Annotated in this window: 39 protein-coding genes, 3 tRNA genes and 1 pseudogene; 26 read left to right on the top strand and 17 right to left on the bottom strand. The window is 72.5% G+C overall.

Going from position 1 to position 42,198, the window contains the following annotated elements; genetic code table 11:
• Positions 1-405 precede the first annotated feature (405 nt).
• Positions 406-729, bottom strand: coding sequence for a hypothetical protein (locus NR072_RS01540; RefSeq protein WP_256835922.1), 324 nt, complete (start codon positions 727-729; stop codon positions 406-408).
• 31 nt (positions 730-760) lie between these two features.
• Here NR072_RS01540 and NR072_RS01545 point away from each other — a divergent pair, with 31 nt between their 5' ends.
• Positions 761-892: a hypothetical protein gene (locus NR072_RS01545; RefSeq protein WP_256835923.1), complete on the top strand. Its 132-nt coding sequence runs from the start codon at positions 761-763 to the stop codon at positions 890-892.
• 45 nt (positions 893-937) lie between these two features.
• Here NR072_RS01545 and NR072_RS01550 read toward each other — a convergent pair whose 3' ends face one another.
• Entirely contained in the window at positions 938-1,255 is a 318-nt protein-coding gene (locus tag NR072_RS01550) for a hypothetical protein (protein WP_230278320.1), read from the bottom strand.
• Between the two features lie 237 nt (positions 1,256-1,492).
• Here NR072_RS01550 and NR072_RS01555 point away from each other — a divergent pair, with 237 nt between their 5' ends.
• On the top strand, positions 1,493-2,218 hold the full coding sequence (locus NR072_RS01555) for an alpha/beta hydrolase (protein ID WP_256835924.1): 726 nt from the start codon (positions 1,493-1,495) through the stop codon (positions 2,216-2,218).
• Between the two features lie 33 nt (positions 2,219-2,251).
• Positions 2,252-3,121, top strand: coding sequence for a hypothetical protein (locus NR072_RS01560; protein WP_010079630.1), 870 nt, complete (start codon positions 2,252-2,254; stop codon positions 3,119-3,121).
• A gap of 105 nt (positions 3,122-3,226) precedes the next feature.
• Here the strand turns inward: NR072_RS01560 and NR072_RS01565 are convergent, their stop codons facing one another.
• Positions 3,227-4,504, bottom strand: a complete 1,278-nt coding sequence (locus tag NR072_RS01565) for a DUF445 domain-containing protein (protein WP_256835926.1) — start codon at positions 4,502-4,504, stop codon at positions 3,227-3,229.
• Positions 4,505-4,604: 100 nt separating this feature from the next.
• On the opposite strand from NR072_RS01565, the gene NR072_RS01570 reads away from it, so the two are divergent.
• The 10 genes from NR072_RS01570 (at position 4,605) to NR072_RS01615 (ending at position 15,727) form a co-directional block, all read left to right on the top strand.
• On the top strand, positions 4,605-5,528 hold the full coding sequence (locus NR072_RS01570; RefSeq protein WP_002856111.1) for a glycerophosphodiester phosphodiesterase: 924 nt from the start codon (positions 4,605-4,607) through the stop codon (positions 5,526-5,528).
• 154 nt (positions 5,529-5,682) lie between these two features.
• Entirely contained in the window at positions 5,683-7,365 is a 1,683-nt protein-coding gene (locus NR072_RS01575; RefSeq protein WP_256835927.1) for an ABC transporter substrate-binding protein, read from the top strand.
• A gap of 136 nt (positions 7,366-7,501) precedes the next feature.
• Positions 7,502-8,506, top strand: a complete 1,005-nt coding sequence (locus NR072_RS01580) for an ABC transporter permease (protein WP_002856116.1) — start codon at positions 7,502-7,504, stop codon at positions 8,504-8,506.
• A complete protein-coding gene (locus NR072_RS01585; RefSeq protein ID WP_049158139.1) occupies positions 8,503-9,495 on the top strand; it encodes an ABC transporter permease in 993 nt (330 codons plus the stop codon). The genes NR072_RS01580 and NR072_RS01585 overlap by 4 nt, the downstream gene beginning before the upstream one ends.
• 2 nt (positions 9,496-9,497) lie before the next feature.
• The gene (locus tag NR072_RS01590; RefSeq protein ID WP_256835928.1) at positions 9,498-11,252 is read left to right on the top strand and encodes an ABC transporter ATP-binding protein; all 1,755 of its coding nucleotides are present in this window, start codon (positions 9,498-9,500) and stop codon (positions 11,250-11,252) included.
• Between the two features lie 93 nt (positions 11,253-11,345).
• Positions 11,346-12,686, top strand: a complete 1,341-nt coding sequence (locus NR072_RS01595; protein ID WP_060774560.1) for an Nramp family divalent metal transporter — start codon at positions 11,346-11,348, stop codon at positions 12,684-12,686.
• Positions 12,687-12,717: 31 nt separating this feature from the next.
• Positions 12,718-13,095 (top strand): thiamine-binding protein, encoded by a 378-nt coding sequence (locus tag NR072_RS01600; RefSeq protein ID WP_256835929.1) that lies wholly within the window; start codon positions 12,718-12,720, stop codon positions 13,093-13,095.
• Positions 13,096-13,202: 107 nt separating this feature from the next.
• Positions 13,203-13,766, top strand: coding sequence for a GNAT family N-acetyltransferase (locus NR072_RS01605; protein ID WP_144825051.1), 564 nt, complete (start codon positions 13,203-13,205; stop codon positions 13,764-13,766).
• Positions 13,763-14,692, top strand: a complete 930-nt coding sequence (locus NR072_RS01610; protein ID WP_256835931.1) for a fused MFS/spermidine synthase — start codon at positions 13,763-13,765, stop codon at positions 14,690-14,692. The genes NR072_RS01605 and NR072_RS01610 overlap by 4 nt, the downstream gene beginning before the upstream one ends.
• Before the next feature lie 60 nt (positions 14,693-14,752).
• Entirely contained in the window at positions 14,753-15,727 is a 975-nt protein-coding gene (locus NR072_RS01615) for a universal stress protein (protein ID WP_135019635.1), read from the top strand.
• Positions 15,728-15,734: 7 nt separating this feature from the next.
• Here NR072_RS01615 and NR072_RS01620 read toward each other — a convergent pair whose 3' ends face one another.
• Positions 15,735-16,130: a metallopeptidase family protein gene (locus NR072_RS01620; protein ID WP_095353590.1), complete on the bottom strand. Its 396-nt coding sequence runs from the start codon at positions 16,128-16,130 to the stop codon at positions 15,735-15,737.
• A 125-nt stretch (positions 16,131-16,255) separates the two neighbouring features.
• On the opposite strand from NR072_RS01620, the gene NR072_RS01625 reads away from it, so the two are divergent.
• The 4 genes from NR072_RS01625 to NR072_RS01640 all read left to right on the top strand — a co-directional run bounded on the left by NR072_RS01625 (position 16,256) and on the right by NR072_RS01640 (position 17,373).
• Positions 16,256-16,328: transfer RNA gene (locus tag NR072_RS01625), tRNA-Glu, on the top strand.
• Between the two features lie 116 nt (positions 16,329-16,444).
• Positions 16,445-16,518: transfer RNA gene (locus NR072_RS01630), tRNA-Asp, on the top strand.
• Between the two features lie 72 nt (positions 16,519-16,590).
• Positions 16,591-16,666, top strand: a tRNA-Phe gene (locus tag NR072_RS01635).
• A gap of 92 nt (positions 16,667-16,758) precedes the next feature.
• Positions 16,759-17,373, top strand: coding sequence for a cysteine hydrolase family protein (locus NR072_RS01640; protein ID WP_069941069.1), 615 nt, complete (start codon positions 16,759-16,761; stop codon positions 17,371-17,373).
• 7 nt (positions 17,374-17,380) lie between these two features.
• Here NR072_RS01640 and NR072_RS01645 read toward each other — a convergent pair whose 3' ends face one another.
• The gene (locus NR072_RS01645) at positions 17,381-17,647 is read right to left on the bottom strand and encodes a hypothetical protein (RefSeq protein ID WP_041103606.1); all 267 of its coding nucleotides are present in this window, start codon (positions 17,645-17,647) and stop codon (positions 17,381-17,383) included.
• Positions 17,648-17,849: 202 nt separating this feature from the next.
• Here NR072_RS01645 and NR072_RS01650 point away from each other — a divergent pair, with 202 nt between their 5' ends.
• Positions 17,850-19,709: a BCCT family transporter gene (locus NR072_RS01650; RefSeq protein WP_256835932.1), complete on the top strand. Its 1,860-nt coding sequence runs from the start codon at positions 17,850-17,852 to the stop codon at positions 19,707-19,709.
• A gap of 82 nt (positions 19,710-19,791) precedes the next feature.
• On the opposite strand, the gene NR072_RS01655 is transcribed toward NR072_RS01650, so the two are convergent.
• From NR072_RS01655 to NR072_RS01680, 6 genes are all read right to left on the bottom strand, one after another.
• A complete protein-coding gene (locus NR072_RS01655) occupies positions 19,792-21,258 on the bottom strand; it encodes an amino acid permease (RefSeq protein WP_134416819.1) in 1,467 nt (488 codons plus the stop codon).
• A 206-nt stretch (positions 21,259-21,464) separates the two neighbouring features.
• Positions 21,465-23,288, bottom strand: a complete 1,824-nt coding sequence (locus NR072_RS01660) for an alpha-amylase family glycosyl hydrolase (RefSeq protein ID WP_134416818.1) — start codon at positions 23,286-23,288, stop codon at positions 21,465-21,467.
• A 113-nt stretch (positions 23,289-23,401) separates the two neighbouring features.
• On the bottom strand, positions 23,402-24,304 hold the full coding sequence (locus NR072_RS01665; RefSeq protein ID WP_041103609.1) for a hypothetical protein: 903 nt from the start codon (positions 24,302-24,304) through the stop codon (positions 23,402-23,404).
• A gap of 18 nt (positions 24,305-24,322) precedes the next feature.
• Positions 24,323-25,150 carry an exodeoxyribonuclease III gene (locus tag NR072_RS01670; protein ID WP_041103610.1) on the bottom strand — a complete coding sequence of 276 codons (828 nt, stop codon included), beginning with the start codon at positions 25,148-25,150 and terminating at the stop codon, positions 24,323-24,325.
• 44 nt (positions 25,151-25,194) lie between these two features.
• On the bottom strand, positions 25,195-26,103 hold the full coding sequence (nadE, locus tag NR072_RS01675) for an ammonia-dependent NAD(+) synthetase (protein WP_134416817.1): 909 nt from the start codon (positions 26,101-26,103) through the stop codon (positions 25,195-25,197).
• A gap of 58 nt (positions 26,104-26,161) precedes the next feature.
• Positions 26,162-26,608 carry a MarR family winged helix-turn-helix transcriptional regulator gene (locus NR072_RS01680; RefSeq protein WP_134416816.1) on the bottom strand — a complete coding sequence of 149 codons (447 nt, stop codon included), beginning with the start codon at positions 26,606-26,608 and terminating at the stop codon, positions 26,162-26,164.
• A 58-nt stretch (positions 26,609-26,666) separates the two neighbouring features.
• Here NR072_RS01680 and pyrE point away from each other — a divergent pair, with 58 nt between their 5' ends.
• Entirely contained in the window at positions 26,667-27,263 is a 597-nt protein-coding gene (pyrE, locus tag NR072_RS01685; RefSeq protein WP_073116238.1) for an orotate phosphoribosyltransferase, read from the top strand.
• Between the two features lie 28 nt (positions 27,264-27,291).
• Here the strand turns inward: pyrE and NR072_RS01690 are convergent, their stop codons facing one another.
• The gene (locus NR072_RS01690; RefSeq protein WP_134416824.1) at positions 27,292-28,377 is read right to left on the bottom strand and encodes a magnesium and cobalt transport protein CorA; all 1,086 of its coding nucleotides are present in this window, start codon (positions 28,375-28,377) and stop codon (positions 27,292-27,294) included.
• Positions 28,378-28,446: 69 nt separating this feature from the next.
• Between NR072_RS01690 and NR072_RS01695 the strand changes: the two genes are divergently transcribed.
• Positions 28,447-28,815 carry a hypothetical protein gene (locus tag NR072_RS01695; protein WP_141843960.1) on the top strand — a complete coding sequence of 123 codons (369 nt, stop codon included), beginning with the start codon at positions 28,447-28,449 and terminating at the stop codon, positions 28,813-28,815.
• On the top strand, positions 28,812-29,453 hold the full coding sequence (locus tag NR072_RS01700) for an RNA methyltransferase (RefSeq protein WP_225348933.1): 642 nt from the start codon (positions 28,812-28,814) through the stop codon (positions 29,451-29,453). Before NR072_RS01695 ends, NR072_RS01700 begins: the two co-directional genes overlap by 4 nt.
• Before the next feature lie 124 nt (positions 29,454-29,577).
• Here the strand turns inward: NR072_RS01700 and NR072_RS01705 are convergent, their stop codons facing one another.
• Together NR072_RS01705 and NR072_RS01710 are read right to left on the bottom strand one after the other, a co-directional pair.
• Positions 29,578-30,474, bottom strand: a complete 897-nt coding sequence (locus NR072_RS01705) for an SMP-30/gluconolactonase/LRE family protein (protein WP_020626752.1) — start codon at positions 30,472-30,474, stop codon at positions 29,578-29,580.
• A gap of 51 nt (positions 30,475-30,525) precedes the next feature.
• Complete coding sequence (locus tag NR072_RS01710) at positions 30,526-31,881, bottom strand: lipase family protein (protein WP_134416815.1); 1,356 nt, start codon at positions 31,879-31,881, stop codon at positions 30,526-30,528.
• Positions 31,882-32,077: 196 nt separating this feature from the next.
• On the opposite strand from NR072_RS01710, the gene fbaA reads away from it, so the two are divergent.
• Complete coding sequence (fbaA, locus tag NR072_RS01715) at positions 32,078-33,100, top strand: class II fructose-bisphosphate aldolase (protein ID WP_020626750.1); 1,023 nt, start codon at positions 32,078-32,080, stop codon at positions 33,098-33,100.
• A gap of 59 nt (positions 33,101-33,159) precedes the next feature.
• On the opposite strand, the gene NR072_RS01720 is transcribed toward fbaA, so the two are convergent.
• Entirely contained in the window at positions 33,160-34,626 is a 1,467-nt protein-coding gene (locus NR072_RS01720; protein ID WP_134416814.1) for a helix-turn-helix domain-containing protein, read from the bottom strand.
• Positions 34,627-34,894: 268 nt separating this feature from the next.
• On the opposite strand from NR072_RS01720, the gene aceA reads away from it, so the two are divergent.
• Positions 34,895-36,202: an isocitrate lyase gene (gene aceA / locus NR072_RS01725; RefSeq protein WP_129043255.1), complete on the top strand. Its 1,308-nt coding sequence runs from the start codon at positions 34,895-34,897 to the stop codon at positions 36,200-36,202.
• 33 nt (positions 36,203-36,235) lie between these two features.
• Positions 36,236-37,999 (top strand): malate synthase A, encoded by a 1,764-nt coding sequence (gene aceB / locus NR072_RS01730; RefSeq protein WP_134416813.1) that lies wholly within the window; start codon positions 36,236-36,238, stop codon positions 37,997-37,999.
• A 66-nt stretch (positions 38,000-38,065) separates the two neighbouring features.
• On the opposite strand, the gene NR072_RS01735 is transcribed toward aceB, so the two are convergent.
• Entirely contained in the window at positions 38,066-39,286 is a 1,221-nt protein-coding gene (locus NR072_RS01735; RefSeq protein ID WP_134416812.1) for a hypothetical protein, read from the bottom strand.
• Positions 39,287-39,460: 174 nt separating this feature from the next.
• Between NR072_RS01735 and NR072_RS01740 the strand changes: the two genes are divergently transcribed.
• The gene (locus tag NR072_RS01740) at positions 39,461-39,904 is read left to right on the top strand and encodes a DUF3151 domain-containing protein (RefSeq protein ID WP_095695231.1); all 444 of its coding nucleotides are present in this window, start codon (positions 39,461-39,463) and stop codon (positions 39,902-39,904) included.
• Positions 39,905-39,912: 8 nt separating this feature from the next.
• Positions 39,913-40,554 (top strand): thymidine kinase, encoded by a 642-nt coding sequence (locus NR072_RS01745; protein ID WP_256835933.1) that lies wholly within the window; start codon positions 39,913-39,915, stop codon positions 40,552-40,554.
• Between the two features lie 178 nt (positions 40,555-40,732).
• On the opposite strand, the pseudogene NR072_RS01750 reads toward NR072_RS01745, so the two are convergent.
• Positions 40,733-41,959 (bottom strand): annotated as a pseudogene (locus NR072_RS01750) (short-chain fatty acid transporter); the annotation flags it as partial.
• Positions 41,960-42,198: the final 239 nt, after the last annotated feature.

Here is a 42,198-nt window from a genome sequence, read left to right on the forward strand (position 1 = left end):
CCGGATCAACCCCTACCTGTGACCACCCCGCTTACACAGACAAGTTGACACGCCCAGCCAAGAACCACAACGACGGCTCCAGGAACCGCCTGGTCGACACGATGATCGAGCTGTCCGACTTCGACGCCATCACCACACCCAAGCAACTTCTTCAGTACGAGATCGACATCGCCCTACGCGCCCATTTCAGACGGCCAAACGGTGTGACCGCGCCTCGCGTCTTCGGGACGAGGCATCGCTCACCTGACTGCCGGCGGCGTCCACAACTCCATGAGGCGGACCGACCAACGGACGGCCTCCGAAGACAAGAGCAGCGACCTCCGAACCCCGATCGACCGCCCGCTCGAAGAGCTACTGCTGCGCGCAGGTCCAAGCACCCACGCACGCGCGGGCCTACCACTCGACCTATTCCGCTGGGGTGACTTGTTCGTGCGGCACGAAATCAGCATCGCTGAAGAGATCGCGCGGCGGAAGGTGTCGCGCGTTGAGTTGCTCCCTGCGGTCATCCACTCGGACTTCAACGATATTGCCCCGGCCATCCGTGAGCGGGTCACGGCCGCGGGCATCAGCGCCACGGAGGTGACCGAGACTTTGGGTGGCGTAGGTCTCCTCCAACTCGTTCAGTCCCTCCCCACCCGCCGGGTGGCGAACGCTCTGCGGGTGAGCAACCACCTGCATCCGCCCCAGCATCAAAATTGGAAGGCGAACGACTTCATCGACGTCGTCCAACTTCCCGTCCCCCCCGGTCTACTGCGACCTGGTGTTCACCGAGCAACAGTGGGTCCGAGCCCTGACGCGCGATAAGGACGACAAGCTCGATGAGCGGTTCGATACCAAGCTGATCTTCAAACCCGAGCAGCTGGTCGAGGCGCTGGTCGCCGCGAGCCTATGACGGCGGTAGCGATGAACCCAGTCCATCCACGGACGCGACAGGTGACTACGGCGCCAAGCACGCAGACTTGTTCACGGCGGACTGACGGCGCCTGCTGGGGCGAATCTCGGCACCCTCTGCGGCCAGCGCTCTTCTCACCGCCTGCTGGCTCACGCCGAAGCCTAGCCCGACCTCCATCAGCGTCAATCCACCCGCATACAACTCAACCGCTTCGGCGAGGTGGCACTCATCGAGACCGCGCCGGCGGATCGGGACCGAGCGGCGGACAAGGTGCGCCGCCGCGGTGCGGCGATGAATGCTGTACCGCTCGCCCAGCTCCACGAGTGTCGCGCCCGACTCATACGAAGCCACCAGCTCGTCCACCTGTGCCGGGCTCAGAAAGGTTTGAGTCATCCCAACTGCACGCACCATCCGGCCCCGCTCGTCCACTACAGACGGCTCCAGCGGCCTCCGGTCCCGCCGGTAAGTGCCCCGCGACCGGCGAGAAGCCACGGTATTAAAGGCCGGGCAGGGGTTCTCGAACTCTCTACGGAGGTCCACCCGAGAGCGGCCCCTGACTAGGCATGACGCCCGGTCGGGGGTCCTCCCTAGGATGGAGCCATGAGCCCCACGCCCGCACCAGTCACCGAGACGATCAGTTCCGGCCACAGCGTGGTGTGGTCGCGCCCGCCGGCGGAGCGCGCGGGCACGGACCTGGTGCTCGTACTCCACGGCTACGGCTCCAACGAGGTCCGCGCGGCGCGCCGCCACTTCCCGATGCTCCCGGAGCGGTGCACCGGCCTGGCGGTGCGCGGCGGCTTCGAGATCGACGAGACGGCGTCCGAAGGCCCGGGCGACCCCGGCGCGCACGGCTGGTTCCTGCTCGACCTGCTGCTGCAGTCCGACTTCGCCCAGGTGCTCGCCGCCGCCCACCGCGTGTTCGACGTGCTCTCCGCCGAGGAGGTCGTGGCGGCCGGCTTCCGCACGGTCTCGGTGCTCGGCTTCTCCCAGGGCATGGCCATGGCGACGACGGTCCTGCGTCTGCGCCCCGAGGCGTTCACCTGCGGTGTGGGCCTGAGCGGCTTCGCCGTCGACAACGAGCTGCTGGCCATGCTCGACTCCCCGGCCGAGGGACCGGGCCCGCGCCCGTTCTTCTGGGGCCGGGACGCCGAGGATCCCGTGATCCATCCGGACGCCGTCGCCCACACCCGCGCGTGGGCCGAGGAGCACACCCGCCTGACCGTGCGCACCTACCCCGGGATCTTGCACGGGACCGGCCCCGACGAGGTCCGTGACGTGCGCATCTTCCTCGAGCACTCCCTGCGCGCGGCGACGCCCGGGTCCTGACCGCGGGGGTCGCGCGCCGATACTGTGGCGCGCATGGCAAAGAACTCGACGATCGGCCGGTACGCGTCCGGGAAGGTGAAGGACTTCGGGCTGAAGTCGGCACTCGATGAGAACGGCGAGCCCACGGAGGGCTTCGAGAAGGCCCTCTCCACGGTGTTGGCGGTCCAGCGCCCCCTGGTCCTGAAGAACATCCAGCGCATGGCGGCGAAGCACCCGGGGGAGAGCCCGGAGCGTCTCGCCGAGCGGCTCGGGCAGCAGTACCTGACCACCGTCACGGGGGCCGGTGCCGCCGTGGGCGGCACCGCGATCGTCCCGGGCATCGGCACCGTGGCCGCGCTCGGCCTGTCCGGTGTCGCGGTCGCCGGCTTCATGGAGGCCACCGCCCTCTACGCGCAGTCCCTCGCCGAGCTGCACGGCATCACCACGCAGGACCCGCAGCGCGCCCAGGCCCTCGTCATGGGCCTCATGCTCGGCGACGACGCCAAGGAGCTGCTCCGCGAGGCCGCCGCCAAGGCCGGCCGTCCCTACGACCCGCAGTCCAGCCTCAACGCGCTCGCGGGCACCGCATCGGGCACCGGCATCAGCGCGTTCGTGGTGGATCGCCTCAAGAGGACGTTCATGCGCAAGATGCGCCTGCGGCAGGGTGCCGGCTTCGTGGGCCGCGCCGTGCCGTTCGGCGTGGGCGCCGTGATCGGCGGCGTGGGCAACCGCGCCATGGGCAAGGCCGTGATGGAGAACGCCGCGGAGCTCTTCAGCCCCCTGCCGATGGTGATCCCCGGCGAGATCCGCGAGGGCGCCGCACAGGGGCGCGCCGATGGCACCAAGGACGACGGCGGCGTCTTCGGTGCGATCCGTCGCGCCCTGCCCGGCGGCAAGGACGAGAAGGACAAGCCCGCCGCCTGACGGCCTCGTCCCCGCGCTTTCGAACGTGAGAGAGGCCCAATCTCACGTTCGAAAGCGCCCATTCGCCCCATTCCACGTTCGAAAGTGCGGGGCGGGAGCCGCGGCTCAGAGGAACAGCGTGGCCACCCCGTGGATCGCCAGGCCCGCGAGCGCGCCGACGACCGAGCCGTTGATGCGGATGAACTGCAGGTCCTTGCCCACGAACAGCTCGAGGGTGCGCGCGGTCTGCTCGCCGTCCCAGCGGGCGACCGTCTCCTCGATCACCCCGGTGAGCGCCGGGCCGTAGGAGCTCAGCGCATACGCCGCGGCGCGGCGGGCGTGGCCGTCCACGCGGTCGCGCAGCTCGGGGTCCTCCTGCAGGCGGGCGCCGAGGTCGCGCAGGGCGGCCACGAGCGCGCGATGCAGGTCGGAGGACGGGTCCTCGAGCGCGTCCAGGAGCGAGTCCCGCAGGGAGACCCAGGCCCGCCCGGCCCACGCACGCAGCCGTTCGTCCGCGAACAGGTTCCGCTTGAACCGCTCCACCGAGGCGCGGGTGGCCGGCTCGTTCCGCATCTCGTCGGCGAGGCGGTCGAGCCAGTCGTCGACGGCGCGGCGGGCCTCGTGCTCCCGGTCGCGGCGGATGCCGGCGAGATACTTGAGGGTCTCGGCGTGCAGTCGCTCGGCGAGGAGGCGGTCCACGAGGTCCGGGCTCCACTCGGGGGAGCGACGGCGCACCGTCTCGACGAACAGCTCGGGGTGGGCGGCCACCCAGTCCCCGGTGTGGGCGACCACGAGGTCCACCACGCGCTCGTGGTGCCGTCCGGCCACCACGTCCTCCAGCACGCCCGCGAGCGTGGGGGACCAGTCCGGGGCCACCATGTGGCGTTCCATCAGCTGGCGCAGCAGCTCCTGGACGGCGTCGTCGTCGGCCGCGGCCATGGCGCCCCGGGCCGCCGTCGCGATCTCCCGGGCGGTGCGGGCCGCGTTCTCATCCCGGCGCAGCCAGCCGCCGGCGGCCTCGGCCACCTTCAGCCCGTCGACCTTCTCGTGGGCGACCTCCGAGTCCAGGAAGTTCTCCTGCACGAACTCGGTCAGCGCGGCGCCGAGCTGGTCCTTCTTCCGCGGGATCAGGGCGGTGTGCGGCACGGGCACCCCCATCGGGTGGCGGAACAGCGCCGTGACCGCGAACCAGTCCGCCAGCGCGCCGACCATGCCGCCCTCCGCGGCGGCGCGCACGTAGCCCCACACCGGGTGGGTGTCCTGCAACGGGAACGCGACCACGAACACCACGGCCAGCAGGATGAGCAGCCCCAGGGCGACGGCCTTCATGCGCCGCAGGCCCGCCGCGCGTTCGAGGGCGCCGGCGCTGAGCAGCTGCTGGGCGGGGTCGGGGGAGAGGGACACGGGAGGCTCCTGATCGCGCGCACCGAATGGTCCCCACCAGTTAACCAGCCGGGCACCCTGCGGTGACGTGGCCGGCACACGCGCTCCCTAGCCTGGCGGCGTGCCCGCCCTCGTGATCGCCCACCGCGGTGCCTCCGCCGCCTTCCCCGAGCACACCCGCGCCGCCATGCTCCACGCCCTCGCCGTGGGCGCGGACGGTCTCGAATGCGATGTCCAGCTCACGCGGGACCGCGAGGTCGTCTGCTGGCACGACCCCACCGTGGACCGCACCTCGGACGGGCACGGCGCCGTCGCGGACCACACGCTGGATCGTCTGCGCGGCCTCGACGTCGTCTCGTGGCACGCCCGGCGTCCGGGGGCCGAGCCCGCCACGACGACGGCGCCGCCCGCCGCGTACGGCGGCGCGGGGGAGCAGGTGCTCACCCTGGCCGACCTCCTGGCGATCGCGACGGCCGCGGACCGGCCGCTGCGCCTGGCCGTGGAGCTCAAGCACCCCTCCCCGTTCGGGCATGAGCTCGAGGAGCGGGTGCTGCGGGAGCTGCTGCGGGCCGGCTGGGACCCGGAGACCGGCCGGGTGGGTCAGGTGCAGGTGTCCCTCATGAGCTTCCATCCGGACGCGCTGCGCCACGTGGCGCCGCTGGCCGGCACGGACCCCCTCTGCCCCCTGATGGACCTCATGCCGACGGAGCTGCCGACCCGGTTCGCCCGGGGGCCGCTGAGCCGGGCGGCGGTGCGCGCGGCGGCGCGCCAGTCGCTGGCCGGGTCCGAGGCGCTCGTCTGGCGCGGCCGGGCCGGGCTGGCGGGGCCCTCCGTGGCCTACGTGCGGGAGCACCTGGCGGACGTGAAGGCGTGGCTGGCGGCGGGGCGACGCCTGCGGGTGTGGACCGTCGACGAGCGCGAGGACGCCGAGTTCCTCCTCGCCCAGGGGGTGCAGGAGCTCACCACCAACCGTCCGGAGGACGTGCTGCGCTGGGTCCGCGACCGGGCCGCCGCGCGTCGGGAGCGGATGCCCACCGGGGCCTGAGGGCGCCGCGCCGCACGCGCAGACGGGGCCGGCGTTGCGTCCCCGCCCGCGCTTGTGGCTATAGTCACGTCCAGGACCGTGCTCCAGGTCACACCCGACGGCGCGGTCCCCTCGCACCCGCGTCTCGGCTGAGACCTCTCCCGGAGGAGCCCCCATGGCCACCCGTCTGCGTCACCGACTCCTGTCCGCCGCCGCGCTCACCGCGGCCGGCGCCCTGCTCGTCACCGGCTGCGCCCAGAGCCAGCGCGACGGCGGCGGCTCCGGCGGCTCGGGCGGGGGCGACGCCGCCCAGGTGGACGGCTCGTTCATCTTCGCCGCGTCCTCGGACCCCAAGAGCCTCGATCCGGCGTTCGCGAGCGATGGCGAGACCTTCCGGGTCTCCCGCCAGATCTTCGAGGGCCTCGTGGGCACGAAGCCGGGCACCGCGGACCCCGCGCCGCTGCTGGCCGAGTCCTGGGAGTCCTCTGAGGACGGCCTCACGCACACCTTCACCCTGAAGGAGGGCGTGCGCTTCCACGACGGCGAGCCGTTCAACGGGGAGGCCGTGTGCGCCAACTTCGACCGCTGGTACAACTTCACGGGCATCCAGCAGTCGGAGACCCTCTCGTACTACTACGGCAAGCTGTTCCGCGGCTTCGCGGACAAGCCCGAGGACGCCGTCTACAAGGAGTGCGAGGCCACCGGCGAGCACGAGGCGAGGATCACGCTGGCGCAGCCGTTCGCGGGATTCATCCCCTCCCTGTCCCTGCCGGCCTTCGCCATGCAGTCGCCGAAGGCGCTCGAGGAGTACAAGGCGGACGAGGTGGGCGGCACCGCCGAGTCGCCGCAGCTGTCCGAGTACGCCCGGGCCCACCCCACCGGCACCGGCCCCTACAAGTTCGAGTCCTGGAGCGTGGGCGAGGACATCAAGCTCACCGCCAACGAGGACTACTGGGGCGAGGGCGGCGAGGTCACGGACATCACCTTCCGCGTGATCGACGACCCGGTGGCCCGCCGTCAGGCGCTCGAGGCCGGGGACATCGACGGCTATGACCTCGTGGCCCCCGCGGACACCGCGGCCCTGTCCGAGGCCGGCTTCAACGTGGTGGCCCGCGACCCGTTCACCATCCTCTACCTGGGCCTGAACCAGGAGAAGGAGGAGCTCCAGGACGTCCGGGTGCGCCAGGCGATCGCCCACGCGATCGACAAGGACGCCCTCATCGCGCAGACCCTCCCCGAGGGCACGGAGCCCGCCACCCAGTTCATCCCGAAGTCCGTGAACGGGTACAGCGAGGACGTCACCACGTACGAGCACGACCCCGCCAAGGCCAAGGCGCTGCTCGCCGAGGCCGGCTACCCGGACGGCTTCACGATCGACTTCAACTACCCCACGGGCGTCTCGCGCCCGTACATGCCGACCCCCGAGCAGGCGTTCTCCAACCTCTCGAGCCAGCTGGCCGAGGTGGGCATCACGGTGAACGCGAAGCCGGCCAAGTGGAGCCCGGACTACCTCGACCAGGTGCAGGGCTCCGCGGACCACGGCATCCACCTGCTCGGCTGGACCGGCGACTACAACGACACGGACAACTTCGTGGGCGTGTTCTTCGGCCAGGAGAAGCCCGAGTTCGGCTTCACCGACGAGGAGCTGTTCTCCGCCCTCGAGGAGGCCCGCCAGATCCCGACGCTCGAGGAGCAGACGCCGAAGTACCAGGAGATCAACGAGCAGATCTCCGAGATCGTCCCGGCGGTCCCGCTCGCCCACCCGGCCCCGTCGCTGGCCTTCGACAAGCGCGTGGCCTCCTACCCGGCGAGCCCGGTCAACGACGAGGTCTTCAACGAGATCGACCTGACCGAGTGAGCCCGGAGGGCCGGGGACGACCCGCCCCACCGGCGACGACGGCGCCGCGCCCCGGCGCCGTCGTCGCGGGCCCGCCCGCCACCGCCCGTCCCTCGCACCGACCGGCCCGGCCCCCGCGCCGGCATGGAGGCCCCTCGTGCTCAGACTCATCGGCAAGCGCCTGCTGCTGCTGATCCCCACCCTGTTCGGACTGTCCGTCCTGCTGTTCGTGTGGGTCCGCAGCCTGCCCGGCGGCCCCGCCACCGCCCTGCTCGGCGACCGCGCCACCCCCGAGGCCGTGGCCCGGGTGAACGCGGCGTACGGCTTCGACAAGCCCCTGCTCGAGCAGTACGTCACCTACATGGGGCGGCTGCTGCGCGGCGACTTCGGCACCTCGATCATGACGAATCGGTCCGTGGTCGAGGAGTTCGCGGACCGCTTCCCGGCCACGCTGGAGCTCTCGATCTTCGCGATCGTGTTCGCGGTGGTCATCGGCATCCCGCTCGGCTACTGGGCCGCCCGCCATGTGGGCCGGTGGCAGGACGACGTCGCCGTCGTGCTGTCCCTGATCGGCGTGGTGGTGCCCGTGTTCTTCCTGGCGTTCATCCTCAAGTGGGTGTTCGCGGTGAAGCTGGGCTGGCTGCCCACGGACGGCCGGCAGGACCCGCGGATCGACGCCACCCACTACACGAACTTCTACGTGTGGGACGGCATCATCACCGCCGAGTGGGACGCGGCCCTGAACGCGTTGACCCACCTGGTGCTGCCCGGCATCGCGCTGGGCACCATCCCGCTGGCGATCATCGCGCGCATCACCCGCGCCTCCGTGCTGGACGTGCAGGACGCGGACTTCGTGCGCACGGCCCGTGCCAAGGGCCTGGCCCCGCGCCTGATCCGGGACCGGTTCATCATGCGCAACGCCCTGCTGCCGGTGAGCACCACGCTCGGCCTGCAGCTGGGCCTGCTGATCTCCGGGGCGGTGCTCACCGAGACGGTGTTCGCGTTCAACGGGATCGGCCGGTTCCTCGCCCAGGCGATCTTCCAGCTCGACTTCCCGGTGCTGCAGGGCTTCATCATCTTCATCGCCCTGCTCTACTCGCTGATCAACCTGGTCGTGGACGTCTCCTACGGCCTCATCGACCCGAGGGTGCGTGTCTCATGAGCGTGAACCTGCCCCCCAGCCCCGGCGGCGGACCCACCGAGCACGCCGTCGACCACGCGCTGGCGCCCGTCGAGGCCGGGGCCACCCAGGCGACCACCGAGGCCGCCGCGGACGCACGCGGCACCTCCGTGTGGGGCGCCGCGTTCCAGCGGCTGCGCCGCAACCCGGCGGCGATCGCCGGCGCCGTGATCGTGCTGCTCTTCGTGCTCGTGGCCGTCCTCGCCCCGGTGCTGGCCCCGTACGCGGGCACGGCCACGCCCGGCATGCGCGAGATCCGCCCCACCCACGTGCCCGGCCCCGGCGAGGTGGCCGGCTACCCGCTGGGCCTGGACCGCTTCGGCGGGGACGTGCTCTCCAAGCTGATCTGGGGCGCGCAGGCCTCGCTGCTCATCGGCGTCATCTCGACGGCGTTCGGCCTGGTCGGTGGCATGCTGCTCGGCCTGCTGGCCGGCACGTTCGGCGGTTGGGTGGACTCCGTGGTGATGCGCGTGGTGGACATCCTGCTCTCGGTGCCGAATCTGCTGCTGGCGGTGTCCATCGCGGCGATCCTCGGGCAGACCCCGTTCGCGGTGATGATCGCGATCGGGGTGGCGCAGGTGCCCGTGTTCGCGCGGCTGCTTCGGTCCTCGATGCTCACGCAGAAGGGGTCGGACTACGTGCTCGCGGCGCAGACCCTCGGCCTCTCGCGCGGGCGGATCACGATGTCCCATGTGCTGCCGAACTCGCTGGGCCCCGTGATCGTGCAGGCCACGCTCACCCTGGCCACGGCCGTGATCGACGCGGCCGCCCTGTCCTTCCTCGGCCTCGGCGGCGGCCGCCCCGAGACCGCCGAGTGGGGCCGCATGCTCACTTACGCGCAGGCCGAGCTGGGCATCAACCCGTGGCTCGCGTTCCTGCCCGGCCTGTGCATCGCCATCACCGCGCTCGGCTTCACCCTGCTGGGCGAGTCCCTGCGCGAGGCCCTCGACCCGACCTCCCGGAGGCGCTGACCATGGACCCCAAGCACGACGACGGCGCGCCCGGCCCCGGCGCGGCGCCCGCGGTCCCCGCGGCCGGCGCCCCGCTGCTGGAGATCCGTGACCTGGACGTGGAGTTCACCACCCAGCAGGGCACCGTGCAGGCCGTGGAGGGCGCGTCCCTCACGCTCCCGGCCGGGGGCACGCTGGCGATCGTGGGCGAGTCCGGCTCGGGCAAGTCCACCACCGCGATGGCCGCGATCGGCCTGCTGCCCGGCAACGGCCGGGTCACGGCAGGCTCCGTCCGCTTCGCGGGCGAGGAGCTCGTGGGCCTGCCGGAGTCGCGGATGCGCGGCATCCGCGGCCGCCGGATCGGGCTGGTGCCGCAGGACCCGATGTCCAACCTCAACCCCGTGACCCGGGTGGGGCAGCAGATCGGGGAGACCCTGCTGACCCACGGCATGGCGACGAAGAAGGACGTGGGGGCCGCCGTCGTCGAGGTGATGGAGCGCGCCGGCATCCCCGAGCCCGCGCGGCGGGCCAAGCAGTATCCGCACGAGCTCTCGGGCGGCCTGCGTCAGCGCGTGCTGATCGCCATCGGCCTGGCGTGCCGGCCGCAGCTGCTGATCGCGGACGAGCCGACCTCCGCCCTGGACGTGACGGTGCAGCAGGTGATCCTGGACCAGATCGACGAGATGACCCGCGAGCTCGGCAGTTCCGTGCTGCTGATCACCCATGACCTCGGCCTCGCCGCCGAGCGGGCGCAGCAGCTCGTGGTGATGCACCGCGGACGCGTGGTGGAGTCCGGCGACGCGCGGGCCATCCTCGAGGACCCGCAGCACGCCTACACCCGCTCGCTCGTGGCGGCCGCGCCGTCGGTGGCGGCGGCCCGCCTGCTGCCCGAGGCCTTCGATCCCGCCCCGGCCGACCTGGCCGAGGACGACACCGCGGCTCTGACCACGGTGGCCCTGGCGAAGCAGGACCTCACCCCGCTGGTGGAGATCCGCGACCTCACGAAGGTCTACCCCGTGCGCGGGCACGAGGACTTCACCGCCGCGAAGGACGTCTCCCTGAAGATCCCGCGCGGCAAGACCGTCTCGATCGTCGGCGAGTCCGGCTCCGGCAAGACGACGACGGCGCGCATGCTGCTCAAGCTGATCGAGCCGACCTCGGGCGAGATCAGCTTCGAGGGCAAGGACGTGCTGGCGCTGAAGGGGGAGGGGCTCAAGGACTTCCGGCAGCGTGTGCAGGCCGTGTTCCAGGACCCCTTCTCCTCGCTCAACCCCTCGTTCACGGTGGGCCGGATCATCGAGGAGCCGCTGCAGACGTACCGGCGGGGCAACGCCAGGCAGCGGCGGGCGCGCGTGCTCGAGCTCATGGACCAGGTCGCCCTGCCCTCCCACTTCCATCGCCGGTACCCGGCCGAGCTCTCGGGCGGACAGCGCCAGCGCGTGGCGATCGCCCGCGCGCTCGCGCTGAACCCCGAGCTGATCGTGTGCGACGAGCCGGTCTCCGCACTGGACGTGCTCGTGCAGGACCAGATCCTCACGCTGCTGCGCCGCCTGCAGGACGAGCTGGGGCTGAGCTACCTGTTCATCTCGCACGACCTGGCGGTGGTGCGGCTCATCTCCGACTACGTGTGCGTCATGAAGGACGGCCAGGTGGTGGAGGCGGCCAGCTCCGAGGAGGTCTTCACCAACCCCCGGCACCCGTACACGCGGCGACTGCTCGCCTCGATCCCGGGCAACGAGCTGGGCATCGCCGTGGAGGCGGACGGGACGCACGTGTGAAGCACCGCGGAAGGATGTGAGCGGCGTCGCTTCCATGCGTGATACTTGTTGCGCCACTCGCATCACTCGCATCCCCGATCGCAGGAGCATCCCATGGCCCACGCCGTCGACCCCGGGCGCCCCGTGCACAACCCGGACATCGTCGGGTTCACCGACGCCGAACTGAACGAGACGCCGATCCGCCCGCGCTGGAACTCCCTCGGCCCGGGCATCGTCGCCGCGGCCACGGGCGTGGGCGCGGCGGACCTGGTGGCCACCCTGACCGCCGGCTCCCGCTACGGCTACATGCTGCTGTGGGCCGTGGTGCTGGGCGTGATCTTCAAGATCGTGCTCGTGGAGGGCGTGGGCCGCTACTACCTCTCCACCGGCAAGACGATCTTCCAGGGCTGGCGCACCCTCGGGGCCTGGACGTCCTGGTACTTCGGCCCGTACATCCTCATCTGGGGCATCGTGTACGGGGCGACGGCGATGTCCTCCACCGCCCTGCCGCTCGCGGCGCTGTTCCCCGGGGTGGACAGCAAGGTGTTCGCGATCGCCGCGGGCCTGATCGGCCTGGGGCTGGTCTGGCTGGACAGGTACCGCCTCATCGAGTGGCTCATGACGGTGCTGATCGGCGTCATGTTCGTGACCGTGCTGCTCTCCGCGGCGCTGACGGCCCCGAACCTGGGCGCGATCCTGGCCGGTCTCGTGCCGCAGCTGCCCTCCGGCGACCCGGACGTCATGTTCTACGTGCTCGGCCTCGCAGGCGGCGTCGGCGGCACCATCACGCTCGCCGCCTACGGCTACTGGCTGCGCGAGAAGGGCTGGAACGTCCCGAAGTACCTGAAGGTCATGCGGTTCGACAACGCGACCTCGTACATCCTCACGGGCATCTTCGTGATCGCCACCATGATCATGGGCGTCGAGCTGCTGCACTCGGCGGGGCTGGCGATCTCCTCGGGCGACAAGGGCCTGCTCGACGTCGGCGACGTGCTGGCCGAGCGCTACGGCTCGGCGTGGTCCACGGTGTTCCTCGTCGGATTCTTCGCCGCGTCCTTCTCCTCCCTGCTGGGCGTGTGGCACGGCGTCTCGCTGATGTTCGCGGACTTCTGGACGAACTTCCGCCGGCCCGCCGAGGAGCTGGACCAGGACGACGCGCCGTCGCTGTCCTCGAAGCCCGGCCGCTTCTTCCTGCTGTGGCTGACCCTGCCGCCCATGGCGCTGCTGTTCCTGGACCGGCCGATCTTCCTGATCCTGCTCTACGGCACGCTCGGCGCCCTGTTCATGCCGTTCCTGGCCGTGACCCTGCTGTTCCTCAACAACACGAAGGACGTGCCGCGGCAGTTCCGCAACGGCTGGGTCCGCAACACCCTGCTGGGCCTGACCGCGGCCGTGTTCGTGGCGATCGGCGTGAACGAGCTGATCAAGGCCCTGCAGCCGGTGCTCGGGGGGTGAGCCGGCGGCGGGAGCGAGGCACACTGGTGCCATGATCGTCGCCTTCTCCGTCGCCCCCTCCGGCCAACCTGCCGACGCCGAGCACCTGCCCGGTGACGCGGACACCGCGTCCGTGCACCGGGCGGTCGCGGCCGCCGTCGCCGTGGTGCGCGCCTCCGGCCTGCCGCACCGCACCTCCTCGATGTTCACCGAGATCGAGGGGGACTGGGACGAGGTGATGGAGGTCGTGCGTGCCGCCGTGGACGCCGTGTCCCCGTACGGCTCCCGCGTCTCGCTCGTGCTGAAGGCGGACATCCGCCCCGGCCACACCGACGAGCTGGACGGCAAGCTCGAGCGCCTCGAGTCGGCCCTCGCCGAGGATGAGGAACGGCGCGCCGCCCCGGCCCCGCGCGACGGCGACGCCGGGTGACCCCCCTCCCCGCTGCCCCCGGACGCTTTCGTTCGGGAAACGGCGGCGTGTCGAGGCGCTTTCGTTCGAGGAATGGCCGCCGCGCCGGCGGCCCGGAGGAGCAGCCCGTGCCTGAGCCCGTGACCGTGCGCCCCGCCGCCCCCGGGGACGTCGAGGCGCTGCTGCGCGTCAAGGCGCGGTCGTGGCGGGAGGCCTACGGCGCGCTCCTGCCGTCCGCCTACCTGGACGCGATCGAGGCCCGGATCCCGGAGGACGTGCCCGCGTGGACCGCGCTGATCGGATCGGACCGGGACCTCTGGGTCGCCGACGACGGCGGCCGGCTGCTCGGCGTGGCGCTCGCGGGCCCGCGTCGCTCGGCGGCGGAGACGGGCCGGACGGGTGCGGACGACGCGCCCGCGTCGCCCGCCGACCTGCCCGATGTGGAGCTCATGGTGCTCTACGTCCTGGCCGAGGCGTACGGCACCGGTGTGGGAGCGCGCCTGCTGGACGCCGTCGTGGGGGACCGCCCCGCGCTGCTGCGCGTCCTCGCCGAGAATCCGCGGGCCGTCGCGTTCTACGTCAAGCACGGCTTCGCGGCCGTGGGGGCGCCGGAGCCGATGACCGGCCCGTGGGCCGGCCTGCACGAGCAGCTGATGGTGCGCCGCCTCCCGCACGACGGCGGTGCGGCGTGAGTCGCCGGTCGTCGGCGCGCCGGGGCCGGGCCGCGGGCGGATCCGCCGGCCCCTCCGGGATCGAGCCGGGCGTCCACGCGATCACCCACGGCACCGCCGAGATCCGCGAGGACGCCTTCGAGCCGGGCGCGTTCATCCTCTACGTCAACGGCGTCGAGTCCTCGCCGCTGGACCCCGAGCGCCCCGAGCGCATGGCCTTCGAGTACATGCGCTGGGCCGCCGCAGCCGTCCGGGCGCACTGGCCGGAGCCCACACCGCTGCGTGCCCTGCACCTGGGCGGCGCGGGCTGCGCGCTCGCCCGCTGGGTGGACCACGCGTACCCGGGCTCCCACCAGACCGCGGTGGAGATCGACGTCGGCCTGGCCGCCCTCGCCCGCGAGCGCTTCGGCCTGCCCCGCGCCCCGGCCCTGCGCATCCGCGTGGCCGACGCCGCCGAGGTCCTGGCCACGGCCCACCCGGCCAGCCGCGACCTGATCATCCGCGACGTCTTCGCCCCGGACCCCACGGACCTGACCGGCGCCCGCCACATCACCCCGCCGGGCCTCACCGGCCTGGACGCGGCCCACGCCGCCGCGCGGGTCCTCGCCCCGGGCGGGCTGTACGTGCTCAACGTGGGCGGCGGGCCGGACCTGACGTCGGTGCGGGCGGACGTGGCCGCCGTCGTCGCCGCGTTCGAGCACGTCGAGGTGATCGCGGATCCGCCCATGCTCAAGGGGCGGCGCCGCGGCAACGTCATCGTGGCGGCCTCGGACACCCCCGTGGCCCGCCCCGCCGTGGACGCCCCGCCCGGCGCCGACCCCCGCGACCGCCTGGCCCGCGCCCTGCGCATGGACGCCTTCCCGGCCCGGCTCGCGGAGGATCCACGCGGCTTCCCCGCGGGTGCCGCGCCCGGGATCACGGGACTCGTCCCGGGCCCCGAGGTGTAGACTGGAGGCACTCGGCCGGGTCCGCCCGGGGCCCGTCGAGTCTGACTCGAGGAGGTCGCCATGTCCGCCCAGACCCAGCCCGCCGCCCCCCGCCGCGAGGATGCACCGCTCGGCGTCCTGGTGGGTGTGGACGGCTCCGACCAGTCCGTCTCCGCCGCCCGCTGGGCCCAGCGCGAGGCCGGCCTGCGCGGCGAGCCGCTGACCCTCGTCACCGCCTACTCGATCCCCGCGTACTGGGGCTACGGCGCGGACGCCGGCGGCGCCGTCCTGGACGACTCCCGCCTCCGCGAGGGCGTGCAGGCGCTCCTGGAGGAGGTCGCCGGCAAGCTCGACGCCGACGGGGTGCGTCCGGAGCTGCGCGTGGAGATCGGTGACGCGGCCGGCGTCCTCGTGGAGCTCTCCGCCGAGGCCTCCCTGCTCGTCTCGGGCGCGCGCGGCCGCGGCGGCTTCATGGGCCGTCTGCTCGGCTCGGTGGCCGCCGCGCTGCCCGGCCATGCGCACTGCCCCGTCGCCCTCATCCCCGCCGGGGTCGAGGCCAGCCGCGCGGGGGACAGGACCGCCGTCGTGGTGGGCGTCGACGGTTCCGAGCAGGGCCGTGCCGCCGCTCTCGAGGCCGCCGAGGAGGCCCGCCTCCGCCAGGCGCCGCTGAAGCTCGTGTGCGCCGTCCCGCCCCTGGGCGCGAACGCCGCGTGGCTGGCCGTCAGCCTGGACGAGGAGGCCCGCGAGCGGGAGCTGCGCGAGCGCCTCGACGCCGGCGCCGCGTGGATCGGCTCCGAGTTCCCCGGCCTCGAGGTCCTCACCGAGCTCGTGGACGGCACCCCCGTGGACGTGATGGTGGACCAGACCGCCACCGCCCGCCTCACCGTGGTGGGCACGCGCGGTCTGGGCGGCTTCGCCGGTGCGATCGTCGGCTCCACGAGCCGCGGAGTCGCGGACCACGCGAAGGGCCCGGTGCTCGTCGTCCCGTTCCGCGAGGACGTCCGCCTCGGCCGCCGCGCCTCGTTCGGCCCGGTCCAGGACCAGCCGGAGTCCTGACCGGCGCTCAGCCCCAGCCGAGCTCGTGGAGGCGCTCCTCGGAGATGCCGAAGAAATGCCCCACCTCGTGCATGACGGTGACGGTGATCTCGTCCTCGAGCTCGGCGCGGGAGGTGCAGTGGCGGGTGAGCGGGCCGCGGAACACCACGATCCGGTCCGGCATCTGCCACGCGAGCTCGGCGCGCTCGGTCAGCGGCACGCCCTCGTAGAGGCCGAACAGCTCGGTGGCCGGGTCCTCCCAGCGCTGCGGCTCGTACTCGTCCTCCACCACCACGACGACGTTCGTCAGCAGCCGGGCCAGCTCGTCCGGGATGCGGGTGAGGGCCGCGGAGACGGCGTCGTCGAACTCCTGCTCGCTCATCCACGTGGCGGCGGGCTGCTCGGGCGACGGGCGGTGGTCCACGGCGGCTCCTGGGGGTGCGGGGCTCCGCGGTGCGGAGGGCGGCCGGCCGGCGGCCGGACTTGCCGGAGGGTGTGCGGCCACCATAGACTCCCAGGGTCCACCTCGGGAATCTCGACATCGGACCTGCCCCTATCGTCTAGAGGCCTAGGACACCGCCCTTTCACGGCGGCGACACGGGTTCGAATCCCGTTGGGGGTACGCAGAACGGCCGCCCTCGGCGGCCGGAACGGCACGTGGAGCGTGGATTTGCACGACGCTCGGAGGCTCTGCTAGAGTTTCCACTCGTTGCGAAAGCGGCGAGAACAACAGAACATGGCCCTGTAGCGCAGTTGGTTAGCGCGCCGCCCTGTCACGGCGGAGGTCGCGGGTTCAAGTCCCGTCAGGGTCGCTCGGATCGTCCGATCACCGGCATTCGGAAACGGAGTCCGGTGACGCATGGTCCTGGTGACGAAGGTCGCCGGGCTCTGTAGCTCAGTTGGTAGAGCGTACGACTGAAAATCGTAAGGTCACCGGATCGACGCCGGTCGGAGCCACCACTTCGAGAAGGCCCCCCGCAGACGCGGGGGGCCTTCGTCGTCCGGGGCGACGGGCCGCTGACAGGCGGCGACGCGGTGGGCACACTGGGTCGATGCCCGATTCCCCCTCCGCCCGCGCGACCGGCGGCGAGACCGCGCTCGTGGTGATCGACGTCCAGCACAGCTACTTCGAGCATCCCGCGCTGGCCGCCCATCAGTCCGAGCTGACGGCGGCGGTCGTGGAACTGCTCCGGGCCGCGCACGAGGCCGGCCGTCCCGTCTTCCTGGTGCGGACCGAGCACGCGCGGGACCGCTCCACGTGGACGTTGAACATGCTGGCCGACGACGAGGGCTTCGCCTTCCCGGGCACCCGGCAGGCCGCTCTGCTCGACGGGGTCGCGGCGGCCGCCCCGGACGCCGTCGAGGTCGTGAAGACCCGGGACTCCGCCTTCCACGGCACAGGACTGGCGGCCGAGCTGCGGGGCCGCGGGGTGGATCGGCTCCTGCTGTGCGGCGTCTCCACCCACAGCTGCATCGCCGAGACCGCCACGGCCGCGTTCGCCCTCGACTTCCACGCCGCGATCGCGACGGACGCGATCGCCTCCGAGGAGCCGGCGCTGGCCGCGGCGATGCTCGACTTCCTCCGCGACGAGATGCGTCAGCCGCTCCTCGGGCAGGACGAGGCACTCACCCTCCTGCGCACCGGCCTCGTCCCCGACCGGGGCTGAGGGGCGTTCACAGGATCTCGACGTCGCCCTCGTCCGCACGCGTGCGGTCCTGGGCGTCCTCCTCGATGTGCATGGCGGCGGACTCCGCATTGCGCAGGGAGTCCGGGGCACGTCCCTCCCCGGCCCGGTGCTGCGGGTCGTCCGAGCCGCCGCGCACGGGCTGGCCGTCGCGGCCGTCCTCCGGCTCGGGGTCGCCGGCGGCGTTGGGATCGGCGAGCAGGTCCGTCTCGAGCTCTCGTTCGTCCTCGCGGTCCTCGAAGGGGACGTCGGTCATGGTGCGGGTCCTTCCTCTCACGGGCGGGCCCGTCCGGCGCCGCCGTCGTCGTGGTGCCCCACACCCTAGTGAGGCCGCCCACGCCTCACCAGGGGGCGCCCGCGCCGGGGCCGTGGGCGCGGTCACCCGGCCGGGTGAGACCGTCCACTCGGCCGCGTCTCAGGCGGGGGGCCGGCGCGCGGGACCACGTAGGGTCGGGAGGATGAGCGATCCGACACCGCCCTTGAAGAATCCACTGGATCCTGAGCGGGCCGACACCCGCCCTTCCTCCGCCCCCACGGCCGACGGCGCCGTCGCCCCTGCCACCTCCGCCGCGGCCGCCCGCGACCGCGTCCTGCTGCCGTGGGTGTTCTGGCCCTCCGCGGTCATCGTGCTCTCCTTCGTGGGGGCCACGCTGCTCGCCCCCGACCAGATGACCGTGGGCATCGGCCTGGTCCAGCAGGCCATCATCACGAACTTCTCGTGGTGGTACGCGCTCGTCGCTCTGTTCTTCGTGCTGTTCTGCGGCTACCTCGCGTTCTCCCGCAAGGGCGGGATCACGCTGGGCAAGCCCGATGAGAAGCCCGAGTTCTCCACGCTGTCCTGGTTCTCCCTGCTCTTCGCGGCGGGCATGGGCATCGGCCTCGTGTTCTTCGGCATGACCGAGCCGCTCATGCACTTCACCGATCCGCGGCCCGACGTGGCGGCCGCCAACCCCACCCAGGCGGAGGCCGCCCAGTCGGCGCTGGCCACCACGTTCCTGCACTGGGGCCTGCAGCCCTGGGCGATCTACGCGGTGGTGGGCGTGGCGGTCGCGCTGGCCATCCACCGGCGCGGCCGTCCCCTCGCGCTGCGCTGGGCCTTCGAGCCGCTGATCGGCGAGCGCCGCGTGCGCGGCGGCTGGGGCCACCTGATCGACAACATCGCCCTCATCGGCACCGTCTTCGGCGTGGCCACCTCGCTGGGCCTCGGGGTCACCCAGATGTCCGCGGGCCTGCGCGCGCTGGGCATCGTGCCCGAGGACAGCCCCTGGCTCGAGTACGCCATGATCGGCGCGGTCACCTGCGTGGTGCTCTACACCGTGGTCTCCGGCGTGGAGCGCGGCATGAAGTGGCTGTCCAACACCAACCTGATCCTGGCCGCCGGCCTGCTGCTGTTCATCGCGATCGTGGGACCCACCGCGTTCCTGTTCAAGGAGATGGTGCAGTCCCTCGGCTCCTACATGCAGTACTTCTTCGCGAACTCGCTCAACGTCTCCGCGTTCTACGGCGCCGAGGGCGACGCGTGGCAGGCCGGCTGGAGCGCGTACTACTGGGGCTGGTGGATGTCCTGGACGCCGTTCGTCGGCATCTTCATCGCCCGCATCTCGCGCGGTCGCACCGTGCGCGAGTTCATCGCCGGCGTGCTGCTGGTGCCCACCATGGTGGGCGTGGTCTGGTTCGGCATCCTGGGCGGCACCGCGATCTTCCTCGAGACCACCCGCCCGGCCGGGTACACCTCCGTGGTGGGCGCGGACGGCGCCATCGACTCGAACACCGCGCTCTTCCAGGTGCTCGAGCAGCTGCCCGCGGGCACGATGCTCGTGGTCGGCGCCATTATCCTCTCGGGCATCTTCTTCATCACCTCCGCCGACTCGGGCTCGCTCGTGATGGGCATGCTCGCCACGGGCGGCGACGTGAACCCGAAGGCCACGGTGAAGATCTTCTTCGCCATCGCCACCTCGCTCATGGCCGCGGCCCTGCTGGCCGCCGGCGGCCTGTCCGCGATCCAGGTCCTGGCCATCACCATCGGCCTGCCGTTCTCCGTGATGATGCTGCTGATCTGCCTGGCCACGTTCCGCTCGCTCGGCTACTCCGTGGCGCGGGTGGAGGCGGTGCGCCGCCAGGCCATGCTGGCCTCCATCAAGGACCGCCTGGGCCTCGAGTCCGACGACGACGAGGTGATCGACGCCGGCCCCGTGGCGGCGTCGCAGTGGTGGGCCTCGCTCAGCCGCGACCACCAGCAGCGGATCGCCGATGCGGCCGCCGGCGTCCCGGCCTCGGAGGGGCCCCGCCGCACCCGGCTGCGCCGCCACGAGCACTGACGTCCGCCCCCGGGCGCCCTCCCGGCCCCGACGAGAACGGCCCCTGTCCCGCGCGGGACAGGGGCCGTCGTCGTCGTGGGGGTCAGTCCTCGTGGGACTGGCGGGTGCGGACCACCGGCAGGGTGCCGGTGCGGCTGTGGGCCGCGGCCGACGTGCGGGTGCCCGTGACGAACCAGGCGAGGGTCAGGACCGCGACCCACACGAGACCGATGATGAGCGCGCGGCGCGAATCCGGGATGGTAGCCATGGTGATCACCACGGTGGCCACAAACGCCAGGCCCAGGTAGGTGCCGACGTTGCCCAGCGGCATGGGGAAGGGGGACGGCTCCGCGCCCTGCTCCGCGACGCGCCTGCGCATGGCGCGGTGGGACAGGAAGATCATGGCCCAGGTCAGCACCACGGCGAACGAGGCGACGCCGGCCACCAGGCTGAAGGCGTTCGGGTCCACGGTGATCAGCACCGCGCCGAGCACCATCACGCCCAGCGTCACGGCCACGGACAGCCACGGCACGCCGCCGCGGTTGGTGTGGGTGAAGGCCCGGGGCGCCTGGCCGTCATGGGCCATCGCGTAGAGCAGGCGACCGGACGCGTAGATGCAGGCGTTGATCGCGGAGACGGCGGCCGTGAGCACCACGAAGTTCAGCAGGTGCGGGGCGAAGGGGACGCCGAGGCCCTCGAAGATCTGCACGAACGGGCTGGCCTTGCCGTCCACCTGGTTCCAGGGGACGAGGGCCATGATGACCGCCATCGTCAGCACGTAGAACAACAGGATGCGGATCGGCACCGTGTTGATGGCCTTGGGCAGCACCTTCTCCGGGTTCTTGGCCTCGCCCGCGGCCACGCCGAGGGTCTCGATGCCGCCGAAGGAGAACGTCACGATGGTGAGCGCGGTCAGCACGCCCAGGATGCCGTGCGGCAGGAATCCGCCGTGGTCCACGAGGTTCGCCAGGCTGGCTTGGGTGCCGTCCGCGGTGGAGGCGCCGGTGAAGAGCAGGATCACACCGCCGAAGATCATCGCCACGATGGCCCCGACCTTCACGAGCGTCAGCCAGAACTCGGCCTCGCCGAAGTTCCCGACGTGCGTGAAGTTGATCAGGCCGACCACGAGGATCGTGGCGGCGACCCAGGCCCAGGCCGGGACCCCCGGGAACCAGAACGCCATGTACGTGGTGATGGCGGCGGTGTCCGCGATGATCACGACGGCCAGCTCGAAGACGAAGGTCCAGCCGGTCACGTAGCCGGCGAAGGGGCCGAGATAACGGGAGGCATAGGCGGCGAAGGAGCCGGAGACGGGCTCACGGAGCGTCATCTCGCCGAGGGCGCGCATCACGAGGAACACGGCGGCGCCGGCGACGAGGAAGGACAGGATCACGCCCGGCCCGGCGGCCTGGATGCCGCCGGCCGAGCCGTAGAAGAGGCCGGTGCCCACCGCCGTGCCCAGGGCGATGAACATGATGTGCCGCTGGCTCAGGCCGCGGTGCAGCTGCCCGCGGTCCGTGGTGGCCGCGTCGGGCTCGGCGACGCGGGAGCCGGAGGGGGAGGTGCTCACGTGAAGTCTCCGCTCGAAGGGGGTGGATCAGGACACGCCATGGTGACTCGTGACACAGCGTTCATGCCACTTTGTCCGGTGTGATGCGAGTCATCGTGGACGTTACGTCGAGTTCATCCGACCGTGCCGGATGATGTGGCCTCGGCCACCGCTGATTCCTCGCGGAAGATCTGTGGCGCCCCGGCGGGTCCCGGGGCGTGCCCGGCTCAGTCCATGAGCAGCCACGCGGCGGCGTCGTGCGCGAGCTGCCCGTCCTGCACGGCCTCTGCCTCCTCGAGGGAGAACAGGGCCCGGGAATGGCCCGCGGGCAGGTCGACGGGATCGGTCGACAGGTTCGCCATCACGAGCACGGTGCGCGCCGGGATCGGCTCGCCCGAGCCCAGGTGCCGGCCACCGCCCGAGGTGACCGTGAACGCCAGCACCCCGCGTGCGGGGTCGTGGTGCTCGGACCACGCGAACGTGCCCGTGCCCAGGTCGAGCTCGCCGCGGATCTGCAGCAGACGCCGGTACAGCTCGAACACGGAGCCCTCGACGCCGACCTGCCGGTCCGCCGCCAGCGCCCGGAAGGACGCGGGCTGGGGCAGCCACGGCGCGGCGACGCCCTCGGCGGCGGACGCGGGGCCGTCGTCGTCCGCGGGGGTCGAGAAGCCGTAGGACGTCTCGTCCGCGGCCCACGGCAGAGGGATGCGGCAGCCGTCGCGGCCGGGCTCCTTGCCGTCCGTGCGGAAGAAGTACGGGTCCTGGCGATGCTCGGCGGCGAGGGTGGTGTGCTCGGGCAGGCCCAGCTCGTCGCCCTGGTAGATGTACGCGGAGCCGGGCAGGCCCAGCTCCACCATCGCGGCGGCGCGGGCCCGACGGCGACCGACCGCCTCGTCTGGCTGCTCGTCCTCGGCCGTGATGCCGGCGGGGTAGGAGCTCGGGTCGGCGAGGCCGTAGCGGGAGGCGTGGCGCACCGTGTCGTGGTTCGAGAGCACCCAGGTGTTCGGGGCGCCGACCCGGCCGGCCTGCTCGAAGGACCGGTCGATCGCGTGGGTCAGCGAGGCGGCGTCCCAGCCGGCCATGAGGTAGGTGAAGTTGAAGGTCTGGTGCATCTCGCCGGGGCGGACGTACCGGAACATCCGCGAGAGCGGGGCCACCCACGCCTCGGCCACCATCATCGGCTCGTGGTCGTAGGAGTCCAGGACCCGCCGCCAGTCCCGGTAGACTTCGTGGACGCGGTCCTGGTCCATGAACGGGGTGAGCGGCTCGAAGGTGTCCGGGTCGAACGTGGGGTCGGCGTCCTCGCCCGCGTCCGTGACCATGCCCATGCGGGAGTGCTCGGCGTCCGGGTAGCCGGGCTGCTTGATGAGCCCGTGGGCCACGTCCACCCGGAAGCCGTCCACGCCGCGGTCCAGCCAGAACCGCAGGATGGAGCGGAACTCCTCGCGCACCTCCTCGTTCTCCCAGTTCAGGTCCGGCTGCGTGGTGTCGAACAGGTGCAGGTACCACTGGCCCGGGGTGCCGTCCGCCTCGGTCACACGGGTCCAGGCCCCGCCGCCGAACGTGGACTCCCAGTTGTTGGGGGGCAGCTCGCCGTGCTCGCCGCGGCCCTCGGCGAAGTGGTAGCGGGCGCGCTCGGGGGAGCCGGGGGCGGCGGCCAGGGCGGCCTGGAACCACGCGTGCTCGGACGAGGTGTGGTTCGGCACGAGGTCCACGACCACGCGGATGCCGGCCTCGTGCGCGGCGGCGATCATCTCGTCCGCGTCCGCGAGCGTGCCGAACCGCGGGTCCACGGCGCGGTAGTCCGCGACGTCGTAGCCGGCGTCGTGCTGCGGGGAGAGGTAGAAGGGCGAGAGCCAGATCGCGTCCACGCCGAGCTGGGCCAGGTAGTCGAGGCGCGAGGTGACGCCGCGCAGGTCGCCCATGCCGTCCCCGTCCGCGTCCGCGAAGGAGCGCGGGTACACCTGGTAGATCACGGCGTCCACCCACCACGGTGTGACGGGCCGGTTCCGGGCTTCCGAGGGCGGGGTGCTCAGGCGCTGCGTGGTCATGGGATCCACCCTAGGCCCGACGCGGGAGCGCGCGCCCCGCGTGAGCGGCGTCGGCGGCGTGGTGTGCGTCTCGGCCGCCTCGGGGCGGCCCCACCCCGGTGCGCCGGGCCGGCTCAGGTCAGCCGGGCCAGCATCCCGACGGTGGCCCAGCGACGGTTCAGCCGTTCCTGCGCGACGCCGGCGGTCGCCTCGTCACCCTCCTCGAGGGCGTCGATGAGCGTCCACAGGTCGAAGACGGAGTCGTCCGGCCACACGTGCCGCGTGAGGCCGCCGTAGTCCAGCTCGATCCACGAGTCGGGGTGGAACGCGCCGAGCCACTCCACCATCACCGTGAGCTCGCCGATCAGCTCCGCATCCGGGGCGTGCCGCGCGAGCACCGCCGCCGCGTGCCCGGCCCGCTCCCGGGCGGCCACGATCGGGGCGCGCCGGTACGCCGTGCGCTCGCCGTCCACGAGGCGCTTCACCGGCTCCTCGGGGTCGAACACCGTGAGCCAGCCGTGCGGCACACCCCACGTGGCCGTGCGCGTCTGCACGCGGTGGTGCTCCGGCGCGCCGCCCTCGTCCTGCGGGTCCTGGCCCGCCGCGTCCGGGTCGGGGGAGAGGCCCCACTCGTCCTCGAGCGCCACGAGCGCGCGGCCGCGGTTCATGGCGCGCGCCGCCGGCGGGATGGCGGCCTCGTGCAGCCGCGGCAGCATCGTCTCCTCGAGCATGGCCGCGGCCATCTCGGCGCGCAGGCCCCGCTCGTCCGGGCAGTAGAAGGCGGAGCGGTGCTCGTCCTGGAGGACCCGCACCAGGTCGTCCTCACCGGGTTCCGGGAACGGGTCGGCCACGGGCCGGGCCAGGCGACGCCGGGCCCGTTCGGCCGCCTCGGCCTCGACCTCGGCACGGGTGCGGTGGCCGCCGGCGATCAGCCGCGCCTGGACCGCGTCCGGGAACGCGGCCAGCGGCTGGAAGACGCGCAGGTGCGCGGTGCCGCGCGCGACACCCGGGGGCGGGCCGCCGTCGTCGTGGGTCATCGCGGGCTCGTCCGTGGTTCAGCCCAGCTCGACGACCACGGGCGCGTGGTCCGAGGCGCCCTTGCCCTTGCGCTCCTCGCGGTCGATCCAGGCGTCCGTGACCGTCCGTGCGAGGGCGGGGGAGCACAGCTGGAAGTCGATGCGCATGCCCTTCTTCTTGGGGAAGGCCAGGCCCGTGTAGTCCCAGTACGTGTACACGCCGGGGCCGGGGTGGCGCGGGCGCACCACGTCCACCAGCCCGGCGTCCTCGAACGCGTGGAACGCCGCGCGCTCGGCCGGGGAGACGTGCGTGTAGCCCTCGCGCTGGAACAGCTCGATGTCCCACACGTCCTCGTCCTGCGGAGCGATGTTCCAGTCGCCGGCCAGGGCGAGCCGGGTGTCCGGGTCCTCGGCGAGGCGCTCGGCCGCGTGCTCCTGGAGCACGCGCAGCCACTCGAGCTTGTAGCCCATGTGCTCGTTCTCCAGGCCGCGCCCGTTGGGCACGTAGAGGCTCCACAGGCGGACCGGGGCGACGCCGTCGGCCGCCTCGGCGCCCACGGTCGCCCCGATGGCGCGGGACTCCTCCTGCGGGTCCACGCCGCCCTTGCCGAAGTGCGGCTGGCCGGGGAAGCCGCGCTGCACGTCGCTCAGGCCGACGCGGGAGGCGATGGCCACGCCGTTCCACTGCGAGGTGCCGTTGTGGACCACCTCGTAGCCGGCGCGCTCGAAGAGCTCCCACGGGAAGTTCTCGTCCCGGCACTTGGTCTCCTGGATGGCCAGGACGTCGATGTCATGGCGCTCGAGGAAGGCCTCGACGCGGTCGGCGCGGGCACGGAGGGAGTTGACGTTCCAGGTGGCGATCTTCACCCGGCCAGGCTATCGAAGGGCGCGGACACCGTGGGATCGGCGCCTCAGCGCCACCAGTCGTCGTGGATCGTCACCGGCGTGGTGCGCTTGTGGCGGCTGCGGAGCCAGATGCCCTCGAGCTTCTCCGCGACCTCGGTCGGGACGTCCTTGCCCTCGAGGTAGTCGTCGATGTCCTCGTACGTCATCCCGAGTTCGGCCTCGTCCGTCTGGCCCGGCGTGCCGTCCAGCAGGTCCGCGGTGGGCACCTTGTTCCACAGGGGCTCGGGGGCTCCGAGTTCGCGGCCCAGCGCCCGCACCTGCCGCTTGTTCAGGCCGGCCAGCGGCAGGACGTCCGCGCCGCCGTCGCCGAACTTCGTGTAGAACCCGGTGACGGCCTCGGCCGCGTGGTCCGTGCCGATCACCAGCTGCCCGTGGGCGCCGGCCACCGCGTACTGGGCCGTCATGCGGATGCGGGCCTTCACGTTGCCCTGGTTGTAGTCCGAGATCGGCTCCCCCACGGCCTCAGCGAAGGCGGCGGCCAGACCCTGCACGGCCTCCGCGATGTTCAGGGTGACGTCCTGATCCGCACCCACGAAGTCCATGGCCGCCCGGGCATCCGCCTCGTCGTGCTGCACCTTGTAGGGCAGGCGCACGGCGGTGAACCGGGGGTTCTCGCGGGAGGGCACGACGTCGGCGCCCACCCCCGCCTCACCCGGCGGGGCGGTGCCGGGGCCGCCCAGGGCGACGGCGTCCGTGACGCCGAGCTGGGCGCGGCGACGCTCGACGGCGAGCTGGGCCAGCCGGCCACCCACCGTGGAGTCCACGCCGCCGGAGATGCCCAGGACGAAGCCGGACGCGCCCGTGGCCGCGAGGTAGTCGGCGAGGAAGGCCACGCGCCGTTCGACTTCGGCCGCCGGGTCGATCTCGGGGAGGACGCCCTGCTGGGCGATGATCCGCTGCTGGAGTTCACGCATGCCGGTCAGCGTAGGACCGGCCCCGCGCACGGGGACAGGGTCGGTCGGCGACGACGGCTCACGCGTCCGGGTGCCCCAGGTTGCGGGCGATGCGGCGCAGGACGCGGACGGCGTCGTCGATCTGGTCCCGCGGGACGTCCGCCGTCGCTTCGGCACGCAGGGCCTCGACCGCCTCGCCCACGCGGGCGCCCGCAGTGCGGCCCGTGGCGGTGAGGGTGTAGAGGTCGCCCTCGACCGTCACCCAGTGGGACTCGACCAGCTCCTCGATCTGACCGGGCACCGCGCCGCGCTGCTCCTCCTCGAAGCCGGCCTCGAGCTCGGCGCGGGACTGCGGGGCCACCGTGAGGGTGTTCAGCAGCTGCCACTGGGCGCGGGTGAGGCCGTGCTCCTCGAGGCTCTCGGCCACGCGCGCCGCGATCAGGCCCTCGGTGAGGGTGAGCCAGTGCGCCAGGGGCAGGCCGGAGGGGTGCTGGACGGCGGCGTCGTCGTGCGGGATCTCGCTCATGACCCGAGCCTAGCCAGGCCGGGACGGAAGCGGCAGGGGCGGTCGGGCCCGCACTAGCATGGGCGGCATGACCGACGCGCAGACCCCCACCGTCCCCACGCCCGAGCAGGACCGCGAGCGGCTCAAGCAGCTCATCCAGGAGCTGGCCGTGGTGCACGGCCGCGTGACCCTGTCCTCCGGCAAGGAGGCGGACTACTACGTGGACCTGCGTCGCGTCACCCTGCACCACGAGGCCGCCCCGCTGATCGGCCGCGTGATGCTGCGCCTGCTCGAGGAGAACGGGATCGGGTTCGACGCCGTGGGCGGTCTCACCATGGGCGCCGACCCCGTGGCCACCGCGATGATGCACCAGGCCGGCGCCGCGGGCCGCGCGCTCGACGCGTTCGTGGTGCGCAAGGCGCAGAAGTCGTACGGCATGGGCCGGCAGGTGGAGGGCCCGGGCGTGGACGGCCGCCGCGTCGTCGTGCTGGAGGACACCTCGACGACGGGCGGCTCCGCGCTCACCGCCGTCGAGGGCGTGCGCAACGCCGGCGGCGACGTCCAGGCCGTGGCCGTGATCGTGGACCGTGCGACCGGCGCCGCCGAACGCGTGGCCGAGGAAGCGGGGGTGCCGTACCTGTACGCGTTCGGCAAGGACGAGCTCGGCCTCGACTGAGCCTCGGACGGCCCCGCGCGCCGCCCGCCTAGAGCCAGTCCGCGCGCTTGAACAGCACGAACAGCGTGAGGGCCACCGCCAGCATGAGTCCCAGGGCGAACGGATAGCCGAACGCCCAGTGCAGCTCGGGCATGCCGTCGAAGTTCATGCCGTACACCGAGCCCACCAGCTGCGGCGCGAAGATGATCGCCGCCCAGGACGAGATCTGCTTGACCTGCTCGTTCTGGGCGATCGACTGCTCGGCCAGCCGCTTCGAGGCCAGCGTCGAGTCCAGCTCGAGGGCGCTGTTGAGCATCTGGCGCATGGTCATCACGCGCTCGTTGATCTGGACGGCGTGGTCGTGGACGTCGCGCAGGCGGCGCAGGTTCTCCACCTCGAGGCGCGCCTGATCGCTGAGCTCCTCGTCCTCCCAGGCGTGGGCGTCGTCGCGCCGGGGCAGGCCGTCGGCGTCGAGGCGGCGGGTGTCCTCGTGCAGGCGGGTGCGCACCTCCTCCTGGAGCTGCTCCACGATGAACGGCAGCGCGCGGATGGCGTGCTGGAAGTTCAGCACCTCGCGGGAGAGCTCGTAGATGCGCCGGGAGACGTGCCCGTCGCCGGCGAAGACCTGGTCCTCGATCTCCGCGATGTCCTGTTCGAGGCCGTCGGCCACCGGGAAGTAGTCGTCCACGACCCGGTCCAGGATCTCCAGGGTGACCTGCCACGGCCCCATCGCGAGGCGCTCGCGGCCCTCCGTCTCCAGGGACCGACGCACGGCGGCCAGGTCCGGCTCCTCCGCGTGACGCACCGTCACCACGTAGTGCTCACCGGTGAAGACGCTCAGCTCGCCGAACTCCACGGTCTCGGTGCGGTCGATGTAGCGGGCCGGGTGCAGGACCATGAACGAGTCCTCGCCGTAGCGGTCCAGCTTGGCGCGCTCGCCTCCGGCGAGGGCGTCCTCGACGGCGAGCGGGTGCAGGCGCAGCTCCTCCGCGACCGCTTGGAGCTCGGCCACGTCCGGGCGGTACAGGCCCAGCCAGGCCATGCCGCCGGTGCGCTCGCACTCCTCCCAGGTGTCCTCGAGGGTGGAGGGGGCGTGGACGCGCCGCCCGTCCACGTACACGGCGTTGTCGATCATGCTCACCCGGACATTCTCCCCGACGGTGGCCCCCGGCGGATTCCAGGATGCGCGCGCTACGGTGGCGCCATGAAGACTCCGCGCCATGCCCCGCCCGTCGTCCGTGACGGCAAGACCCTGCTCCCCGCCCACGCCGTCTCCACGGCCCCGGTCGCCGCGTTCGGTCTGATCGGCGGCTACCTGACGGCCCGTGAGACCGGCATCCGCCCGCTCGGCGGCGTCGTGCTGGCCGCCGCCGGCCTGTACGCCGGCCGGACGTGGCTGGCCACGCGGGGGCCGGCCGTCACCGGGGGCCTGGCCGCCCTGTACCTCGGCGGCTTCGGCGCCTCCCACCCGCTGGCCAAGAAGATCGGCGCGTGGCCGGCGGTGCTCTCCGTGGCCGCGGTGTCCGCCGGGGCCGCCTGGGCCGCCGTCGACCGGTCCGAGGCCGGCCGCTGAGCGAGCCCGCGCCGGCCGAGGACGGCGCCGCGCCCCGCGAGGTCGGCGTCGGCCCGTGGACCGGCCCGTGGCCGGAGGACCCCCGCTACGACCCGGAGCTGCTCGCGCTTGGCGACCGCCGCAACGTGCTCGACCGCTACCGCTACTGGAGCCTCGAGGCGATCGTCGCGGACCTCGACGCGCGGCGGCACCCGTTCCACGTGGCCATCGAGAACTGGCAGCACGACCTGAACATCGGCACCGTCGTGCGCACCGCCAACGCGTTCAACGCCGCCGGGGTGCACATCATCGGGCGGCGCCGCTGGAACCGGCGCGGCGCCATGGTCACCGACCGGTACCTGCACGTGCGCCACCACGAGACGGTGGCGGCGTTCACCGGGTGGGCGGCGGGGGAGGGGCTGCCCGTGCTCGGCGTGGACCTGTTCCCCGAGTCGGTGCCGGTGGAGACCTTCGACTTCCCGCGTGCCTGCGTGCTCGTCTTCGGGCAGGAGGGGCCGGGACTCTCGGCGGAGGTGCGCGCGGCGTCGAGCGCGGTGCTGTCCATCGCGCAGTACGGCTCCACCCGCTCGATCAACGCGGGCGTGGCCGCCGGCATCGCGATGCACGCGTGGATCCGGCAGCACGCGGCCGTCCCCTGAGTCCGGCGCGAGCCAGACGATTCCGCGCTGAAAGGAGCCTCTGGACCGCAGATTCGTCTGGCTCGCCGCGCAGAACGGCGCAGGACCGCGCAGGACCGCGCCGACGACGTGCGGCGTGACGGCCTCAGCCCGCGAAGGGCCGGGCCGGCAGACCCGTCACCCCCGGGCGGACGGCGAACAGGGCCCCGGCCAGCGGGTCCTCGCCGCGCTCCAGGTTCTCCCAGGAGGTGGTGATGTAGAGGGTGCCGAGGTCGTCGCCGCCGAAGGTGCACGCCGTCGTCTTCTGCACGGGCACCTCGACCACCTCGTCGAGCGTCCCCTCGGGCGTGTACCGGTGGATCTGCCCGTGGCTGATCACGGCCACCCAGATCCCGCCCTCGGCGTCCACGGTGAGTCCGTCCGGCTTGCCCTCCCCGTCGAGCACGTCCACGAGCACGCGGCGGTTCGTCAGGCCCTCCTCGCGGGAGTAGTCGAACACGGCCACCTGCCGTGTGGGGGTGTCGTTGTAGTAGGCCCGCGTGCCGTCGGGGCTCCACTCCAGGCCGTTGGACGTCGTCGCGCCGGTCAGCACGACGTCCACCTCGCCGGCGCCGCCGTCGGGCCCGGGGGCGAGCCGGTAGAGGTTCGCCGCGCCGGGGGTCTTGGCGTACGCCATGGTGCCGCAGTGGAACCGGCCGTCCGGGTCGCAGCCGCCCTCGTTCATCCGGATCCCGGCGTCCGCGCCCCACAGCTCGGGCAGCGTCGTCAGCTCGCCCTCGGGCGAGATCAGGGCGAAGCCCCGCTCCACCGCGACGACGGCGCCACCCCCCGCACGCGGGCGCAGCGCGGCGGCCACGTCGCCGACGTGCGTGCGGTCCACCGTCCCGTCGGTGCGCAGGGACAGGACGTCCCCGGCGAGCATGTCCACCCAGCGCAGGCCGCCGCCGGCGGTCACGCCCTCGGCGGCGCTGCCCCACGAGGCGGCCCAGACGGGGCCCTCGCCGTGGTAGGCGATGGGATCGGTGACCTGCTCGGCGCGCATGACTGCTCCTTCGGTGGGCGGGACGGTCCTGGCCCCGACGCTAGCCGAGGCTCAGAACCACCCGCACGAGTCGGCGGTCCAGCGGTCGGCGAGGGTCGCGTCCAGGAACGCCCCCATCCGCGGCAGCGAGGCCACGTGGCCGCCCACGTGGGTCGGGGTGAGGAGCGGGTCGAAACGCACCCGCGCGCCCTCCGCGCACCAGCGGCGGCCCAGGTCGCGGCCGGTGCGGTACGGGATGACGTCGTCCGTGACGGAGTGCGCGATCATCACCGGCACGTCCGGACGGCGGCCCGGTGCGCCGATCCGCTGCTCGGCGAGGATCCCGGCCAGCTCGGCATCGGAGCGGACGAGCTCAGGGAAGTCCTGCCCCGTGTGGGTCAGTGTGGCGGAGTCGAGGTGCGCGTAGGCGAGGCTGCCCACCATGCAGGTCTCGGCCGCGCCGGCGAGGGCCGTCAGGCCGGTCTCGTTGAGGTGCGTGGCCGGGTCCACGTCGTACGCGGCGAGCTGCCCGGCCATCGCGTAGAGCAGGAAGGCCGCGTACAGGCCGCCGTCGATCCGGTCCGCGACCTGCACGAGGTCGGCCGGCGGGGCGCCCACGTAGGCGCCCTTGAGGTCCAGCTCCGGGGCGTAGTCGGACGCGAGCTCGGCGGCGGCCGCGGCCGCCCCGCCGCCCTGCGAGTAGCCCGCGAGCGCGACCGGCGCGGTCGCGGTGACGCCCGACCCCGACACCTGGGCGGCCGCGCGCACCGCGTCGAGGACGGCGTGCGCCTGGGCCTCCCGGACCATGTAGGTGTGCGTGCCCGGGGTGCCCAGGCCCTCGTAGTCGGTGACCACCACGGCGTGGCCGCGACTCAGCAGGGAGGTGATCCCCACGCCTTCGTACTGTTCGCCGGTCGAGAGGGTCCGCGAGGGGGCGCAGCGGTCCGCCGCCCCCTGGGTCCCCACCGCGTAGCTGATCACGGGACGCTCGCCGCTGCCCGTCCAGGGCGCGGTGGGGGTCAGCACGGTGCCGGTCACGGCGATGGGTCGGCCCTGGGCATCCTGCGAGGCGTACATGATGCGCGTGGCGTGCGCCGGCACCTGCACCAGCCGCACCGGGTCCAGGTAGAAGGCGGTGGGCTCGGTGCGGATCAGGGCGCCGGGGGTCGCGGGCACGGTGGCGGGCGGCAGGTAGAAGGGGTCGTCGGCCGAGGCCGCCGCCAGGGTGTCCCGGGCCGCGTTCCAGCGGGCGTCCTCGGCCGTCGTGGCCGGCTGCGAGAGGTCCGCGACGGCGGAGCTCACCTCCGGTGCGTCCGGGGCCGGGGCGGACTCCTGGGCCAGGGCCGCGTGTGGCGCGCCGAACCCGGCGACGACAGCCAGGGCGGCGGCCAGGGCGAGGGGGCGGGAGGGGCGGTGGGCGGGGGCCATGGCGGTCTCCGGTCTCTCGGATGCGAATGTGACGCCGCTCACCCTAGGCAAACGGCGGGGTCGTGCCCAGGCCGGCGTCGCCGTCGGGTCCGGGACCCTGGGGCGGGTCCGGCCGCGCGGATAGGATGTGCCCGAGGGTGTCGCGCTCGCCGCGCTCCCCCGCCTGCCCGAGTCGACGACGCCTAGGAGCTGCAGCATGCCCATCGCATCCCCGGAGAAGTACGCCGAGATGATCGACGCCGCCAAGAACGGCGCCTTCGCCTTCCCGGCGATCAACGTCACCAGCTCCCAGACCCTGAACGCCGCCATCCGCGGCTTCGCCGAGGCCGGCTCGGACGGCATCGTCCAGGTCTCCACCGGCGGCGCCGCCTACTTCTCCGGCTCCTCCGTGAAGGACATGGTCGCCGGCTCGCTGGCCTTCGCCGCGTTCGCGCGCGAGGTCGCCAAGAAGTACTCCGTGAACATCGCCCTGCACACGGACCACTGCCCCCAGGACAAGCTCGAGGGCTTCGTCCTGCCCCTGCTGGACGCCTCGGAGGCCGAGGTGAAGGCCGGGCGCGACCCGATCTTCAACTCCCACATGTGGGACGGCTCCGCCGAGACCCTCGAGGAGAACCTGCGGATCGGCCGCGAGCTGCTCGCGCGCACCCACGCCAACAAGCAGATCCTCGAGGTGGAGATCGGCGTCGTGGGCGGCGAGGAGGACGGCGTGGCCCACGAGATCAACGAGAAGCTCTACACCACCGTCCAGGACGGCATCGCCACGGTGGAGGCCCTCGGCCTCGGCGAGCACGGTCGCTACCTCACCGCGCTGACCTTCGGCAACGTGCACGGCGTCTACAAGCCGGGCAACGTGAAGCTGCGCCCGGAGATCCTGCAGGAGATCCAGCAGGCCGTGGGCGAGAAGTTCGGCAAGGAGCGCCCGTTCGACCTCGTGTTCCACGGCGGCTCCGGCTCCGCCGCCCAGGAGATCGCCGACTCGGTGGAGTACGGCGTCGTGAAGATGAACGTGGACACGGACACCCAGTACGCGTTCACCCGCCCGGTGGCCGGGCACATGTTCGAGAACTACGACGGCGTCCTGAAGGTCGACGGCGAGGTCGGCGACAAGAAGCAGTACGACCCCCGCGTGTGGGGCGCCAAGGCCGAGGAGGCCATGGCCGCCCGCGTGGTCCAGGCCTGCACCGAGCTGAACTCGGCCGGCAAGAGCATCGGCTGACCCCGCCGTCCGCCGCGCCGGCCCGCACCCTCGCGTGAGGGTGCGGGCCGGCGTCGTCCTCAGCCCTCCCGCTCCTCCTGGGCCTGGAGGAACTCGAAGACCTCGCGCTCGTCCACACCGGGGAAGGTCTGCGTGGGCATGGCCGCCAGCAGATGCGCGTGCATGCGGGCCGCGGGCCACACGTGCCCGCCCCACGCGGCCTCGAGCTCGGGGTCGGGGCGGCGGCAGCAGCGCGGATCCGGGCACGTGGAGGTGACCCGGTGGCGGGTGTCCGCGCCGCGGAAGTACCGGGCATGCTCGAACGGGGTGCCCACGGAGAGGGCGAACAGTCCGTCGGGGCCGTTCTCGATCATCGAGGTGCACCAGAACGTCCCGTTGGGCGAGTCCGTGTACTGGGCGTGGGCGCGGAACCGGTCGTTGCGGGAGAACGCCTGCCGTGCGCCCCACTTCCGGCACGCCTGCTGGCCCTCGATCGCACCGGTGTGGTCGGCGGGGAACACGATCCCGTCATTCTCGTAGGCCTTGTGGATCACCCCGGTCTCGTGGACCTTCTGGAAGTGGCAGCGGATGCCCAGGTCCACGGTGGCCAGGTTGGTGAACCGGTGCGCGGCGGCCTCGTAGGAGACGCCGAACGCGTCCTTCAGGTCGTCCACGGACAGGTCCCGGCGCTTCTGGGCGGCCCGCAGCAGCGACGACGCCGCCCGCTGCGGCATGAGCAGCGCGCCCGCCAGGTAGTTCACCGCCACACGCTGGGCGAGGAAGTCCTCGTAGTCCCGCGGCTCGCCGTGGCCCAGGACGGCGGCGGCGAGGGCCTGGAGCACCACGGTGCGGCGGTCATGGTCTGAGGAGCGGGAGCCGCTGATGTGGATGCGCCCGTGCTTGAGGTCCGTGACGGAGCGCGTGGAGTGCGGCAGGTCCGGGACGAAGCGCAGGGTGAAGCCGAGGTGCTCGGCCAGCTCCGAGACCGCGTGCAGGCCCAGCGGCCCGCCCGTGTGGCCGATCGCGTCGAGCAGCCGATGCGCCTCGGCCTCGAGGTCGGGGTAGTGGTTGTCCACCGCGCGCATCTGGGCGCGCAGCTGGGCGTTGGCGCGGCGCGCCTCCTCGGGGGTGGCGGCCTGCTCCTCCAGGCGACGGCGCAGCTCGGCCTCCAACCCCGCGATCACCTCGAGGACCTCGGTGGGGGTGCGGGGCCCGATGCGCAGCGGCGGCAGGCCGAGGGAGGCGTAGTGCTCCGAGCGCGCGAACCGTTCGACCTCGATCTCCAGTTCGGCCCGCCGGGTGGGGGCCCGGCCGGTGAGCAGGTCCTCGACCGGCACGCCCAAAACCTCGGCGATCCGCTGGACCAGCGAGAGCCGCGGCTCGCGGCGGGCGTTCTCCACGAGGGACAGGTGCGAGCCGCTCACTCCCGTGCGCTCCGCGAGCTGGTCCAGGGTGAGGCCGGCCTGCTTGCGCAGGTGCCGAACGCGGCGGCCCAGCGCGACGGCGTCCACGGTCGCGCTGTCCTCGGGAAGCGGGCGGGTCATCATGCGCGGAACTGTAGACGGAACCGGGGAGGAGATCACGTGTTTCGGAAAGAAAGTCACATTCTTGACAAGCGGGGGGCCGTTGCCGTGATCCAGGCCACATGGGGGCGCAAGGACCGTCACGTTCTGACCCAGTGGCAGGAACAGCCGGAGTTTCCACCGATTTTGTGCTCCAGAGGGCCTTGCCCGGGGCCAAGGTGGATGTCAACGGCAGCGACGGACACGTCGCACCGAACCCTTCACGAACCGGACCGATCCTCAGGAGGACGTCATGACCACCCAGCCCCACCACTCCACTCCCGCCTCCGCCGAACAGCTCCAGCACGACTGGGACAACAACCCCCGCTGGGCCGGCGTCGAGCGCAGCTTCACCGCCGAGGACGTCGTCCGTCTCCGCGGCCGCATCCAGGAGGAGCACACGCTGGCCCGCCGCGGCGCCGAGAAGCTGTGGACCCAGCTGAAGGACGAGAACGCCCGCGGTGAGTTCACCAACGCCCTCGGCGCCCTCACCGGCAACCAGGCCGTCCAGCAGGTCAAGGCCGGGCTGCGCGCCATCTACCTCTCCGGCTGGCAGGTCGCCGCGGACGCCAACCTCTCCGGCCACACGTACCCGGACCAGTCCCTGTACCCGGCCAACTCCGTGCCGCAGGTGGTGCGCCGCATCAACAACGCCCTGCTGCGCGCGGACCAGATCGAGCACGCCGAGGGCGTCAGCAGCGTCGAGGACTGGCTCGTGCCGATCGTGGCCGACGCCGAGGCCGGCTTCGGCGGCCCGCTCAACGCCTACGAGCTCATGAAGTCGATGATCACCGCCGGCGCCTCCGGTGTGCACTGGGAGGACCAGCTGGCCTCCGAGAAGAAGTGCGGCCACCTCGGCGGCAAGGTGCTCATCCCCACCGGCCAGCACATCCGCACGCTCAACGCCGCCCGCCTGGCCGCCGACGTCGCCGACGTGCCCAGCGTGATCATCGCCCGCACTGATGCCGAGGCGGCCACCCTGATCACCTCGGACGTGGACGAGCGCGACGCCGAGTTCATCACCGGTGAGCGCACCGCGGAGGGCTTCTACAAGGTCCGCAACGGCGTCGAGCCCTGCATCGCCCGCGCCAAGGCCTACGCCCCCCACTCGGATCTGATCTGGATGGAGACCGGCACCCCGGACCTCGAGCTGGCCCGGAAGTTCGCCGAGGCCGTCAAGGCCGAGTTCCCGGACCAGATGCTGGCCTACAACTGCTCGCCGTCGTTCAACTGGAAGAAGAACCTCGACGACGACACCATCGCCAAGTTCCAGCGCGAGCTGGGCGCCATGGGCTACACCTTCCAGTTCATCACGCTGGCCGGCTTCCACGCCCTGAACCACTCGATGTTCGACCTGGCCAAGGGATACAACGAGCGCCAGATGTCCGCGTACGTCGAGCTGCAGGAGCGCGAGTTCGCCGACGAGGCCCGCGGCTACACCGCGACCAAGCACCAGCGCGAGGTCGGCACCGGCTACTTCGACGCCGTGTCCACCGCCATCAACCCGGACAGCTCCACGGTGGCCCTGGCGGGCTCCACGGAGTCCGGCCAGTTCCACTGATCCGCTCAGCCGAGACCGCGAGGAGGCAGTCCCATGAGCCCGCAGACCACGACCCCCACCCTGCACGAGATCCATGCCGACGACGTTCGGGAGCACACGCCCCTGCCGCATGACGTGAGCACCCAGGCCATCCCCGTCGTCATCCCCGAGGGCGCCGCCCCCGTGGTGACCGTCCACGGGCCGGTCGACGGGCGGCAGGCCGAGATCCTCACGGACGAGGCGCTGGCGTTCCTCGGCCGCCTGCACCGGCTGGCCGAGGACCGCCGCCGGCGGCTGCTCGAGGAGCGGGAGTACACCCAGCGCCGCATCACCGACGGATGGAACCCGCACTACCTGCGGTCCACCCGCCGGGTCCGCGAGGACGACTCCTGGCGTGTGGCGCCGCTGGCCCCCGGCCTGCAGGACCGCCGCGTGGAGATCACCGGCCCCGTGGATCGGAAGATGACGATCAACGCCCTCAACTCGGGCGCCTCGGGCTGGCTCGCCGACTTCGAGGACTCCTCGACGCCGTCCTGGGACCGGATGCTGGACGGGCAGGTCAACCTGTTCGACGCGATCCGCGACCAGATCGACTTCACCTCCCCCGAGGGCAAGGAGTACCGGCTGCGCGAGCGCGAGCTCACGGACCGGCCGACCATCATCGTCCGCCCGCGCGGCTGGCACCTCATCGAGGACCACATCCGTGTGGACGGCGAGCCGATGGCCGGCGCCCTCGTGGACTTCGGCCTGTACTTCTTCCACAACGCCCACGAGCTGATCCGCCGCGGCCACGGCCCGTACTTCTACCTGCCCAAGCTCGAGTCCCATCTCGAGGCGCGGCTGTGGAACTGCGTGTTCGTGGCGGCGCAGGACGAGCTGGGCATCCCCCAGGGCACCATCCGGGCCACCGTGCTGATCGAGACGATCACCGCGGCGTTCCAGATGGAGGAGATCCTGTACCAGCTGCGCAACCACGCCGCGGGCCTCAACGCCGGCCGCTGGGACTACATCTTCTCCATCATCAAGAACTTCCGGGACCGCGGGGCCGAGTTCGTCCTCCCGGACCGCTCGGAGGTGACCATGACCCAGCCGATGATGCGGGCCTACACGGAGCAGCTGGTCCGGGCCTGCCACCGGCGCGGCGCCTCGGCGATCGGCGGCATGTCCGCCGTGATCCCGGACCGCCGGAACGAGGAGGCCAACGCCGCCGCGCTGGAGAAGGTGCGCGCGGACAAGGCCCGCGAGGCCGGCGACGGCTTCGACGGCTCGTGGGTGGCGCACCCGGACCTCGTGCCGGTCGCCCGGGAGGAGTTCGACGCCGTGCTCGGCGAGGCCCCGAACCAGATCCGCACCCGCCGTCGCGAGGACGTGGAGCCGGACGAGGCCGCCCTGCTCGACGTCGCCGCGACCACGGGCTCGGTGACCGAGGCCGGCGTGCGGATGAACATCGAGGTCGGGATCCGCTACATCGAGTCCTGGCTGCGGGGGAACGGCGCCGCCGCGATCCACGGACTCATGGAGGACGCCGCCACGGCGGAGATCTCCCGGTCCCAGATCTGGCAGTGGGCCCACAACGGCACCGGTGTGCAGCTGACCGAGGGCGGCGTGCGGACCGCCAACCGCGGCTGGATGGAGCAGCTGATCCGCGAGGAGCACGCTCGGATCCTCGCCGGCCCGCTGCCCGAGGGCCACCGGTTCGAGGACGCGGTGCGCGTGTTCTGCGAGTCGGCCCTGCCGCCGGAGTACCCGGCGTTCCTCACCCTGGGCGCGTACCGCCGGCACTTCGCCAGTCAGGACGACGCCGCGGCGAAGGCCTGATCCGCCGGGCCCCACGACGACGGCCGGTCACCTCACGAGGTGACCGGCCGTCGTCGTGCCGGGACGTCACTCCCCGGACGTGGAGGGGGACGGCGAGGCCGAGGCCGAGGCCGACTTCGTCGGTGACGGGCTGGCCGACGCCGAGGCGGACGCCTCCGCGGCCCGCTGGGATTCGGCGGCCTCCCGCGCGGCGCCCTGGAACGGCCGCGGCGGCTGGCCGGGGGCCACGGGGCCGGGGGCGCCCTCGGGGCGGTCGATCGTGGACTGGTTGTTCAGCAGCTCGTCGGGCACGCGGCCGGTGGGGATCTCCCGGGCCTGGGCCAGGGTCTCCTCGTCCATCTGCGCGTTCAGGAAGAACGGCGAGCTGAGCTTGATGACCTCCTGGAAGTCCCCGGCGTCCTTCAGCACGGTGTCCGCGAGGTGGTCGCGGGTCTCGGTGACGAGGGTGGTGCTCTGCGCGACCGGCGAGTTCTTCACCTGGGTGAGGCCGCCGTTGGCGTCGCCGAAGCCCTCCATGGAGCCCATGGTCACGGAGACCATCTCGCTGCCGTCCTCGGAGCAGGCCCACGCGGTGCGCTGGGGCAGCAGGGGGGCGCCGTCCTGGCCGCCGACCATGCCGGGGCGCAGCAGGGCGAGCAGCCCCTTGCCGGTCTTCGGGTCGAACGTGTACTCGTCCGCCACGGCGGCGGGCTCCTCCTGGCACCACTCCAGGCGGGAGCCGTCGAGGTTGTGCTGGTAGTGGACCTGCGCCAGGGGCATGCCGGGGCTGTACTCGAAGTAGCCGTTGTAGACGCAGGTGAGGAACTCGTGGGTCTCGTCCTGCGAGGCGAACAGCTGCACGATCTCGATGTTCGAGCTGTCCGGGATGTGCGTGGCGACGGCGTCCAGGGTGCGCTGGTCCAGGACGTCGCGCGTGCAGTCCATCACGGAGACGGTGTCGTTGCGGACCGCGGCCGTGTTCTTCCAGGCCTCGGTGGCGGCGCCGTCCTTGATGCCCGGGCCGACGGTCTCGAACGCCTGACGCGGCTCGGCGCGCGGGGTGCCCTCGGCGGACTCCGACGCGAGGGCCTCACGGACGCGGGACGCCGCGGCGGACGCGGGGTCGGTGGGGCTCTCCGTGGCCGAGCCGGCCGCGGCCGAGGCCGCCGATCCGCTGGGCGCCGCGGCGGTCGACGAGGCGGGCTCACCGGACTGGCCGGCCGAGCCGCAGCCGGCCAGGGCGAGGGCGAGGGCGGCGACGCCGACGGCCAGCGGGGCACGGCGGCGGGCGGGCGCGGGGTGGGTCATGGAGGCTCCTTCGACGGCATCGGCGGCCCGGCCCCGGGAGCGTGGGGCGGCGGACGGACGCTGCGCCTACGGTACCGGACCGTCCTGGACGCGGGGACGGCGATCCGTCCGGCGTCCGGCGCCGTCGATAGACTCGGCCGCGACCGCATCGTCCGCGAGGAGAAGAGGCATCCCATGTCCGAGTCCCTGATCGGCAAGAACCTGATGGAGCCGCCGGCCACGCGCCTGCCGGAGGAGCCGGAGGTGCTGGCCCGGCTCGAGGCAGGTGACCTGCCCGAGGACATCGTGCCGGTGGCGCCCGAGTCCTCCCTGGTGTGGGCGCTCATGGCGGAGGACGCGTGGGCCGAGGGTCGGACCGTGGACTCCTATGCGTACGCCCGCGTCGGCTACCACCGGGGCCTGGACGCGCTGCGCCGGGCGGGGTGGCGCGGCGCCGGCCCGGTGCCGTACGCCCATGAGCCCAACCGCGGCTTCCTGCGCGCCCTGTACGCGCTGGGCCGCGCGGCCGCCGGGATCGGGGAGTCCGAGGAGGTCGAGCGCATCCGCACCTTCCTGCGGGACTCGGACCCCACGGCCGCGGAGCAGATCGAGGCCGACCAGGGCCGCGCCCAGGGCTGAGCGGAGCCGTGGCCAAGCTCTACTTCCGCTACGGGGCCATGAACTCCGGCAAGTCCACGGGCCTGCTGCAGGCCGCCTTCAACTACGAGGAGCGCGGCCAGCGGGTGCTGCTGGCCAAGCCGGAGGTCGACGTGAAGGGGGAGGGCGACGTCGTGTCCCGCCTCGGTGTGACCCGCGCCGTGGACTTCCTCGTCCCGGCGGGAGCGGACGTGCGGGAGCTGTTCCGCCGGCACGCCACCGGTGACGACCCGGACGCCCTCGTGGGGCACGTGGAGGCTCCGCCCGTGGCGTGTCTGCTCGTGGACGAGGCACAGTTCCTCGAGCCGGCGCAGGTGGACGACCTGCTGCGCATCGCCGTGCTCGACGGCGTCCCCGTGATCGCCTACGGGCTGCGCACCGACTTCCGCACCCGCTCCTTCCCGGGCTCCGCGCGGCTGCTGGAGCTGGCGCACTCCCTCGATGAGCTGAAGACCATCTGCCGGTGCGGCCGGAAGGCGGTGTTCAACACGCGCAAGGTCGTGGACCCGACCACGGGCGCCGAGCACTTCGTGTTCGAGGGGGACCAGGTGGCGATCGACGGTGTTCAGGTGACCTACGAGTCTCTGTGCGGCACGTGCTACCTGGCCGAGTCCGGCGGTGCACTGGGCTGAGGCGGCCATTGCCAGGCAACTGCCAGGCTGCGTGACGGCTGCGCCCATGCTCGGTTCGTACGGTGGAACCACTTCATCGAGGTGCGAGTGATGAAGGTGCGAGTGATGACAGGCGAAGGGCCCCGGTGATCCCGGGGTCCTTCGTCTGTCCGGACCCGGCCCGCATCGGCCGGCCGGCTCAGAGCGAGACGAGCAGGAGTGTGCCGCCGAAGACGAGCCCCGACGCGAGCAGCACGACCGTGGTGTACCCCAGGATGTCGCGCATCTTCAGGCCGGCGATCGCCAGAAGGGGGATCGCCCAGAACGGCTGGATCATGTTGGTCCACTGGTCGCCGTAGGAGACGGCCATGATGGTGATGGCCGGGTCCACGCCGAGCGCGTCGCCGGCCTGGAGCATGATCGGGCCCTGCACGGCGAACTGTCCGCCGCCGGAGGGGACGAAGAAGTTCACGAGGCCCGCGGCCAGGAACGCCAGCAGGCCGAACGTCACCGGGTTCGAGATCGCCACGAAGGCGTCCGAGAGCACCGCCACCAGGCCGGTGGTCGTCATCATGCCGAGGATGCCCGCGTAGAGGGGGAACTGCAGCAGGATCTCGCCCACGTTGGACGCGGCCCCCTGGGTGAGGCCGATCAGCTCGTGCGGGCTGCGCACCAGCAGCAGGATCAGCGCGAGGAAGGACCAGTTGACGATGTCCAGGGTGAGGGTGCCGCCGCCGACGAAGTGCATCACCAGATAGGTCACGAGCATGGCGCCGACGAGGAGCGTGGGGACACGGGAGGCGTCGAGACGGTCCGCCGGCGTCTCGATCTCCGGTGCGGACACCGCGTCCTGGTCCCGCGCGTCGATCTCCAGCTCCACGATCCGGTCCCCGGCGCGCGGGGCGACGAGGAACAGGGCCAGGGCCACGACGAGCACGGTCACCACGGCGGCGGTGATGTTCCACCAGGAGAAGGTGGTCTCCGAGACCGGGACCGTCCGGCCGTCCAGGCTCTCCGTGAGGAACGAACCGGGGGTGGCGGCCGTCAGCGGGCCGGAGCCCGAGTACCCCATGTGCCACACCACGAACCCGGAGAACCCGGCGGCCACCAGCATCGGGAAGTGCAGGACCAGCCCGCGCTCACGGGCCTGCGCCGCGACCTCCTTGGCCAGCAGCGCACCGACCACCAGGCCCAGGCCCCACGTGATGAGGGAGGCCGCCGCCACCACGAACACGAAGATGTAGGCGGCCAGGGGCGTGCGGGGAATGCTGGCGAGCCGGGCGAGCAGGCGGCGCACCGGACCGGTGTTCGCCAGGATGTGGCCGAGCATGAGCACGAGCGCCATCTGCGTGATGAACGCCAGCAGTCCGGACAGGCCGTCACCCCAGCCCACGACGACGTCGGCCGGCCCGGCCGGAGTGAGCAGCGAGGACCTCCTCTGTTGTGAGGCGGGCCTCGGCGCTGGAGATGGCCTAGGGCGTGTCTGAGAATGGCTCCAGGGACCCGCTGAGATCCGGGGAGCCATGTCCCGGTTGCACGTCGTCTCCGATGCCCGATCGGAGCTGATCGCCCCGCTGCTCCAGACCGCACGGGCCGGCAGGGTCGACCCTTCTGTAAGCGGCCATGAAAAGCTGCCCATAGGTGGCCAGGGAATGACCCGCTGAC

The organism is Micrococcus sp. Mcc89, from assembly GCF_024519795.1.
Classification (GTDB): Bacteria; Actinomycetota; Actinomycetes; order Actinomycetales; family Micrococcaceae; genus Micrococcus; species Micrococcus luteus.

What these genes read in the sequence shown, in the direction of transcription:
- aceA (WP_129043255.1), top strand. Translation starts at nt 34,895, where the DNA reads ATGACCACCCAGCCCCACCACTCCACTCCCGCCTCCGCCGAACAGCTC.
- NR072_RS01660 (WP_134416818.1), bottom strand. Translation starts at nt 23,288, where the DNA reads ATGACCACGCAGCGCCTGAGCACCCCGCCCTCGGAAGCCCGGAACCGG.
- NR072_RS01680 (WP_134416816.1), bottom strand. Translation starts at nt 26,608, where the DNA reads ATGAGCGAGATCCCGCACGACGACGCCGCCGTCCAGCACCCCTCCGGC.
- pyrE (WP_073116238.1), top strand. Translation starts at nt 26,667, where the DNA reads ATGGGCGGCATGACCGACGCGCAGACCCCCACCGTCCCCACGCCCGAG.
- NR072_RS01740 (WP_095695231.1), top strand. Translation starts at nt 39,461, where the DNA reads ATGTCCGAGTCCCTGATCGGCAAGAACCTGATGGAGCCGCCGGCCACG.
- NR072_RS01615 (WP_135019635.1), top strand. Translation starts at nt 14,753, where the DNA reads ATGTCCGCCCAGACCCAGCCCGCCGCCCCCCGCCGCGAGGATGCACCG.
- NR072_RS01650 (WP_256835932.1), top strand. Translation starts at nt 17,850, where the DNA reads ATGAGCGATCCGACACCGCCCTTGAAGAATCCACTGGATCCTGAGCGG.
- NR072_RS01555 (WP_256835924.1), top strand. Translation starts at nt 1,493, where the DNA reads ATGAGCCCCACGCCCGCACCAGTCACCGAGACGATCAGTTCCGGCCAC.
- NR072_RS01575 (WP_256835927.1), top strand. Translation starts at nt 5,683, where the DNA reads ATGGCCACCCGTCTGCGTCACCGACTCCTGTCCGCCGCCGCGCTCACC.
- NR072_RS01640 (WP_069941069.1), top strand. Translation starts at nt 16,759, where the DNA reads ATGCCCGATTCCCCCTCCGCCCGCGCGACCGGCGGCGAGACCGCGCTC.
- NR072_RS01600 (WP_256835929.1), top strand. Translation starts at nt 12,718, where the DNA reads ATGATCGTCGCCTTCTCCGTCGCCCCCTCCGGCCAACCTGCCGACGCC.
- NR072_RS01710 (WP_134416815.1), bottom strand. Translation starts at nt 31,881, where the DNA reads ATGGCCCCCGCCCACCGCCCCTCCCGCCCCCTCGCCCTGGCCGCCGCC.
- NR072_RS01665 (WP_041103609.1), bottom strand. Translation starts at nt 24,304, where the DNA reads ATGACCCACGACGACGGCGGCCCGCCCCCGGGTGTCGCGCGCGGCACC.
- nadE (WP_134416817.1), bottom strand. Translation starts at nt 26,103, where the DNA reads ATGCGTGAACTCCAGCAGCGGATCATCGCCCAGCAGGGCGTCCTCCCC.
- fbaA (WP_020626750.1), top strand. Translation starts at nt 32,078, where the DNA reads ATGCCCATCGCATCCCCGGAGAAGTACGCCGAGATGATCGACGCCGCC.
- NR072_RS01720 (WP_134416814.1), bottom strand. Translation starts at nt 34,626, where the DNA reads ATGATGACCCGCCCGCTTCCCGAGGACAGCGCGACCGTGGACGCCGTC.
- NR072_RS01695 (WP_141843960.1), top strand. Translation starts at nt 28,447, where the DNA reads ATGAAGACTCCGCGCCATGCCCCGCCCGTCGTCCGTGACGGCAAGACC.
- NR072_RS01590 (WP_256835928.1), top strand. Translation starts at nt 9,498, where the DNA reads ATGGACCCCAAGCACGACGACGGCGCGCCCGGCCCCGGCGCGGCGCCC.
- NR072_RS01560 (WP_010079630.1), top strand. Translation starts at nt 2,252, where the DNA reads ATGGCAAAGAACTCGACGATCGGCCGGTACGCGTCCGGGAAGGTGAAG.
- NR072_RS01690 (WP_134416824.1), bottom strand. Translation starts at nt 28,377, where the DNA reads ATGATCGACAACGCCGTGTACGTGGACGGGCGGCGCGTCCACGCCCCC.
- NR072_RS01735 (WP_134416812.1), bottom strand. Translation starts at nt 39,286, where the DNA reads ATGACCCACCCCGCGCCCGCCCGCCGCCGTGCCCCGCTGGCCGTCGGC.
- NR072_RS01595 (WP_060774560.1), top strand. Translation starts at nt 11,346, where the DNA reads ATGGCCCACGCCGTCGACCCCGGGCGCCCCGTGCACAACCCGGACATC.
- NR072_RS01645 (WP_041103606.1), bottom strand. Translation starts at nt 17,647, where the DNA reads ATGACCGACGTCCCCTTCGAGGACCGCGAGGACGAACGAGAGCTCGAG.
- NR072_RS01585 (WP_049158139.1), top strand. Translation starts at nt 8,503, where the DNA reads ATGAGCGTGAACCTGCCCCCCAGCCCCGGCGGCGGACCCACCGAGCAC.
- NR072_RS01705 (WP_020626752.1), bottom strand. Translation starts at nt 30,474, where the DNA reads ATGCGCGCCGAGCAGGTCACCGATCCCATCGCCTACCACGGCGAGGGC.
- aceB (WP_134416813.1), top strand. Translation starts at nt 36,236, where the DNA reads ATGAGCCCGCAGACCACGACCCCCACCCTGCACGAGATCCATGCCGAC.